This window comes from Azospirillum sp. FG154, assembly GCF_057809575.1.
On record NZ_JBMDKF010000001.1, the window covers coordinates 1 to 54119 of the forward strand.

General features: G+C 66.3%; 58 protein-coding genes, 4 tRNA genes and 1 riboswitch (1 of these 63 running past the window's edge). Of the genes, 26 read left to right on the plus strand and 36 right to left on the minus strand.

The annotated features are described in order from the left end of the window. Window positions 1-155: 155 nt before the first annotated feature. The 4 genes from ACODS4_RS00005 to ACODS4_RS00020 all read right to left on the minus strand — a co-directional run bounded on the left by ACODS4_RS00005 (window position 156) and on the right by ACODS4_RS00020 (window position 3240). The gene (locus ACODS4_RS00005) at window positions 156-584 is read right to left on the minus strand and encodes a DUF1489 family protein (protein ID WP_488859520.1); all 429 of its coding nucleotides are present in this window, start codon (window positions 582-584) and stop codon (window positions 156-158) included. A gap of 58 nt (window positions 585-642) precedes the next feature. Beyond that, window positions 643-1641, minus strand: a complete 999-nt coding sequence (locus tag ACODS4_RS00010) for an ion channel (protein WP_488859522.1) — start codon at window positions 1639-1641, stop codon at window positions 643-645. A 141-nt stretch (window positions 1642-1782) separates the two neighbouring features. Next, entirely contained in the window at window positions 1783-2397 is a 615-nt protein-coding gene (locus ACODS4_RS00015; protein ID WP_488859524.1) for a 2-hydroxychromene-2-carboxylate isomerase, read from the minus strand. 129 nt (window positions 2398-2526) lie between these two features. Continuing rightward, the gene (locus tag ACODS4_RS00020) at window positions 2527-3240 is read right to left on the minus strand and encodes a response regulator (RefSeq protein WP_488859526.1); all 714 of its coding nucleotides are present in this window, start codon (window positions 3238-3240) and stop codon (window positions 2527-2529) included. A 253-nt stretch (window positions 3241-3493) separates the two neighbouring features. Between ACODS4_RS00020 and ACODS4_RS00025 the strand changes: the two genes are divergently transcribed. Continuing rightward, complete coding sequence (locus ACODS4_RS00025; RefSeq protein ID WP_488859528.1) at window positions 3494-3679, plus strand: hypothetical protein; 186 nt, start codon at window positions 3494-3496, stop codon at window positions 3677-3679. 194 nt (window positions 3680-3873) lie between these two features. Here ACODS4_RS00025 and ACODS4_RS00030 read toward each other — a convergent pair whose 3' ends face one another. After that, window positions 3874-4299 carry a RidA family protein gene (locus ACODS4_RS00030; protein ID WP_488859530.1) on the minus strand — a complete coding sequence of 142 codons (426 nt, stop codon included), beginning with the start codon at window positions 4297-4299 and terminating at the stop codon, window positions 3874-3876. 217 nt (window positions 4300-4516) lie between these two features. On the opposite strand from ACODS4_RS00030, the gene ACODS4_RS00035 reads away from it, so the two are divergent. Beyond that, the gene (locus ACODS4_RS00035) at window positions 4517-6598 is read left to right on the plus strand and encodes a hypothetical protein (RefSeq protein ID WP_488859532.1); all 2082 of its coding nucleotides are present in this window, start codon (window positions 4517-4519) and stop codon (window positions 6596-6598) included. A gap of 165 nt (window positions 6599-6763) precedes the next feature. Here the strand turns inward: ACODS4_RS00035 and ACODS4_RS00040 are convergent, their stop codons facing one another. Further along, entirely contained in the window at window positions 6764-7261 is a 498-nt protein-coding gene (locus ACODS4_RS00040) for a hypothetical protein (protein ID WP_488859534.1), read from the minus strand. Next, window positions 7258-7701, minus strand: coding sequence for a PaaI family thioesterase (locus ACODS4_RS00045; RefSeq protein WP_488859536.1), 444 nt, complete (start codon window positions 7699-7701; stop codon window positions 7258-7260). The genes ACODS4_RS00040 and ACODS4_RS00045 overlap by 4 nt, the downstream gene beginning before the upstream one ends. A gap of 128 nt (window positions 7702-7829) precedes the next feature. Between ACODS4_RS00045 and ACODS4_RS00050 the strand changes: the two genes are divergently transcribed. Continuing rightward, window positions 7830-8993, plus strand: a complete 1164-nt coding sequence (locus ACODS4_RS00050) for a glycosyltransferase family 4 protein (RefSeq protein WP_488859538.1) — start codon at window positions 7830-7832, stop codon at window positions 8991-8993. Window positions 8994-8999: 6 nt separating this feature from the next. Here the strand turns inward: ACODS4_RS00050 and ACODS4_RS00055 are convergent, their stop codons facing one another. The 3 genes from ACODS4_RS00055 to thiO form a co-directional block, all read right to left on the minus strand. Next, the gene (locus ACODS4_RS00055; RefSeq protein WP_488859540.1) at window positions 9000-9800 is read right to left on the minus strand and encodes a thiazole synthase; all 801 of its coding nucleotides are present in this window, start codon (window positions 9798-9800) and stop codon (window positions 9000-9002) included. Window positions 9801-9814: 14 nt separating this feature from the next. After that, entirely contained in the window at window positions 9815-10030 is a 216-nt protein-coding gene (gene thiS / locus ACODS4_RS00060; protein WP_488859542.1) for a sulfur carrier protein ThiS, read from the minus strand. After that, window positions 10027-11181, minus strand: a complete 1155-nt coding sequence (gene thiO, locus ACODS4_RS00065; protein WP_488859544.1) for a glycine oxidase ThiO — start codon at window positions 11179-11181, stop codon at window positions 10027-10029. The genes thiS and thiO overlap by 4 nt, the downstream gene beginning before the upstream one ends. After that, window positions 11174-11274: riboswitch (TPP riboswitch) on the minus strand. It overlaps the preceding gene by 8 nt. Before the next feature lie 333 nt (window positions 11275-11607). Between thiO and ACODS4_RS00070 the strand changes: the two genes are divergently transcribed. From ACODS4_RS00070 to ACODS4_RS00080, 3 genes are all read left to right on the plus strand, one after another. Continuing rightward, window positions 11608-13662 (plus strand): methyl-accepting chemotaxis protein, encoded by a 2055-nt coding sequence (locus tag ACODS4_RS00070; RefSeq protein WP_488859546.1) that lies wholly within the window; start codon window positions 11608-11610, stop codon window positions 13660-13662. Window positions 13663-13782: 120 nt separating this feature from the next. Next, on the plus strand, window positions 13783-14085 hold the full coding sequence (locus ACODS4_RS00075; RefSeq protein ID WP_488859548.1) for an STAS domain-containing protein: 303 nt from the start codon (window positions 13783-13785) through the stop codon (window positions 14083-14085). Window positions 14086-14334: 249 nt separating this feature from the next. Beyond that, window positions 14335-14529, plus strand: coding sequence for a hypothetical protein (locus ACODS4_RS00080; RefSeq protein ID WP_488859550.1), 195 nt, complete (start codon window positions 14335-14337; stop codon window positions 14527-14529). Between the two features lie 127 nt (window positions 14530-14656). On the opposite strand, the gene ACODS4_RS00085 is transcribed toward ACODS4_RS00080, so the two are convergent. After that, window positions 14657-14741 (minus strand) — tRNA-Leu (locus ACODS4_RS00085). Between the two features lie 214 nt (window positions 14742-14955). On the opposite strand from ACODS4_RS00085, the gene lipB reads away from it, so the two are divergent. Next, entirely contained in the window at window positions 14956-15639 is a 684-nt protein-coding gene (lipB, locus tag ACODS4_RS00090) for a lipoyl(octanoyl) transferase LipB (protein ID WP_488860300.1), read from the plus strand. On the opposite strand, the gene ACODS4_RS00095 is transcribed toward lipB, so the two are convergent. The 5 genes from ACODS4_RS00095 to ACODS4_RS00115 form a co-directional block, all read right to left on the minus strand. Beyond that, window positions 15626-16048 carry a hypothetical protein gene (locus ACODS4_RS00095; RefSeq protein WP_488859552.1) on the minus strand — a complete coding sequence of 141 codons (423 nt, stop codon included), beginning with the start codon at window positions 16046-16048 and terminating at the stop codon, window positions 15626-15628. The genes lipB and ACODS4_RS00095 overlap by 14 nt on opposite strands. 184 nt (window positions 16049-16232) lie before the next feature. After that, window positions 16233-17207, minus strand: a complete 975-nt coding sequence (locus ACODS4_RS00100; RefSeq protein ID WP_488859554.1) for a hypothetical protein — start codon at window positions 17205-17207, stop codon at window positions 16233-16235. Window positions 17208-17281: 74 nt separating this feature from the next. Beyond that, window positions 17282-17584 carry an acylphosphatase gene (locus tag ACODS4_RS00105; RefSeq protein WP_488859556.1) on the minus strand — a complete coding sequence of 101 codons (303 nt, stop codon included), beginning with the start codon at window positions 17582-17584 and terminating at the stop codon, window positions 17282-17284. Between the two features lie 22 nt (window positions 17585-17606). After that, window positions 17607-19334 carry a long-chain-fatty-acid--CoA ligase gene (locus ACODS4_RS00110; RefSeq protein WP_488859558.1) on the minus strand — a complete coding sequence of 576 codons (1728 nt, stop codon included), beginning with the start codon at window positions 19332-19334 and terminating at the stop codon, window positions 17607-17609. A gap of 138 nt (window positions 19335-19472) precedes the next feature. Continuing rightward, a complete protein-coding gene (locus tag ACODS4_RS00115) occupies window positions 19473-20567 on the minus strand; it encodes a serine hydrolase domain-containing protein (protein WP_488859559.1) in 1095 nt (364 codons plus the stop codon). A 316-nt stretch (window positions 20568-20883) separates the two neighbouring features. Here ACODS4_RS00115 and ACODS4_RS00120 point away from each other — a divergent pair, with 316 nt between their 5' ends. Further along, window positions 20884-21642 (plus strand): substrate-binding periplasmic protein, encoded by a 759-nt coding sequence (locus ACODS4_RS00120; protein ID WP_488859561.1) that lies wholly within the window; start codon window positions 20884-20886, stop codon window positions 21640-21642. Between the two features lie 70 nt (window positions 21643-21712). Here ACODS4_RS00120 and ppdK read toward each other — a convergent pair whose 3' ends face one another. The 3 genes from ppdK to ACODS4_RS00135 form a co-directional block, all read right to left on the minus strand. Beyond that, window positions 21713-24406 carry a pyruvate, phosphate dikinase gene (gene ppdK / locus ACODS4_RS00125; RefSeq protein ID WP_488859563.1) on the minus strand — a complete coding sequence of 898 codons (2694 nt, stop codon included), beginning with the start codon at window positions 24404-24406 and terminating at the stop codon, window positions 21713-21715. Between the two features lie 202 nt (window positions 24407-24608). Then, entirely contained in the window at window positions 24609-25589 is a 981-nt protein-coding gene (locus ACODS4_RS00130; RefSeq protein ID WP_488859565.1) for a glucokinase, read from the minus strand. A gap of 395 nt (window positions 25590-25984) precedes the next feature. Then, a complete protein-coding gene (locus tag ACODS4_RS00135; protein WP_488859567.1) occupies window positions 25985-26869 on the minus strand; it encodes an N-formylglutamate amidohydrolase in 885 nt (294 codons plus the stop codon). Between the two features lie 195 nt (window positions 26870-27064). Here ACODS4_RS00135 and ACODS4_RS00140 point away from each other — a divergent pair. The 3 genes from ACODS4_RS00140 to ACODS4_RS00150 all read left to right on the plus strand — a co-directional run bounded on the left by ACODS4_RS00140 (window position 27065) and on the right by ACODS4_RS00150 (window position 27456). Next, window positions 27065-27139 (plus strand) — tRNA-Val (locus ACODS4_RS00140). A 161-nt stretch (window positions 27140-27300) separates the two neighbouring features. Beyond that, window positions 27301-27377 (plus strand) — tRNA-Asp (locus ACODS4_RS00145). A gap of 4 nt (window positions 27378-27381) precedes the next feature. After that, a tRNA-Val gene (locus tag ACODS4_RS00150) sits at window positions 27382-27456 on the plus strand. Window positions 27457-27527: 71 nt separating this feature from the next. On the opposite strand, the gene ACODS4_RS00155 is transcribed toward ACODS4_RS00150, so the two are convergent. From ACODS4_RS00155 to ACODS4_RS00170, 4 genes are all read right to left on the minus strand, one after another. Continuing rightward, a complete protein-coding gene (locus tag ACODS4_RS00155; RefSeq protein ID WP_488859569.1) occupies window positions 27528-28364 on the minus strand; it encodes a carbon-nitrogen hydrolase family protein in 837 nt (278 codons plus the stop codon). Beyond that, window positions 28361-28624, minus strand: a complete 264-nt coding sequence (gene grxC / locus ACODS4_RS00160) for a glutaredoxin 3 (protein ID WP_488859571.1) — start codon at window positions 28622-28624, stop codon at window positions 28361-28363. The genes ACODS4_RS00155 and grxC overlap by 4 nt, the downstream gene beginning before the upstream one ends. A 100-nt stretch (window positions 28625-28724) precedes the next feature. After that, window positions 28725-29471, minus strand: a complete 747-nt coding sequence (locus tag ACODS4_RS00165) for a ComF family protein (protein WP_488859573.1) — start codon at window positions 29469-29471, stop codon at window positions 28725-28727. A 15-nt stretch (window positions 29472-29486) separates the two neighbouring features. After that, window positions 29487-29813, minus strand: a complete 327-nt coding sequence (locus tag ACODS4_RS00170) for a flagellar biosynthetic protein FliQ (RefSeq protein WP_488859575.1) — start codon at window positions 29811-29813, stop codon at window positions 29487-29489. Window positions 29814-29886: 73 nt separating this feature from the next. Between ACODS4_RS00170 and ACODS4_RS00175 the strand changes: the two genes are divergently transcribed. Then, a complete protein-coding gene (locus tag ACODS4_RS00175) occupies window positions 29887-30777 on the plus strand; it encodes a methyltransferase domain-containing protein (protein ID WP_488859577.1) in 891 nt (296 codons plus the stop codon). 31 nt (window positions 30778-30808) lie between these two features. On the opposite strand, the gene ACODS4_RS00180 is transcribed toward ACODS4_RS00175, so the two are convergent. Together ACODS4_RS00180 and ACODS4_RS00185 are read right to left on the minus strand one after the other, a co-directional pair. Further along, window positions 30809-31564 carry a sulfite exporter TauE/SafE family protein gene (locus ACODS4_RS00180; RefSeq protein WP_488859579.1) on the minus strand — a complete coding sequence of 252 codons (756 nt, stop codon included), beginning with the start codon at window positions 31562-31564 and terminating at the stop codon, window positions 30809-30811. A gap of 72 nt (window positions 31565-31636) precedes the next feature. Beyond that, window positions 31637-31816 carry a hypothetical protein gene (locus ACODS4_RS00185; protein ID WP_488859581.1) on the minus strand — a complete coding sequence of 60 codons (180 nt, stop codon included), beginning with the start codon at window positions 31814-31816 and terminating at the stop codon, window positions 31637-31639. A gap of 161 nt (window positions 31817-31977) precedes the next feature. Between ACODS4_RS00185 and ACODS4_RS00190 the strand changes: the two genes are divergently transcribed. Together ACODS4_RS00190 and ACODS4_RS00195 are read left to right on the plus strand one after the other, a co-directional pair. Next, on the plus strand, window positions 31978-32529 hold the full coding sequence (locus ACODS4_RS00190) for an ankyrin repeat domain-containing protein (protein WP_488859583.1): 552 nt from the start codon (window positions 31978-31980) through the stop codon (window positions 32527-32529). An 11-nt stretch (window positions 32530-32540) separates the two neighbouring features. Next, window positions 32541-33524, plus strand: a complete 984-nt coding sequence (locus ACODS4_RS00195; protein ID WP_488859585.1) for a CobD/CbiB family cobalamin biosynthesis protein — start codon at window positions 32541-32543, stop codon at window positions 33522-33524. An 86-nt stretch (window positions 33525-33610) separates the two neighbouring features. Here ACODS4_RS00195 and ACODS4_RS00200 read toward each other — a convergent pair whose 3' ends face one another. After that, a complete protein-coding gene (locus ACODS4_RS00200) occupies window positions 33611-34246 on the minus strand; it encodes a glutathione S-transferase family protein (RefSeq protein ID WP_488859587.1) in 636 nt (211 codons plus the stop codon). 266 nt (window positions 34247-34512) lie between these two features. Here ACODS4_RS00200 and ACODS4_RS00205 point away from each other — a divergent pair, with 266 nt between their 5' ends. Then, complete coding sequence (locus tag ACODS4_RS00205) at window positions 34513-35883, plus strand: aspartate aminotransferase family protein (RefSeq protein WP_488859589.1); 1371 nt, start codon at window positions 34513-34515, stop codon at window positions 35881-35883. An 88-nt stretch (window positions 35884-35971) separates the two neighbouring features. On the opposite strand, the gene vapC is transcribed toward ACODS4_RS00205, so the two are convergent. Continuing rightward, window positions 35972-36361 carry a type II toxin-antitoxin system VapC family toxin gene (gene vapC, locus ACODS4_RS00210; protein WP_488859591.1) on the minus strand — a complete coding sequence of 130 codons (390 nt, stop codon included), beginning with the start codon at window positions 36359-36361 and terminating at the stop codon, window positions 35972-35974. After that, window positions 36358-36564, minus strand: a complete 207-nt coding sequence (locus tag ACODS4_RS00215; protein WP_488859593.1) for a type II toxin-antitoxin system VapB family antitoxin — start codon at window positions 36562-36564, stop codon at window positions 36358-36360. The genes vapC and ACODS4_RS00215 overlap by 4 nt, the downstream gene beginning before the upstream one ends. A 274-nt stretch (window positions 36565-36838) precedes the next feature. On the opposite strand from ACODS4_RS00215, the gene hemA reads away from it, so the two are divergent. From hemA to ACODS4_RS00230, 3 genes are all read left to right on the plus strand, one after another. Next, a complete protein-coding gene (gene hemA, locus ACODS4_RS00220) occupies window positions 36839-38053 on the plus strand; it encodes a 5-aminolevulinate synthase (protein WP_488859595.1) in 1215 nt (404 codons plus the stop codon). Between the two features lie 169 nt (window positions 38054-38222). Beyond that, window positions 38223-38768, plus strand: a complete 546-nt coding sequence (locus ACODS4_RS00225; RefSeq protein WP_488859597.1) for a hypothetical protein — start codon at window positions 38223-38225, stop codon at window positions 38766-38768. Window positions 38769-38914: 146 nt separating this feature from the next. Beyond that, window positions 38915-39691 (plus strand): Hpt domain-containing protein, encoded by a 777-nt coding sequence (locus tag ACODS4_RS00230; RefSeq protein ID WP_488859599.1) that lies wholly within the window; start codon window positions 38915-38917, stop codon window positions 39689-39691. Window positions 39692-39697: 6 nt separating this feature from the next. Here ACODS4_RS00230 and ACODS4_RS00235 read toward each other — a convergent pair whose 3' ends face one another. Continuing rightward, window positions 39698-40273, minus strand: a complete 576-nt coding sequence (locus ACODS4_RS00235; RefSeq protein WP_488859601.1) for a class I SAM-dependent methyltransferase — start codon at window positions 40271-40273, stop codon at window positions 39698-39700. Between the two features lie 157 nt (window positions 40274-40430). On the opposite strand from ACODS4_RS00235, the gene ACODS4_RS00240 reads away from it, so the two are divergent. From ACODS4_RS00240 to ACODS4_RS00260, 5 genes are all read left to right on the plus strand, one after another. Further along, entirely contained in the window at window positions 40431-40997 is a 567-nt protein-coding gene (locus tag ACODS4_RS00240) for a DUF1178 family protein (protein ID WP_488859603.1), read from the plus strand. 258 nt (window positions 40998-41255) lie between these two features. Then, the gene (locus ACODS4_RS00245) at window positions 41256-41558 is read left to right on the plus strand and encodes a DUF485 domain-containing protein (protein ID WP_488859605.1); all 303 of its coding nucleotides are present in this window, start codon (window positions 41256-41258) and stop codon (window positions 41556-41558) included. After that, window positions 41558-43270: a cation acetate symporter gene (locus tag ACODS4_RS00250; protein ID WP_488859607.1), complete on the plus strand. Its 1713-nt coding sequence runs from the start codon at window positions 41558-41560 to the stop codon at window positions 43268-43270. Before ACODS4_RS00245 ends, ACODS4_RS00250 begins: the two co-directional genes overlap by 1 nt. 143 nt (window positions 43271-43413) lie before the next feature. Beyond that, on the plus strand, window positions 43414-45282 hold the full coding sequence (locus ACODS4_RS00255) for a DUF294 nucleotidyltransferase-like domain-containing protein (protein ID WP_488859609.1): 1869 nt from the start codon (window positions 43414-43416) through the stop codon (window positions 45280-45282). A gap of 10 nt (window positions 45283-45292) precedes the next feature. Then, on the plus strand, window positions 45293-45811 hold the full coding sequence (locus tag ACODS4_RS00260; RefSeq protein ID WP_488859611.1) for a 3'-5' exonuclease family protein: 519 nt from the start codon (window positions 45293-45295) through the stop codon (window positions 45809-45811). A 49-nt stretch (window positions 45812-45860) separates the two neighbouring features. Here the strand turns inward: ACODS4_RS00260 and ACODS4_RS00265 are convergent, their stop codons facing one another. Next, window positions 45861-46448, minus strand: coding sequence for an RNA methyltransferase (locus ACODS4_RS00265; RefSeq protein WP_488859613.1), 588 nt, complete (start codon window positions 46446-46448; stop codon window positions 45861-45863). Window positions 46449-46524: 76 nt separating this feature from the next. Beyond that, on the minus strand, window positions 46525-47199 hold the full coding sequence (locus tag ACODS4_RS00270; RefSeq protein ID WP_488859615.1) for a substrate-binding periplasmic protein: 675 nt from the start codon (window positions 47197-47199) through the stop codon (window positions 46525-46527). A 189-nt stretch (window positions 47200-47388) separates the two neighbouring features. Here ACODS4_RS00270 and ACODS4_RS00275 point away from each other — a divergent pair, with 189 nt between their 5' ends. Further along, window positions 47389-48465 carry an asparaginase gene (locus ACODS4_RS00275; protein ID WP_488859617.1) on the plus strand — a complete coding sequence of 359 codons (1077 nt, stop codon included), beginning with the start codon at window positions 47389-47391 and terminating at the stop codon, window positions 48463-48465. 6 nt (window positions 48466-48471) lie between these two features. Here ACODS4_RS00275 and ACODS4_RS00280 read toward each other — a convergent pair whose 3' ends face one another. From ACODS4_RS00280 to ACODS4_RS00295, 4 genes are all read right to left on the minus strand, one after another. Continuing rightward, window positions 48472-49236, minus strand: coding sequence for a class I SAM-dependent methyltransferase (locus ACODS4_RS00280; RefSeq protein WP_488859619.1), 765 nt, complete (start codon window positions 49234-49236; stop codon window positions 48472-48474). Between the two features lie 78 nt (window positions 49237-49314). Beyond that, window positions 49315-49935 carry a hypothetical protein gene (locus ACODS4_RS00285; protein ID WP_488859621.1) on the minus strand — a complete coding sequence of 207 codons (621 nt, stop codon included), beginning with the start codon at window positions 49933-49935 and terminating at the stop codon, window positions 49315-49317. A gap of 42 nt (window positions 49936-49977) precedes the next feature. Further along, on the minus strand, window positions 49978-50676 hold the full coding sequence (locus ACODS4_RS00290; RefSeq protein ID WP_488859623.1) for a hypothetical protein: 699 nt from the start codon (window positions 50674-50676) through the stop codon (window positions 49978-49980). Beyond that, window positions 50661-51017, minus strand: a complete 357-nt coding sequence (locus ACODS4_RS00295; protein WP_488859625.1) for a PadR family transcriptional regulator — start codon at window positions 51015-51017, stop codon at window positions 50661-50663. Before ACODS4_RS00295 ends, ACODS4_RS00290 begins: the two co-directional genes overlap by 16 nt. A 127-nt stretch (window positions 51018-51144) precedes the next feature. Here ACODS4_RS00295 and ACODS4_RS00300 point away from each other — a divergent pair, with 127 nt between their 5' ends. Next, window positions 51145-52092 carry an AraC family transcriptional regulator gene (locus tag ACODS4_RS00300; protein ID WP_488859627.1) on the plus strand — a complete coding sequence of 316 codons (948 nt, stop codon included), beginning with the start codon at window positions 51145-51147 and terminating at the stop codon, window positions 52090-52092. 103 nt (window positions 52093-52195) lie between these two features. Then, complete coding sequence (locus ACODS4_RS00305) at window positions 52196-53431, plus strand: class I SAM-dependent methyltransferase (protein ID WP_488859629.1); 1236 nt, start codon at window positions 52196-52198, stop codon at window positions 53429-53431. Between the two features lie 81 nt (window positions 53432-53512). Here the strand turns inward: ACODS4_RS00305 and ACODS4_RS00310 are convergent, their stop codons facing one another. Beyond that, window positions 53513-54119: the end of an ammonium transporter gene (locus ACODS4_RS00310; protein ID WP_488859631.1), read on the minus strand. The gene runs 836 nt beyond the window's last position; the window shows 607 of its 1443 coding nt (coding positions 837-1443); its start codon lies beyond the right edge, outside the window; the stop codon is at window positions 53513-53515.

Sequence of the window (54119 nt, forward strand, 5' to 3'; positions counted from 1 at the left end):
GCCGCCGCGCCGCTTCGTGAAGCGCCGCCCCGTCGGTGGAGCGGGTTATAGTGGCCTTACCCCAAACCGCGCAACCTCTTTTTTGCTCTTCCGCTTACTTTTTTCGCAGTTTTTATGAATCCAAGGACTTAGCGGAAAGTCGTCCGATACGCTGATTATAGAAGCCCCAAAGCCCGCAACTCCGCCGCCAGATGGGCGGGCAGCGGCTCCCCCACCCCGCCCGCGTCAGCCAGATCGCGCGGCGCGGCCTCGGGCGCGAGGTAACGCCAGCCTTGAAAGGGGCGGTGGGGCGTCGGCACGGTCGGAACCCGCAAGCCGTCGAGTTGGAACAGGCAGAAGCTTGCGCCCTCCGCGTCCACGCCGGTCTCGATGGCCAGCACCCGCTGACGCGCGGCGACGTTGCCCTTGATGACCCAATAGAGCGAGCCGCCGTCCAAAATCTCGTCGGCGCGTTTAGGCTGGCTGCGGGTGTGGACGGGAACGCGCGGCTGTCCGTTGACCATCACCGCGCGGCGGTCTTGCAGCTCCGCCAGATGGTCGAGGTCGCGGACGCCAACGGAAAGCTTGATGAGGTGCAGGGGCATGGTCGGTCGCGCTGGTTGATCGGTCGGTCCCCGACCATAGCGCGGTATGCCCGATGCGTTACAGCGGATCGTTCCGGTCGCGGTGATCGGCGGGCTTGGCGTGGCCGACAATGGCGCTGAAGCCGAACAGCATCAGCAGCACACCCATCACGATCTCCACGCCGCAGACCAGACGCACCGCCCCGGACACCGGGTGGATGTCGCCATAGCCGACGGTGGCGAAGGTCACGATGGAGAAATACAGCCCTTCGGAAAAGGTCAGATCCCGGCGCACGCCTTCGATGACGAAGTTCGGCTCCACCATGAAACGGTCCATGATGGTGTAGATGGCGCCAAACATGATGATGCTCAGCGAATAGAAAGTCAGAAAAGCGAAGGCGGGCAGCACCAGCCGCGCCGCCTGTTGGAAGAACCCCTCGAACAGCAGCCCGGCGTCGAGCAGGAAAATCGCGATGTCGCGAGCGACGAAGGCGACGACTCCGGCGATGGCCAACATGGACAGCAGAAAGATCACGCTGAGCGTGTCTGGCGCCACGTCATGCCCCGGCACAAGGAAGGTCAACGCGCCGATGCCCCAAACCGGGGCCATCCACAAAAAGATGCGGTCGAAATGGCCGCCGTCGCGCAGCCGCCGCGACATGACGATGCGCCGGATGTCGTCCGCCCGCCACCACGCCCCGCCCAAAAAGGCCACCAGCGGCAAGACGAAGGCCACCCCCTGAATCAATGGGGTGATGGTGTGAAAGTTGCTTTCCAGGAAAAAAACGAAGATGCAGGCGTACACGCCGATGAAGTTGGTCAGCGCCAGCGTGAAAAACTGACTGCCGGGAAACAGGTAGTGGAAGGCCCCGACCACCAAGCCGACCGATCCCAGCAACACGAAGGTCAGATCGCCCGACACCGACCGGATCGACAGAGCGATCAACCCCAGCAGCAGCGCCGTCAGCAGCGCCCCGCCCAGCCAAGATGGCCGCCAACCAGGCCGCCCGCCATGCGCCGCAGGCGATGGGTGGCTGCCAGAAGGACGCGGACGGCGGTCGGGAACGATTTGATCCATAAGCGGCGGCAAGCCCAAGCGGGGTCTGAGGGCGTTCGCATGAAAAGCCAACGAACGGCATAGACCTGTTTTATAACCGCTTGGCTTGTTCAAGCATCAAGCTTTTCCGGCCCGTCCGCGATGAATTCGCACGCTCCCGCCTCACCAGCCGCCGCTGGACAGCCAGCGGTCGAGCATGTCGAGTCGGTCCCATCCCCAAAAGGGTTCTTCATCGACCAGAACGAAGGGAGAGCCGAAGACGCCGCGCGCCACCGCCTGTTCGGTTTCGCCGCGCAAACGATCCTTCACCGTCTGGTCGCCCAGCGCGGTCCGAACGGCGGCGCGGTCATAGCCCAGGCCGCCCAGCGTCTGTTCCGCGATCTCCGCCACGACATCCGCCGGACCAATGTCGCGCCCTTCGCCGAAATGCGCGTGGTAGAGGGCGCGGGCCAACAGCTTGGCCTGTTCCGGATGGGCGTCGGTCAGCCAGTAAAAGGCCCGCGAGGCGGCCACTCCGTTGACCGGCGCGGAATCGGGAAAGGTGAAGGGCGCGCCGGTCAAGCGGGCGATGCGCCCGACATCGTGGGTCAGATATTCGCCGCGCAGGGGTTGCTCCAGATTCGGCTTCATCCCCGTCACTTTGAAAATCGCCCCCAACAGAATGGGGCGCCAGGTGACGCTGCGGCCATGCGCCGCCGCCAGCGCGTCGATACGCAGGCTGGCGAAATAGCCGTAGGGAGACGCGAAATCAAAATAGAAATCGATGGGGTCCGACACGCGCGCATCCTCCCGGCTGGTTTTACCGAAAGGTTAACGCGCGCGGGGGGAGGCCGTCCAGCGCGACCGCTCCCGCGCGACCGACGAACCGATTGAACCGGGGGACGGGATCCCCCGATCCGCGCCGAATCAGATCGCCCGAACCTTGGCGTCGAACACGTAACCGGCGCCGCGCTCGGTCTTGATGATGCGCGGCTCTTTCGGGTTCGCTTCGATCTTGCGGCGCAGGCGCAGGATCAGCACGTCGATGGAGCGATCAAACACCTCGGCCCCGTCGGCGCGCGTCAGATCGAGAAGCTGATCGCGGGTCAGCACGCGTTGAGGCCGCTTGACGAAGGCCGCCAACAGACCGAATTCGGCCTTGGTCAATTCGACCTCGCGCCCTTCCTGGCCGCGCAGACGTTGCGCCGTCAGGTCCAATTCCCAACTGGCGAACTGAACCACCGCGCGCAGTTCGTCCGCGCCGCGCGGCGGGCGGCCTTCGCCGGACACCCGGCGGAGCACCGCCTTGATGCGGGCGAGCAGTTCGCGCGGGTTGAAGGGCTTGGTCAGGTAATCGTCGGCCCCCAGCTCCAGCCCGACGATGCGGTCAACATCCTGGTCCTTGGACGACAGAATGATGACGGGAATTTGCGTTTCGCTGCGGATCTGGCGCACAAGCCCCAGCCCGTCGCCGTCGGGAAGGCGCAGGTCGCACACCACCAGATCAATCGGATCGCCGTCGAGCGCCAGCTTGGCGGCCGCCGTGTCGTGCGCCGTCGTGACGCGATACCCTTCCGCCGTCAGATAGGAGGCCAACAGCTCCCTGATCGGCTCGTCATCATCGACCGCGAGAATGTGCATGCGCGTTACCTCCCACGCTCTTCTTAGCCCACGCGTGAACGTCGCGCAATGCGTTACAACTCGGTAACACCCGCCGATTCGCGCAACGCTTGATGAATCCGTTGAAACGACGGATTCGGTGGGCGAAATCAAAACATCCCACCCCTGACATCAACAAGACACACGCGATGGTTTAAATCCACCATTATAAAAATGGCTTTGGCGGGCGATGCGGCGTCAAATCTCTCGCAAGACAACAAAGGAAATGGGCGTCATGTCGATCACCGATCATTGCCTGAAGCGTCTTGCCTTGCTCGATCAGGCGGACCGGCTGTTGAACGAGGTGCGGGTTTACGGCCAGCATGGATCAACGCGCGAAACGCTGGCGCAGCACCGGGTTTTGCTGGGAGAAGCCCGCCGTCATCTCGACTCGGCGCGCTTGATGGACGGCGACCGCTGACATGGGAAACGCCCACGCCGAATCCGCAAGGCGCGGCCCACAGGATACCGGCGGACGCCACGCTCATTGCCGCCCCAGCTCCGCTGGCGCGACATTCCACGCCACACCGCCGCACACGCCCCAACCCACGGCGCTGTGGAGCGCGATGATGAACCGATGGCTGCCCGATCCGGCCTGACTCGCGGGCGCGCGCCTTACGGCAAACGGGCCGTCACCTCGATGTCGATCTTCATGCGCGGGTCGATCAGGCCGGAAATCACCGTCGTGTTCGCCGGACGGTTGTCGGCGAAATAAGCGTTCAGCAACGGCCCCACCACGGGAAAATCCGACGCGTCGGTCAGATGAACCCGTACGCGCACCACATCGGCCAACCCGGCCCCCGCCTCGGCCAGCGCCGCCGCGATGTTGTGAAAGGCTTGATGCGTCTGCTGCTCGACATCTTCGGCGATGGAGCCGGCCGCGTAATCGAACCCGGTGGTTCCCGACACGAACACCCAGCCATCCTGAACCACCGCGCGGGAAAAGCCCGCAACCCGCTCGAACTCCGAGCCGGAGGCGATGAGACGGCGTCCTGACGGCGGAGCCGTGACCGGACGGGCGATTGCGGCGAACGAGGTCATGACCGGCATCCTTGACTGAAGGCGGAAACAAAAGCAAAGCGCGTTCCGGCGCGCTGAACCAAACACGCGCCAAGCCACCCAGCATGGCACAGAGCCGCCCGCCGTCCCATCGGGACCACCCGCAACATCCGCCTCCTTTGCCGCCGATCTTCCCCATTCCCGCCCCAATGTCCGTTTAACCTTGGCGCAAATCGCGTCATGGACAGGAAAGCCCCCGATGAACCGCCCCGCCCTGCTCGCCTCCGCCGCCGCGCTGTTGACCGTCGCTCCGGTCATGGCCCAGAACGCCATGCCACAGAGCGCTTTGGTCTTGAAGCGGGTGCAACTGTCCACCGGGGGCGTCGGCGCCTTCGAGTATGAGGCGCGCGTCACCGGCGACGCCACGCTGTCGCTGGAGGTGCGGCGCGACCAGGTGGACGACGTGTTGAAAAGCATCGTCGTCTACGACGATCAAGGCGGCGTCGGAACCATCGGGCTGCCGGGGGCCGAACCGCTTGACGCCGCCTTCCGCGAATTGCCCTTTTCCTCCGACGATCTTGGCTCCCCCGCCGCGCTGCTGACCGCGCTGAAGGGGGCGGAGGTGGAAACCGACGGGGCGCGGGCCTTGACCGGGCGGGTGCTGTCGGTCACGGAAGAGACGACGCAAGCCGCCAACGGCGCCGGAACCACCACCCGCCACCGCGTCAGCCTGATGACCGCCGAGGGCGTCCGCCAACTGATTTTGGAAGACGCCGACGGCCTGCGCTTCACCGATCCGCGCGTGCGGGCGCAGGTGGACGCCGCCCTATCGGCCATCGCCGACAACGCCCGGCGCGAACGGCGGCGGTTGAGCGTGCGCAGCCTCGCCAACGGCGCCAAGGCCGAACGGACCGTCCGCGTCGCCTTCGTCGCCGCCACCCCGTTGTGGAAGGCCACCTACCGCTTGAGCCTGCCCGCCGGTGGTTCCAACGCCAACGGACAACCCGGCGGCGCGCTGCAAGGCTGGGCGGTTTTGGAAAATCTCAGCGGCGAGGATTGGCGGGACGTCGATCTGAGCGTCGTGTCGGGCAACCCGGTGACGCTGCGTCAAGCGCTCTACACCCCTTACTTTGTCGAGCGCCCCGAAGTCCCGGTGGAGGTTCTGGGCCGGGTGCTGCCTGCCAGCGACGAGGGCGGCGTCGCGCTGGCCCAGACGCGCGGCATGGCGGAAGCCGCTCCCCCCCGCGCCGCCGCCATGGCCCCCGCCCCGATGGCCGCCCCGATGGCGAAATCCGCCCCCTTCGCCGACGCCGCTCCACCCCCGCCCCCTCCACAGGCCGCCGCCATGCACAGCGCCGAGGCCAGCGCCGCCGACACCAGCACGCAAGTGCTGTTCCGTTACCCGCAGCCGGTCAGTCTGGCCAATGGCGGCACCCTGATGATGCCGATCATCGCCCGCGCCCTGCCGACCGAACGAATCGCGCTCTACCAACCGAACGCCCAGCCGCGCCACCCGCTGGCCGCGCTGCGGCTGCGCAACGATTCGGGCACGGCGCTGCCTCCCGGCCTGCTGACCTTTTATGAAACGGTGAACAACGCCTCGACCCATGTCGGCGACGCCCGGATGGCGACGCTGCCGGTTGGCGAAAGCCGCCTGCTGTCCTTCGCCGTCGATTCCGCCGTCACCATCGACCGGGCCGAACAGCCCAGCCGCCGCCTGACCCGCGCCAGCATCGCCGACGGCGCGTTGTTGCTGACCGTCAGCGACCGGCAAACGACGACCTACACGGTGGCGGGCGCCCGCGACGGCGACCGCAATCTGGTGATCGAGCACCCGCGCCGTCCCGGTTGGACGCTGGTCGAACCCAAGGAGCCAACCGTCGAGGCGACGGCCAACGCCTACCGCTTGACTCTGCCGGTTCCCGCCGGAAAGACGGTGACGCTGGCCGCCAGCCTGGAGCGCCCGCGCCAGGAGCGAATCCTGCTGACCGACCTGTCCGCCGACCAATTGTCGATTCAGGCCGCGTCGCAGGAGTTGCCCGCCGCTCTGCGCGACGCCCTGCTCAAGCTGGCGAGCCTGCGCGCCGCCGTCGCCGAGAAGGAACGCCGCATCGCCGACATTGAACGGGATCAGCGGGAGCGCGTCGCCGAACAGGAGCGCCTGCGCGCCAACCTCGCCGCCCTGCCCACCGGCAGCGACCTGCACAAGCGCACGCTGGCGAAGATGGGCGACGCGGAAACCCGCCTGGACACGCTGTCCCGCGACCTGACCGCCGCCCGCGCCGAGGCCGAAACCGCCCGCGCCAGCCTGCGCGAACGCATTCGCGGGTTGGCGTTGTGACTCCATGACGAGGGTGTGACGGTTCGCGCCACGCTTCCCCCTCCCCATCCCTCCCCCGCGTTGCGGGAGAGGGGGCTGGAGCTTTGTCGGCGTTCGGCGGAGTTCCCTCTCCCGCTGGCAAGCGGGGGAGGGTTAGGGAGGGGGAAAAGGCTTCGACGCCGCCGGTTACAGCATCGTGGCGCTGCAATAGCTCCAGGCGTCGTTTTGCAAACCGAAGAAGGCGGCCACCGGCTTGCCGCTCGACCGATCGATCACCACGCGGAAACGGTCGCCGACGCAGGTTCCGGCCGGTTGCTTGGCGAACGGCGTCTTGACGTTCTTGGCGGTCAGGCAGGACGCCGCCAGCTTGGGCGGGGTCGCCGGGCCGTCCACCCGGACGCCGTTCACCACCATGTAATAGTTGGTTCCCAAGCCGCCCTTGACGTCGGCCTTGATCTCGATCTTGGCGAAGCGGGATTTGTAGAGACCGGCGTCCTGCACCCCGTCCGGCCCGCCCGGAACGATGGTGCGGAAGGAGATCGCCGCGCAGGCGGGCGGCTCCTTGGCCTGGGCCGGGGCGGCGACGCCAACCCCCAACAGCGCCGACAAAGCGGCGAGCGCGACGGCGGAAAAACGCGGCGGCAGCATGGCGAAGCCTTTCAGCAGGGTTGGGCGAGCGGTCATTTCGGCATCTGGCAGAAGGTGGTCTGCTGCATCAGCGCGCAGTCCTTTTCCACCCCGCCGTCGAGCATCGAGATCTCAACCTGGGTGATGACCAGCGTGCGGCCCGACTTCACCACGCGGCCACGGGCGATCATGACGTCTCCCTTGGCCGGGGACATCAGGTTGATCTTGAACTCGACCGCCAGAACCTCGGCCCCGGCGGGCATCAGGCTGTAGGCGGCGTAGCCCCCGGCGTTGTCGGCCAGCGTCGCCACCATGCCCGCGTGGAAAAACCCGTGCTGCTGGGTCAGATCGTCGCGAAAGGGCAGCCGCATTTCGCAAAAGCCCGGCTCCACCGCCGTCAATTCAATGCCCAGCGTCTTGCAGATCGGCTGCTTGTCGAACGAAGCGAGGCAGCGCGCCTTCCAATCGGGATCGCGCGGTTCAAAACGGGTGGTCACGAGTCGGTCTCCGCCAGGGGAATGATCGGGCGACAGCCTGCGACAACCAACCGCCGGGATCAAGCCGCGCCTGACATCCGCGTCTGTGGTGGGGGCGATCCAAGGAAATCTTTGATTGCGCGCCCGCCATGCCGGATGATGCCCGCCACACCGTTGACGAGGGGCCGGTTTTGCGCATCGCGATTCTCGATTTCATGGGAATGGGCTATTCCGTCAACACCGCCTACAGCCGCCCAATCGGCGGCACCCAATCCGCCACCTGCTATCTGGCCGAAGAGATGGCGCGGCGTGGCTGCGCCGTCACCCTCTACAATGGCGTCGCCGAGCCGACCAGCGACCGGGGCGTCGCCGCCCGGCCCATCGCCGAGCTGTTTCAAACGGGGGTGAGCGACCAGGACGTGGTGGTGGTGTCGGGCGGCTGTTCCGCTGGCTTCGTCACGCTGTGGCGCGACACGCCCGCCCCCCGCCCGTTTCTGGTCTATTGGACCGGCCATATGAGCGACCAGCCGACCGCCGCCATGCTGGCCGACGCGGATTTCCGCGCCCTGTGGGACGGCTTCGTCTTTGTCAGCCGCTTCCAGGCCGACGCCTACGCCGCCGCCTTCGGCGTTCCGGCGGAGCGCACCACCATCCTGCCCTACGCCATCGCCCCCGCCTTCGAGGCGTCGGCCCAGGCCGGATCGCCGCCGCTCAGCGCCCGCTTCGCCGCGCCGGTTCTGGCCTACACCAGCACGCCCTTCCGGGGGCTGGACGTGCTTCTGGGCGCCTTTCCCCGCATCCGCGAGAGCGTTCCCAACGTCCGCCTGCGGATTTACTCCAGCATGGCGCTGTATCAGGTGCCGGACGACCAAGACCCCTTTGGCGTCTTCTACGCGCAGGCCCGCCGAACGGAGGGGGTGGAGTATGTCGGCCCCCTGCCGCAACCCCGTCTGGCCGAGGCGATGCGCGAGGTCTGCGCGCTGGCCTACCCCAACACGTTCGAGGAAACCTTCTGCATCGCCGCGTATGAGGCGTTGAGCGCCGGATGCTTCGTCGCCAGCAGCGATCTGGGAGCCTTGCCGGAAACCTTGAGCGGCTTCGGCGTCCTGATGAAGCCGGACGCCGACAAGCGGATCCACGCCGAACATTTCGCCCAGATGATGGTCTGGCTGCTGACCAACGGGCGCGACAACCCGGAGTCCTTCGACGCCCACCAGCGCCGACAGATCGACCATGTGCTGAGCAACGGCGTCTGGTCGATCCGCGCCCAACAATGGCTCGACTGGCTGGCGCAGGCGATGCCGCAGCCCTGAATCCCGTCAGCCGCCGATCAGGCCAAGCTGCGGGCTGGAGGGTTCGGCGAAGGCGCGGACGGGCATCCGCCCGGCCTGATGGGCGGCGCGCCCCGCCGCCACCGCGTCGCGCATCGCCGCCGCCATCCGCGCCGGGTCGCGCGCCTTCGACACAGCCGTGTTCAGCAGCACCGCCGAACAGCCAAGCTCCATCGCCAGCGCCGCGTCGGACGCCGTGCCGATTCCGGCGTCGAGCACCACCGGCACCGGGCTGCGGGCGCAAATCGTCTCGATGGCGTGGGGGTTGCGAATCCCCTGGCCCGAACCGATGTAGGCGCCCAGCGGCATCACCGCCGCCGCCCCCAGATCGGCCAGCTTGCGGCAGGTCACGGGATCGTCGTTGCAATAGGGCAGCACGACGAAGCCGTCATTCACCAACTCCTCGGTCGCGCGCAACAGCTCCTCGACGTCGGGATAGAGCAGATCGCGGTCGCCGATGACCTCCAGCTTGATCCAGGGGGTGTCCAGCGCCTCGCGCGACAACTGCGCGGTCAACACCGCCTCGCGCGCGGTCAGGCAGCCCGCCGTGTTGGGCAGCAGATGGATCCGCCCGCCCGACGCCTGGGCCAGCACATCGACCAGACTTTCCGAATAGCCGTCCAGGCTGATGCGGCGGATGGCGACGGTGGCAAGCTCGGTTCCGCTCGCCGCCAGCGCGTCGAGCATCACCCGCTGGTTGGGATAGCCCGCCGTGCCGAGAAACAGGCGCGAGCCGAAGGACCGCCCGGCAATGGTCAGGGCGTCGTCTTGGGAAAAAGCCGTGGTCATGAGCGTTTGAATCCTCAACCGCCCTGGATCGGGCGGACAATGTCCAGGAAATCGCCGGTGGCCAGCGCGGTGTCGGGCCAGCGGCGGCGCGGCACGACCGCGCCGTTCAGGGCGACGGCGACGCCGCGCGTGGCCTCGGTGACGCCGCGCCCGGCCAGCAGATCGGCCAGGGTGACGGCGGCCAGCGGCTCGTCTTGTCCGTTGACGCGGATGGTCGCGGGGCTGGTCATGCGGCGGCTCCCTTGGTCGCGAAACGGTCGGCGGCGAAGGGACGGATCAGCGGATCGGTCTCGCCGGTCAAAACCAGCCGGGCGATTCCGTCGGCGGTGACGGGGGTCAGCAGGATGCCGTTGCGGTGGTGGCCGGTGGCGTGGATCAACCCCTCCACCGCCGTTTCCCCCAGCAAGGGCGCGTCGTCGCGGCTGCCCGGACGGAAGCCGACCCAGCTTTCCTCGATGGGCAATTCGGCGATTCCGGGCAGCGCCCGCCACGCCCCGTCCAGCAGGGCGAGTTGCCCGCCCGCCGTCAGCCGGTCGTCGAAGCCGCGCTCCTCCGTCGTCGCGCCGATCAGCAGACGGCCGTCCAGGCGCGGAATCAGATAGGTGCCGGGCGTCCACACCACATGGCGCAGCAGCGGGGCCGCCGGGTCCATGCGCAGGCACATCATCTGCCCCTTGATCGGGCGCACCGGCGGCTTCGCCGACGGCGGCAGACCGGCCACTCCACCCGACCACGCCCCCGCCGCCAGCACCACGCGATCCGCCGACACGCGGACGTCGCCGACCTGGACGCCCATCGCCCGACCGCCATCGACCAGCAGAGACGGCGTGGCGCAGCGCTCATGCACCCGCGCGCCAGCCCCCCGCGCCGCGCGCAGCAGCGCCGCCGCCAGCTTGCGGTTGTCCACCTGATGGTCTTCCGCGCAAAAGAGCGCGCCGACCACGCCGGGTTGCAGATAGGGTTCGCGGCGACGAACCTCCGCCCCGCTCAGCCAGTCTACCGGCAGGCCAAGATCGCGTTGAAAGGCGTGGAGAAAACGGACCTTGGCCGCGTCGTCGGCGGTCAGCGCGATGACCATGGTGCCTTCCGTCCGCCGATCCACCGACAGGCCGCTCGCCGCCTCCAGCTCTTGCGCGAAGGCGGGCCACAGGGCTTGCGAGGCGCGGGTCAGCGGCAACAGGCTTTCTTCGCCGGGTTCGCTTTCGACGCAGGCCGCCAGCATCCCGCCCGCCGCGTGGGTGGCGCCGCGCCCAGCCTCCCCCGGATCAAAGACATCGACCGAGCAGCCTGCGGCGGCCAGCCGCCAGGCGATCGACAAACCAACGCAGCCCGCCCCCAAAATGGCGACGGACGGCAAACGGATCCCACGCGCATGAACCATGCAACGGCTCCCTTCGCTGGCATTACCCAGACAGGTTCGATGGGTCTGATCTCAGCCGTGCGTCAAATCGCCCCGGCACCCCAAGCCACAGGCTCAAGACATCCCAAAACCCCGCCTGCTTCGCAAGCAAAAAGAACGCCGCGTCGCGGCATAAACCCTCAAATCTTGCGCAACCGCACAGCTTCATCCGCACAGAGCCGCCTTGCATGCGTAAACAACACGCATAGGGTGTTTTTCTGGCGCGATCACCGCTCCCTTATACGAAAGAGAGCGATGGATTGGGGGTTTCCCCTATAACAAAATTTCTCTTAACTCGTAGCATCAGCAATCAAAACACCGGTCAGCGTCCCATCATCGTCACGCCTGAAGACGGCTTCACATCCTGAAACAGGGTTCAGCGTTGACGTCGGGCAAGAGAGCCACACCATGCTGAACATCTTCCGCGCCGCCCCCCAAAACGGCGCCGCCGTCTCCAACCCGACGACATCGGCCATGACGGCGCCCTCCGCCGCCGCAAGCGCCGAACCGCCGATCCGCACCCTGTCCCTGTCGGCCCAGGCGATCAGTCGCGAGGCGCTGGCCGCGCTCAATTTTGCGGCGGGATCCCCGGCGCTGGTCGTCGGTTTCATCTCACCCCACGTTGATTTCGCGGCGGTCGCACGGGCGATCAAAACCGGACTTCCGGCGGACGCCAAGCTCCTGCTCGTCTCCACCGCAGGCGAACTGTGCGCGGCGACCGGCCAGCCGCTTTACTGCCCAACCGGGGATCGCTGGGACCGCGTGGTTCTCCAAGCCTTCAGCCCCCGCCTGTTCAGCGGACTCAGTCTTCACGTCGTCCCTTTGAACAGCGAGGATATTCGCGGTGGAACGCTGCGCCGAACGCCCGCTGAGCGGGTGGACGCCATCCAGCGCGCGTTGGACGGCATCCGCGCGCCCTTCCTGATCGACAGCCACGACACGGTGGCCCTGACCTTCATTGATGGGCTGTCGGCCAGCGAAAGCTCGCTGATGGAGGCGGTCTATCGCTCTGACCGCTTCCCTTGCCTGTTCATCGGCGGGTCGGCGGGCGGCACGTTCGATTTCCGTCACACCCATTTGTTCGATGGGGAACGGGTGCTGGAAAACGCCGCCATCGTCCTGTTTATGAAGGTCGCGCCGGGCATGCGGTATGGCGTGTTCAAAAGCCAGAATTTCCGCCCGACCCAAACCTCCTTCGCCGTCGTCGACGCCGACCCGATCCGCCGCGTCGTGCGCAGCGTCATCGACACCGAGAGCTTCGAGGTGATCCGCTTCACCGACGCCTTGGCCAACACGCTCCGTTGCCGTCCACAAGACTTGCCAACCCGTTTGGCCAACCACACTTTCGCCATCCAGTTGGACAATGAACTTTATGTCCGTTCGGTCGCCGGGTTCGATGTCGACAAGGGCGAGGCGACCTTCTATTGCGACGTGAACGCTGGCGACAATCTGCACCTGGTGGAAGCCACCGATTTCGCGCAGCAAACGGAAAACGATCTCGCCGCCTATCTGCGGGGCAAACCGAAGCCGGTCGGCGTCCTGCTCAACGACTGCATTCTGCGGCGCCTGAACAACGGGGACTCCCTGTCGCGGATCCGAGCGTTCGACGGCATGACGGTGGCCGGGTTCTCCACCTTCGGCGAGTTGTTCGGCATCAACGTCAATCAGACCTTGTCGGCCCTGATGTTCTTCGAGACGCCCGAAGGGACGGCTTTTTCCGACGACCTCGTTGACCGCTTTCCGGTCCATTACGCCAAATTCCACAGCTCCTTCATCACCGCCCGTTACAACCGCCTGGAGTTGCTCAGCCGCATCCGCAACAGCATCATCGAACGGATGCGCGGCTATCTGGAAGCGTTGGTCAGCTTGAACAGCGGGGTTCAGGAAACCGCCGGCTACGCCAACCGCATCGGCGCCTCAATGAACGCGATCCAAAAGACGCTGGACCATCACGCGGCGTCCTTCAACGGACACGCCGAACGCAAAGAGGAGCTGTTGCGAGAATTCACCCAATTGACCAGCGTGGTGAGGGGGATCGAAGGCGTGTTGGGCGTGATCGACGGCATCGCCGGACAAACCAACCTGCTGGCGCTGAACGCCACCATCGAGGCCGCCCGCGCGGGCGACGCCGGGCGCGGATTCGCCGTGGTGGCGTCGGAGGTGCGCAAGCTGGCGAACGACACCAAGCAGACCTTGGGCGACACCCGCCGCGCCATCAATCAGGTCGTCGCGTCGGTTGGGCAGGTCGGCGGCAAGCTGAACGAGACCGGCGACCGAATGGACGCCGCCGCGCACAACGCCGCCACGCTTCTCGACAGCATCCACGCCGTGATCGCGGAAGTGACCGCCGCGCAGGCCGCGATTGAAAGCCGGTTGGGCAATTTGGACCAGCACGCCCGCCGAATGACTGAAATCAACGAGTATGTCAGCCGACTGAAAAGCCTGGATCAGGCCGCCGGGTGACGCCCCCCACCCGCGCATCGCAAGGGGGGCTGGACGCGTCCGCAGCCCCCCCTTGCGCGTCAGCGGCGCTTCATGCTCCCTTGGCGTGGAGGAAAGTCCACAAACGATCAGGATGTGCGCATGGAGTACGCCTTCACCACCGTGAACGGGCAGGACGGCATTTTGCTGTCGGGGCGCTGCACCTATGAAGACGCGTCGCGTTTCAACGCCATGCTGACCGAATGGGACTTCGCCGCCGCCCCCATCGTGCCGCTGGATTTGCGCTTCGCCACCTTCATCGATTCGGCGGCCATCGGCATGCTGTTCATTCTGGCCAACCGTTGCCGCGACGCCAACGGCCACATCCTCGCCATCGGCGCGCCGCCCCACATCGTCAAGGCGCTGCGCCGCGCCGCTCTGGATCCCTACATTGAGTTTCGGTGAACGGTCAGGATTTGACGCGCGAAAAAGAAACCGACAACAAAACCAAATTCATCAAAAGACCCACCACCGCACCCTTAAAGCAGAAAGACTTCAGGATGTGGAGAAAATTAAGTTGATTTGGCGTTTGTGGGCAGCACAAACCTGTCACATCTTGATGAATCAATTTTTTCTTATGAAATAATGCCGCAACGCGGAAACTTTACAAAATGGAGGGAGAGCGCAAGAAACCAGACAGAACGAGGCCCGGCCATGAAAGTGACCATCTCGCCCTGCGGACCAGAGCATGTCCGCCGCCCATCGACGCTGAAAAGCCCGCTGTTCGATCTCGCCCAAACAATTTTTGACGACTGCAAGCAGGACGTCGTCGTCGAGGTTCTGGACGTCCAAGGCAACCGAGAGGCCGTCTTCGGCGCAACCGACGAAGACGCGATCGTCTTGTTTTAACGCTTTGCAACCTTGCTGAAAAAGGGGAGGTTTTTGAGGGAGAAGGGGCCGACCGGCTGAGCCGGTCGTTGTCGCCCTATCGCATCCTGCTTGCTGTGCCTGTCACCATCTCCGTCGCCGGAGAGAGTGGTGCGGTCGAGAAGACTCGAACTTCCACGGGTTGCCCCACAGCGACCTCAACGCTGCGCGTCTACCAATTCCGCCACGACCGCACGAGGCTGGTAGACCCGAGGTGCGCTTGCGCGCCTCATCGGGTGGAGCGGGTAGATATCAGCTTCCCGAAGCGCGATCAAGCGTTACAATCACTCTTCCCGAAGAAAATCGACAAAGGGCTGTTTTTTCCCGATGACCACCCCGCCCGCCCCCGGCCCCGCCGCCGCCAGCCAGCCAGCCCCCACCCGTTCCGAGACGGCTGCCCGCCCGCCAATCGAATGGCGCGTCTCCGACGAGCCGGTCCCCTACCCCGAGGCGATGGCGGCGATGGAGGAGCGGGTCGAGGCGATCCGCGCCGGAACCGCCCCGGAACTGGTCTGGCTGCTGGAACACCCGCCGCTCTACACCGCCGGGACCAGCGCGCGGGACGCGGATCTGCTCGACGCCGACCGCTTCCCGGTCTACCGCAGCGGGCGCGGCGGCCAATTCACCTATCACGGGCCGGGCCAGCGCGTGGCCTATGTGATGCTCGACCTCAAGGCGCGCGGCGGCGACATCCGCGCCTATGTCCGCGATCTGGAGGAATGGATCATCCAGACGCTGGCCTCCTTCACCATCAAGGGCGAGCGGCGGGAGGGGCGCGTCGGCATCTGGGTGGACAAGGCCCCCTATGGCGGCGTCCGGGGGCAGGAGGACAAGATCGCCGCCATCGGCGTGCGGGTCCGCCGCTGGGTCAGCTTCCACGGAATCGCCATCAATGTGGAGCCGGATCTCAGCCATTTCGGCGGCATCGTTCCTTGCGGCATCAACGAACATGGCGTGACGTCGATGGTCGCGCTGGGCCATCCGGTGACGCTGGAGGACGTCGATTCGGCGTTGATCGCGGCGTGGCCCACCGTCTTCGGCGGGCCGATGCGCGGCGAGGAGAACGCGGAGGAGGAGGTTACGGCTTCTTGACGCCGCCACCCGTCTTGGCGGGCTGGGCGTTGTTCAGGAGGCGGGCGTCCTGGTTGGTGATCGTCTGAATGGTGCAGGCGGTCGAATCGCCTTCGTGGAACAGGTAGATCAGCTTGCGGTCGGCTTTCTTCTGCGGATCGTAGAGGTTCAACCCGTGCCCGAAGGCGACGCTCAGCACCTCGCCCTTGAAATAGGCCCGGAAGCGCATCGGCGTGATCTCGCGGAAGCGGCGGGCGGCGCAATCCTTGCTCAGCTCTTTCTCGAATTTTCCCGCCTTGCGCCAATCCTCGTTGGAGCGGATCGTCACCCATTGCGGCGGCATCGGGAACTGCACCATCGGCGGGGCTATCGGCAAATCCTGTCCCGGCGGCACCGGCGACAGGTGCCCCGGCTCGGTGCGCTCCATCATCCCGGCCAGCGCGGGACCGGGCAGAGCGAGAAGAACCGCGACCGCCGCCGCCGCCCAATCCCCTCTCCCCCCCGGGGAGAGGGTTAGGGTGAGGGGGTTCCGCTTGCCGAACCATCCTCGCCGCGCATCCCCCTCACCCCGCCCCTCTCCCCGGAGGGGAGAGGGAGAAATCCGAGAAACGCGATCAAATCCGCACATCGAACCCCTGCTTCTGAATCTCTTTGCCCATGACCGCCGCCGCCTTGCTTCCCTTTTCGCCGAAGGCGGCGGTCAGAACCCCTTTCAGGTCCAGCGACAGCCGCAGCGGCTCGCCATCCTTGGGCGCGTTCTGGGGAGTCAGGGTGGCGCCCCCTTGCAACCCGCTGGGCGCGCTGGTCATGCCCTTTTGCAAGGCGCCCATGATCTTGTCCAACTCGTCCTGGCTGAAACCGTCGGCCTTGATCGTCAGCCCTTCCGACTGGGCGTTCAGCGCCGTGGTCGAGCGTTCCGCCCCAGAGATCGCCGTCTTGCCGTCGGTCACGGCGTAGGCGCTGTCGGACGTCCGCGCCATCGACAGCTTGGCGCGGTCGAAGCTGATCGACAGCGTCTTGCCGCCCTGCTCCAGCGTCAAATCAATGTTGGCGGCCTCGACCGACACGCCGGTCATCGTGCGCTGTTCAGCGTTCGACACCGCGACCGGCTGCGCCGCGCCCGACGGCTGGTCCATGCCGTTGAAGGCGGCCTTGCGCTCCTTGTCGTCGAATTTTCCGGTGAAGCCCTTCACCGCCTCGTCGATCTTGTCGTCGTCCATGCCGAAGGCTTTGAGCATGCGGCCCAAATCCTCGCCCATGGCCTGCATGACCTGATCGAGCTGGTCGGCGAAGGCGTCGTTGTACTCCTTCAGGCCGTCCAACTGGCTGAGCGCGTCGTCGGCCTGGGCGACCCCGGCCTGGGCGTTGGCCCCGGCCCCGTCGGCCAACCCGCGCAAGGGCTTGGTCAAATCCTCCAGACTGGCGCTGAGCAGGAAAGCGGGGTCGGAAGGATCCTTCGGCTGGGCGGCGTCAGCCTTTTTCGCGCTGGCGTCGCCGGTCTTGCCGTTGGCCTTGTCGCGCGCCTCCGCCGCCTTGGTGAAGGCGTTGGACAGCATGGTTTTCAAACTGCCGATGTCCGACCCGACCACGAGCGCCTCCCACCTTGACGCGTTGCTTCGCTTGATCGTGCGACCGGCACGGTTAGCGGAGTCCTAATGCGGGCTTACGCCGTCGCCCGCTGCTCGAATCCGCCCGGCCCCGGATCATCCGCCGCCGAGACCGTCACGCCGCTGACCCGCGCCGACGGCGGGCCGCCTTGGCAGGCCGACAGCATGCGGTCCACCGCGTCCTCCGGCCCGGCGAACAGCGCCTCGACCGAGCCGTCGGCCCGGTTGCGCACCCAGCCCGACAGGCCGAGCGCGCGGGCCGTCTCCACCGTCCAACCACGATACCACACGCCTTGCACCCGCCCGCTGATCCGGGCCAACACCGCCTTGCGCGCTTCGTCCATCATTGCGTCCGTCATCGTCGCCCCTGCCGCTCCGCCGTTACGCGGAAGCCTCTACCCGCTTGCGCTCCTCCTCGTCCAGCAAGGCTTTGCGCGACAGTTTGCCGATCATGGTTTTCGGCAGCTCGTCGCGGAACTCCACCTGTTTGGGCATTTCAATCGGCGACAGCTTGTCCTTCAGGAAGTCGATCAGCGCGTCCGCCGTCAGGCTCTGGCCGTCATCGACACGGACATAGGCCTTCACCGTCTGGCCGCGATACTCGTCGGGGACGCCCGCCACCACGCATTCGGCGACGGCCGGGTGCAGATAGATCGCCTCCTCCACATTGCGCGGGTAGACGTTGAAGCCGCTGCACAGGATCATGTCCTTGATGCGGTCCACAATGGTGGTGAAGCCGTCTTCGTCCATGACGCCGACGTCGCCGGTGTGCAGCCGCCCGTCGATCAGGGTTTGCGCCGTTTCCTTCGGCTTGCGCCAATAGCCCTTCATCACCTGCGGACCACGGATGCAGACCTCGCCCTTTTCGCCGATGGGCAGGACGCGGCGCGGTTCGTCCAGGCTGACGATCTCGATCACCGTGCCGGGCAGCGGCAGGCCGATGGATCCCTTCTTGGTCGGGTGCAGCACCGCCGGATTGACGGTGGCGACCGGCGAGGATTCCGACAGGCCGTAGCCCTCGACCAGCGTGCAGCCGGTGGTCCGCTCGAACGCCTCCTTCACCTCCAGCGGCAGCGGGGCGCCGCCGGACATGCAGAAGCGGATCGACGACAGATCATACTCGGCCAGCCGCTTGTGATGGTTGATCGCGGTGTAGATGGTCGGCACGGCGGGGAACAGGGTGATCCGCTCCTTGGCCAGCGTCTCCATCACCTGGTCCAACTCGAAACGCGGCAGCAGGACGATTTCCGCGCCGATGTGCAGGCCGAAATTCATCACCGTGGTCATGGCGAAGACATGGAACAGCGGCAGCACGCCCAGCAGCTTGTCCGCCTCGTCGGGATCGTTCGGGCGGCAGGCCCGCGCCTTGTACCAGACGGCGCACTGCACCGTGTTGGCGTAGAGGTTGGCGTGGGTCAGCATCGCTCCCTTCGGCACGCCGGTGGTGCCGCCGGTGTATTGCAGCACCGCCACATCCTCGCGCGCGTCGATGGCGACCGGGGTCGGTCGTCCGTCATTGTCGATCAGCTTGGCGAAGGGCAGATGGCGGTCGTCGTTGGGAATCGCCGCGATCTCCGCCCGTTTGGCGATGGGAAACAGCCAGTTCTTCGGGAAGGGCAGGATGTCGGCCATCTTGCAAATGACCAGCCGCTTCAGCCGCGTTTCCGTCAGCATCCGCGCCATCTTGTCGTGCAGCAGCTTCAAATCCAGCGTCACCATCAGGCTGATGTCGCTGTCGTTGATCTGGTGGATCAACTCGCGCTCGGCGTAGAGCGGGTTGAAATTCACCACCACGCCCCCGGCCTTCAAGATGCCGAAGAAGCAAATCACGTAATAGGGCGTGTTGGGCAGAAACAGCCCGACCCGCGTTCCCTTGACGACGCCCGCCGCCTGGAAACCGCGCGCCGCCTTGTCCACCAATTGGCCGATGGCGCGGTAGCTGTATTTTTTGCCCAGAAAATTCACACAGGTCTGGTCGGCGTGGCGGGCCACCGCGTCGTCGATCAACGAGGGCAGCGGCAGGGCCGGAATCGGCATCGCCCAATCCACCCCCGGCGGGTAGGAGGCCAACCACGGAAAATCGGTTGCAAGCTTGGCCGCGTCGCCCATGCGCGTTCACTCCCATCTGCGTTTTTCGGGGGCCATTCTCAGACGGCCGTTGCGGCAATCCTATACCCTATAGGGCAGGCCTGTCCCGTTTGACTTGCAGATGGTGATGGGAACGCCACGGACAAGGGAAGGAAAAGGTCAGCGCAGGCGCTGCGCCGTCTCCACCGCCATCCATTCGGCCAGCGCCGCGTCCTCGCCATCGGTGAAGACGGCGACCGACAAGGGTTGCGGACCAGGAAAATGATAGGCTGCCGGGGTGATGCCCGGACCGCCGCCGGTGTGCCCCCAGGAACTCCCCGCCTGTGGATCCAACTCCACCATCAAGCCCAGCCCATAGGACGGTTCGACCCAGGGCCGACCGCCCATCGGCGCGTTGACCGGCAGGCCCGCGCGCATCCGTCGCGACAGCGAATCGGGCAGATAATCGGGGTTGGACAGGCCATGGACAAAGCGGGCGGCGTCCTGCGCCGTCATGGCGACCACGCCATGGGCCACCCAACCGGGATGGTAAGGTTCGGCGACCGGGGATTCGCCAAAGACCGAACTCGGACCAAACAGCAAGCCGTCGAGATCCTTCGCCCGCTCCGCCACATTGGCCGAGGTCAGACCCAGCGGTCCGAACACCTCTTGCCGCAGCACCGCGTCAAAGGGCGCGCCGCCCGCCCGCGTCAGAAGACGACGGATCAGCAGATAGCCGATGTTGGAATAGGCGAAGGCGCCGATGGGCGGCCCGACGACCCCGCAACGGGCGAGAAACTCCGCCTCGCTCCACGGCGCCTGGCCAGCCGCCACCGCCGCGTGATAGTCCCGCCGCCCGCCGTAATCGGGCAGCCCGGCACGATGCCCAAGGATCCGCGCCACCGTCACCGACTCCGGTCGGTCGGCCAGCTCCGGCAACCAAACCTCCGCCGGGCCGTCGAGATCGACCACGCCGCGCGCCGCCAAACGCAACACGGCGGCGGCCATCATGCTTTTGGTCAGGCTGTAAACCAGCCCCCGAACGTCGGGCGACGGTCGGATCGCCGCCTCTCCGCGACGAGCCAGCCCGACGGTCCAACTGCGCGCGCCGGTGTGAATCGAAATCACCGCCACGCGGGCTGTCCCGCCACCGCTCGCCATTCCCGCCGTGGAGGCCGCATCCTCGTTCAACAGGCCTTGCAGCGTGTCGATCAACACCGCCATCCGGGCTGGATCGTCCAACGCGTTGGCCATCGCCTGTTCCTTTCCCATCATCCATCGCATCCACAGCCGTGACGCTAAGAATGAGGAAATTTCAGCCCAGAAACAGTGGGTGCGCTCCCATTGGGGGCGCGCGCAAGGGGGACGTTAACCAAACTCAAAAATCTCCGGCCTCGCCGACCGGCCACGTCTTTGGAGCCGACCATCATAATAAGGGAGAAACCGATGTTGATCGGATGAAAATTAAGCTCATAGTGACGGACCATTGTTTTGTTGGCGCAACAAATGAGTGGAGCTTCCACAAATTACGCCGCGCCGCACAAACACACAGAACTCCAAGCTATTCCAAGGGAATACAAGGAGGCTTATCGTGCTCCAAATCAAAGCCTTTTTGGCGCTGTTCGGTGTCTGCTGCGCTGCGTTGTTCGGCCCGTCTGGGCTGTCGATCCCGACGGCTCAGGCGCAAACCGCCGTCCTGCGCATCGCCACAGACCAGGAAAAGGAAGGCGGCTACCTCGTCGACATCACGCAGGCCGCGTTCCAGCGCGCCGGGTATCAGGTCGAGTTTTCCTTCGTTCCCTGGGCCAGGGCCTTGGATGGGACGATCAAGGGCCATTACGACGTGCTGATGGCCGCTTATTTCACCTCGGAACGCGCCAAGCTGATCGCCTACACCGAGCAGATCGGCTCAGTGGAGGTTTATTTTTGGAAACGGGCCGACGCCGTCATCCCCTACAACAGCCTGGACGACGTCAAGAATTTGACCATCGGTTTCGTCCGCAACTCGGTGGTCAACGACGAGTTCAACGCCCGTCTGCCGACCCTCAACATCGAATACGCGAACAACGGCGAGATCAATCTGCTGAAACTCATCGCCGGAAAAATTGATCTGTTCGTCGAAAAACGGGAGTTGGTCGAAGTTCTGTTGAGCAAGAAACACCCCGCCGATCAAGGCAAGGTTCAGCCGCTGGGCGCGCCGTTGATGTCAGGGAAATTTTACAATTGCGTGTCGCGCGTCCGTCCCGATTGGGAAAAGATCCTGGCGGATTTCAACGACGGCTTGCGCGCCATCCGCGCCGACGGCACGGAAAAAGCCATTTTGATGAAACACGGTCTGGCGACAAGCTGACGCCAGCCCCCTTGACGGCGACGCAAGGCCAAGGAGCGGAAACCCCACCCCTTGGCCTTTGGGCGCGCCGTCAGTCCCGCTTGACCGTGTCGCTGTTCAGCGCCGCTTGCGCTGCGGCGAGACGAGCGATCGGCACGCGATAGGGTGAGCAGGACACGTAATCCAGCCCAATCGACTCGCAGAAGGTGATCGACGCCGGATCGCCGCCATGCTCGCCGCAGATGCCCAGCTTGATGGTTGGGCGGGTCGCCCGACCACGCTCAGCGGCAAGACCGATCAACTCGCCCACGCCGACGGTGTCGAGCGTTTGGAACGGGTCATGCTCCAGGATGCCCTGGCGCTGATAATCCGGCAGGAAATTGCCCGCGTCGTCGCGCGACAGGCCGAAGGTGGTCTGCGTCAGATCGTTGGTGCCGAAGGAGAAGAACTCCGCCGCCTCCGCGATGTCGCCAGCCCGCAGGGCGGCGCGCGGCAACTCGATCATCGTGCCGACCAGATATTCGATCTCCTGGCCGGTCGAGGCCTTGACCTCGACGGCGGCCTTGTCGATCACCGCCTTCAGGATGTCGAACTCCTTCTTGGTCATGACCAGCGGGATCATCACCTCCGGAATCACCGTCGAACCGCTGGTCTTGGAAACCTCGGCGGCGGCGGCGAAGATGGCGCGGGCCTGCATCTCGTAAATCTCCGGGTAGGAGATGCCGAGACGGCAGCCGCGATGACCCAGCATCGGGTTGGCTTCGTGCAGTTGCGTCACGCGATGGCGCACCCGCAGCGGATCCGTGCCGGTGGCCTTGGCGACTTCCGCCATGTCCTCGTCCGTGTTGGGCAGGAACTCGTGCAGCGGCGGGTCGAGCAGGCGGATCGTCACCGGCAGCCCGGCCATGATCGTGAAGAGATCGACGAAATCCCGCTTCTGGAACGGCTCCAGCTTGGCCAGCGCCGTGCGGCGGCCCTCTTCGCTTTCCGCCAGGATCATTTCGCGCACGGCCAGGATGCGGGCCGGATCGAAGAACATGTGCTCGGTCCGGCACAGACCGATGCCCTCGGCCCCGAACTTGCGCGCGGTGCGGGCGTCCAGCGGGGTTTCGGCGTTGGTGCGGATCTTCATGCGGCGGATGCTGTCGGCCCAGCCCATCAGCGTGGCGAAATCGCCCGACAATTCCGGCTGGATCGTCGGCACTTCGCCCAGCATCACCTCGCCGGTCGAACCGTCGATGGTGACGACGTCGCCGTCCTTGATGGTGACGCCGCGCACCGACATCTGCTTGGTCTTGTAGTCGATCCGCAACTCGCCGGCGCCCGACACGCAGGCCCGGCCCATGCCGCGCGCCACGACCGCCGCGTGGCTGGTCATGCCGCCCCGGCTGGTCAGGATGCCGCGCGCCGCGTGCATGCCGTGGATGTCTTCCGGCGAGGTTTCGATGCGGCAGAGGATGACCGAATCGCCCACGGCGGCCATCTGTTCGGCCTCGTCGGCGTTGAACACCACCTTGCCCGACGCCGCGCCCGGCGAGGCGGGCAGGCCCTTGGCGATCACCTTGCGGTCGGCCTTGGGGTCGAGCGTCGGGTGGAGCAACTGGTCGAGCGAGGCCGGATCGATGCGCTTGACCGCCTCGTTCTTGTCGATGACGCCCTCGTTGGCGAGATCGACGGCGATCTTCAGCGCCGCTGGCGCGGTGCGCTTGCCGTTGCGGGTTTGCAGCATGAACAGCTTGTTCTGCTGGACCGTGAATTCGATGTCCTGCATGTCGCGGTAATGCAGTTCCAGCTTGAGGCGAACCTCGTTGAGCTGGTTGAACACCTCCGGCATCACCTCTTCCATGGCGGGGAGGTCGGACTTGTTGGCGATCTTGCCCGCGACGGTTAGATGCTGCGGCGTGCGGATGCCGGCCACCACGTCCTCGCCCTGGGCGTTGACCAGATATTCGCCGTAAAAGGCGTTCTCGCCGGTGGACGGGTTGCGGGTGAAGGCCACGCCGGTGGCGCAATCTTCGCCCATGTTGCCGAACACCATGCATTGCACGTTGACGGCGGTGCCCCAGCTCGCCGGGATGTCGTGCAGGCGGCGGTAGGTGATGGCCCGCGCGTTCATCCACGAACCGAACACCGCGCCCACCGCGCCCCACAATTGTTCCTGGACGTCCTGCGGGAAGGGCGTGCCGAGTTCGCGTTCGACCGCCTTCTTGTAATCCTCGATCACGGCCTGCCAGTCGGCGGCGCTCAGATCGGTGTCGAGGCTGTAGTTCTTGTCGCGCTTGTGACCGTCGAGGATGTCCTCGAAATGGTGATGCTCCACGTCCAGAACGACGTTGGAGTACATCTGGATGAAGCGGCGGTAGCTGTCATAGGCGAAACGCCCGTCGCCCGAGCGCAGCGCCAGACCGCGCGCCGTGGCGTCGTTGAGGCCGAGGTTGAGGACCGTGTCCATCATGCCCGGCATCGAGGCCCGCGCGCCCGACCGCACCGAGACCAGCAGCGGATTGGCCGGATCGCCGAATTTGGCGTCCATCGCGTTTTCCAACCGGGCGATGGCGTCGGCCACCTGGGTTTTCAGCTCCGGCGGATAGGCGCGACCGTTGGCGTAAAAATAGGTGCACAGGTCGGTCGTGATGGTGAAGCCGGGGGGAACCGGCAGGCCCAGATTGGCCATTTCCGCCAGGTTGGCGCCCTTGCCGCCCAGCAGATTCTTCATCTCGGCCCGTCCTTCGGTGGCGCCGCCGCCGAAGCTGTAGACCCACTTGCTCTCACCCTGGCTCGCCATCGCAGAAATCCTCGCTCGCCCAATGGTCATCCGGGACCGGCCTCGCGTGGTCAACGCAATTGACCGGCTGTCCGCTGGCGCCACCTTCTATCGCCCCAGCCCCGGGGATACAAGCCGGTCGCGCGCCAAAGCGCCGCTTCAGGCCATCCCCCATGCGTAGGGGAGGCTTGCGAATCCAGCAATTCCGGGCGGGACGCCCCAGTCACGCCGCGTCGGCGGCCTCCGCCAGCCCAAGAAAGGCCGGAAGCTCATGAACGACGACGAAGGTCGGGATTGGTTCCAGGAAGGCCCGCATCCGCCCCTTGTCGAGAAAACGCTCACGGAAGGCCGACCGCTCGAACAGCGGCCCCAGCTTCGGCACGATGCCGCCCGCGATGTAGACGCCGCCGCGCGCGCCCAGCGTCAGCGCCAGATTGCCCGCCACCGTGCCCAGCATGGCGCAGAACATCGCCACCGCCTCGACGCACAGCGAATCGCTGTCGGACAGGGCCGACTCGGTGATCTGGGCCGGGGTCCATTCCACCGCGCCGCCGCCCTCCAGCGCCGTCAGCGCGCTGTGCAGATTGACCAGCCCCGGCCCCGACAGCACCCGTTCCGCCGAAACATGGCCGAAGCGGTCGCGCAGATGCGCCAACACCGCGCCCTCCCGCTCATTGGCCGCCGCCATGGTGACGTGTCCGCCCTCCCCGGCCAGCGCCGACCAGCGTCCATCCGCCCCCGGCACCAGCCCCGACACGCCCAGCCCGCTGCCCGGCCCCAGAACCGCGACGACGCCGCCCGGTTTGGCCTCGCCGTCGCCGATCAAACGGCGGTCGCTGCGGGCCAGACGCGGCACCGACAGGGCCACGGCGGTGAAATCGTTGATGACCGCCAGCCCGTCCAGCCCCAAGGCGTCGCGCGTCCGCCCGATGGAAAATTGCCAGACCAGATTGGTCATGGCGACGTGATCGGACGTGACCGGCCCGGCGACGGCGAAGGCGCCACGGCGCGGGCGACCGGGCGTCCCTGCCTCGGCCAGCCCGACCGCCGCCAGATAGGCGCGCGCGGCGTCCTCCAACGACGGATGGTCGGCGCAGCGCAAAATCCGCACGTCGCGGATGTCGCGCCCCTCGATCAGGCCAAAGCGCGCGTTGGTGCCGCCGATGTCGGCGACCAAAATCGGGGGAGATGCGGTGTGGGTCATGGGTCCGGCCTGCGGTCAACAGGGTCTTTGGGAGGAGCGGAGACGAAAGAGCCGTCCCTTGGCGTGAGCGCCCCTGTGAATCCTTGCGAATCTGGCACGCCGCGCCGCCCTTGGCGACCAGTTTTACATGTTGCGTCGCAGCAATTTTTGGATGGAGTCTGCTTTGTCAGTCACACGATCACGATACTTTAGAACCATGACAAATAAGAATAATTTTTTATCTCTTGAAGCCGAAAGCCCCCAGGATCATATTGTGCAGTGCGGCATCGGTTCCGTCCTCGACGGGGCCGCTGGCGTAACGCACTTCTTGGGCGTTTCCTCCCTAGACTTGAGGCCGCAGGTTCGCCCTGCGGCCTTTTTTCTGGCCGCCGCGACGCGATAGGGGAGAAAACGCCTCAGCGCGGTTCCAGCCCGTCGCCCGGCAACGCGCCCAGCGTGTTGACCAGTTCGCCCATGTGGCGGGCCAACACGTCCAGGAAGGGCAAGCGGGTCAAGGCGGCCTCGTCCATGTACAGCGCCCGGGCGATCTCGATCTGAAGGGTGTGGACGCCCTGGCGCGGGCGTCCGTAATGGCGGGTGGTGTAGCCCCCGGCGTAGGGGTTGTTGCGGTTCACCCGATAGCCCAGCCCCGACAAAAAGCCGTCGGCGGCGTCGATGATGGCGGGGGCGCAGGCGTTGCCGTAGCAATCGCCCAGCACGATGTCGGGCCGGTTGCGCCCGCGATCCGGCGCCGGGCCGGGCGACGGCATCGAATGGCAATCGATCAGCAGCGCGTGGCCAAAGGCGGCGCGGGTGTCGTCCACCAGACGGCGCAAAGCGTTGTGGTAGGGGGTGTAGCAGGCGTTGATGCGGGCCTGCGCCTCGGCGAAGCGCAGGCGGCGCTTGTAGATGTCCTCGCCGTTGGCGACCACGCGGGCGATGGTGCCAAGCCCGGCGGCGACGCGCGGCGAGCGGGTGTTGACGTAGGCGGGCAGCGGATCGACGAACATGTCGGCGTCGAGTTCATAGGCCTCGCGGTTGGCGTCCAGATAGGCGCGCGGAAACAGCGCCCGGATCAACGGCACGCCCAGCGCCGGGGCGAAGGCGAAGATCTCGTCGACGAAGCAGTCTTCCGATTTGCGCAGCGCCCGCGCGTCGAGCCGCGCGGCGGCCAGGAAATCCGCCGGATACTGGTTGCCGCTGTGCGGCGAGGCCAGCACGAGCGGGTGGGTCTGGCGCGTCGGGGCCAGAATGTCAAAGGCCGGAATCCGTCCGGCGTCGGCGTCGCTGTGCGCATCCATGATGGGTTCTGATGTACTGGAGGCGGCGCGCCCTGTCACGAACCGGCGCCCGTCCCAGCGCGCCTTCGCCGAAAAAACGCGCCGCTCGCCACAAAGCGAAACAAAAGGCTTGCCAGCCCGCGCGGATGCGGCTAAAAACCCGCCCACGCCGAACGGAGCGTCGCTGACAGCGCCGCGCCGAACGACGACAAGGATGGGCGCGTAGCTCAGCGGGAGAGCACTACGTTGACATCGTAGGGGTCACTGGTTCAATCCCAGTCGTGCCCACCATCCACGAGGCCCCAAGGCGAACCCTTGGGGCCTCGACCATTTTCGGAGCCTTCTTTTCGCTCTTGCGCCGGTCGTCGGTCGTCTCGTGTTTTTCTCGCGGTTTTCGCGTCAACAGCGCTTGCGTCATTCGGTTGGTTTGCGTATAAGGCGCGCTCCCTTGCGCGGGTGTAGCTCAGTTGGTTAGAGCGCCGGCCTGTCACGCCGGAGGCCGCGGGTTCAAGTCCCGTCACTCGCGCCATCATGGTCTCGTAGCTCAGCGGGAGAGCACTACGTTGACATCGTAGGGGTCACAGGTTCAATCCCTGTCGGGACCACCATTCACGAGGCTCCAAGGCGACCCCTTGGAGCCTCGACCCATTTCAGGCCTCACTTTTTCAGAGCGCGACGTTCAGAACCCGTCGCGCACGACCGTGAAGTCGCGGTCATGGCCCAGCGCCGGGACCATGCGGCGGGCCTCCTCGACGCGGGCCATGTCGAGATCGGCGGTGATGACACCCACCTCCTCGCCCGCGTCGGCCAACACCTCGCCCCAGGGCGCGATGATGAGGGAATGGCCGTAAGTCTGCCGCCCCTCGTCGTGCGTGCCGGTTTGCGCCGGGGCGACCACGAAGCAGCCGGTTTCAATGGCGCGCGCCCGCAACAGCGTGTGCCAATGCGCCCGCCCGGTCGGCACGGTGAAGGCGGCGGGGGCGGTGATGATCGACGCCCCGGCCTTGGCCAAGGCGCGGTGCAGGTAAGGAAAGCGCACGTCGTAGCAAATCGTCATGCCGACGCCGCCCCACGGCGTGGCGGCGACCACGGCGCGCTCGCCCGGTCGGAAGGTCGCCGATTCGCGGTAGCTCTCGCCATCCTTCAGATCCACGTCGAACATGTGGATCTTGTCGTAATGGCTGACGGCTTGACCTTGCGGGTTGAACAGATAGCTGCGGTTGGCGACCCGCTGGTCGTCCTGCAACACCCCCAGCGTGCCCGCCAGAATCCACGCCCCGGTTTCCCGCGCCAGATCGGCGAAGAAGGGGACGCCGGGATGTTCGGCCTCAACCTTCACCCGCGCCATGGTTTTGGCGCGGCCCTGGACGATCCAGCCGACATTCTCCGGCAGGGTGATGAACTCCGCCCCGGCGTCGCGCGCCCGGCGGACCAGATCGCCCGCCGCGTCGAGGTTGGGTTGCAGTTCGGTTCCGGCGTTGACCTGGACGCAGGCCGCCTTGACGACGGCGCTCACGCCGCGACTCCCAGCAGGGCGTCAAGCTTGCCCTGGCGGTCCAGTTCGTGGATGTCGTCGCTGCCGCCATAGGGCGCGCCGTCGATGAAGATCTGCGGCACGGTGGTCCGCCCCTCGGCCCGTTGCACCATCTCGCCTCGGCGGCCCGGCTGCTCGTAAAGGTCGATTTCCTGATAGGTCACGCCCTTGCTCTGCAACAGGCGCTTGGCGCGGGAGCAATAGGGGCAGAAGGGGGTGGTGTAGATGACGATCTCGGCCATGCGAGAGGCTCCTGGAAAGTCGGCCCGAACAGTTTGGAACCATTGTAAAAGAACCGCCGAAGCGACGCCAGAAGCGCCGCCGGACGGTCTGCCATGCCCGTCAGCTTTTCACGACGCGGGCCAGAGTCAAGACGTCCACCCGCGCCGCCCCGGCCTTGGTCAGCACCCGCGCGCATTCGGCCAGCGTCGCCCCGGTGGTCAGCACGTCGTCAACCAACACCACCCGCCGCCCCGTCACCGACAGACCGCCGCGCAGGCGGAACGCCCCCTTGACGTTGCGGTGACGCTCCGACCGGCCCAAGCCGCCCTGGGTCGGGGTGGCGCGCTGGCGGACCAGCGCGTCGGGAATCGTCGCGACGCCGGTTTGTTTCGCCAAGGCCTGGGTCAGCAGAGCCGCCTGGTTGTAGCGGCGGCGGAACAGCCGCAGCCGGTGCAGCGGCACCGGAACCAGAAGATCGGCGTCCTCCAACAGTTCCCGCCCGGCGCGCGCCAGCCACCCGGCGTAGGCCCCGGCGGCGTGGATGCGGTCGCCATGTTTGAAGCTCAACACCAGCGGGCGGCTGCCGTCGTCATAGACCAGCACGGCGCGGGCGCGGGCGAAGGGCGGCGGTTCGGCCAGACAGGCCCCGCAATGGACGCCCGCCTGCGCCTCATACTCGAAGGGCAGGCCGCAGCAGGCGCAAAAGGGCGGCGCGACGAAGGTCAAGCCGGTCCAGCAGGCGGCGCAAAGACCGCCCTGCCGGTCCACCGACGCGCCGCAGGACAGGCAACGCGGCGGCAACAGGGCGTCGAGCAGCGCGGTGGACGCGGCGGCGGCCAACCGAGCGAGCGCGCGGGGGGCGGTCATGGCGGGCGGGCGCCGTCACTGCAACATGGCGATGCGTTCAAAAATAATAAGCGTGTAGTCGCGCAAGGCGATGAAGATGGCCGGGCCGGTGACAAACAAAATCGCCAGCGTCGCAAAGATCTTCAGATCCTGCTGGATTGAGGATTCATTGATGTTTGTGACCGATTGGAAAATCGTCAGCGCGGCGGCCAACCCTGCGGTGATGGCCAACGTCGGAAAGGTGATCTTGATGATGACGATCAACGCCTCATAAGTCACGGCGACGGCTTCATCAATGCCCATGCGGAACGCATCCCCCTGCACGACCGGCGCGTCCAACAGCCCGGCCCGAAGAAAACTCACGCCGACACTCTAGCACGCGCGCGTCGTCGCGCCGACGCTTGAGGGCGGCGGCGGCTGCGTTATAGTGCCGGGCATGACGACCCCCGACCGCATGACCGTTTTTGACCGCGCGCTCGTCCGCCGCCGCCGCGACCGCGCCGTCCCGAATTTCTCCGACCATTCCTTTCTGTTCGACGAGGTCGCCGAGCGACTCGCCGACCGGCTGGAGGATGTGCTGCGCCCCTTCCCGTTGGCGCTGGACGTCGGTTGCCACGACGGGGCGGTGGGCCGGGTTCTGGCCGGTCGCAAAGGGATCGAGCGTCTGATCGCCTGCGATCTGGCTCCGGGCTTCGCCCGCGCCGCGCGGGGACTGGCCGCCGACGAGGAGTTTTTGCCCTTCGCGCCGGACAGCTTTGATCTGGTGGTCAGCAACCTCAGCCTGCATTGGGTCAACGACCTGCCGGGCGCGTTGCTGCAAATCCGCCAGATCCTGAAACCCGACGGCTTTTTTTGCGGCGCCATGCTGGGCGGCGACACGTTGATCGAGCTGCGCCGCTGTCTTTACGAAGCCGAAATGGCGGTGTCGGGCGGCGTGTCGCCGCGCGTGTCGCCCTTCGCCGAGATCAAGGACGCGGGCGGGCTGTTGCAGCGCGCCGGATTCGCCCTGCCGGTGGTGGACAGCGACACGCTGACCGTCACCTATTCCGACGCCTTCGCCCTGATGCGCGAGCTGCGCGGCATGGCCGAAAGCAACGCCGTTCTGGCCCGGCGCAAGGTTCCGGCGACGCGCGGCCTGCTGTTCGACGCCGCCCGCCGCTACGCCGACCTCTACGCCGAACCGGACGGGCGGATCCCCGTCACCTTCCAGATCCTCTATCTGGCCGGATGGTCGCCGCACGAAAGCCAACAGCAGCCACTGAAACCGGGCAGCGGTGAAATCCCCTTGGGGCAAGCTCTGAAAAACGGGAACGGATCGTTGTCGTAACGGTCGTGGACGACGTGGAGAGCGGCTTGGCTCAGGCCACCAGCCTCCACGCCATCCAGCCGAGAACGCCCGCGTTGACCAGCATGATCGCCGGGGCGACGCGGGCCACCGCCGTCCGCCAGGTCCGCCCGGCGAGATGCCCGGCCAGCCCAACCGCCAGCAGGCTGGGAATTGTTCCGACAACGAAACAAATCATGCCCAGAGCGCCGCTCAACGCGCTGCCGCTGGCCGCCGCCACCGCGACCGCGCCGTAAAGCAGCCCACAGGGGATGAATCCCAACGCCACGCCCAGACCATAGCCGCGCCAACCGACCGGGTTGCCGAACAGCGGACGGGCCAGACCGGACACCCGGTCGCTCCACCAGCGCGCGCCGCCGCCCAATCGCGGCAGAAAAGTCACAGCGCTTTTCGTTGCGTATCCGAAAAAAAACAACGCTGCAAAAGCCAGAAGCGCCACCGACAACCAGCGCAACCCCGGCAGCGCCCCGACATGCCCGGCCACCGTCGCCGCGACCGCGCCAATCACCGCGTAGGTCGTTCCACGACCGAAATGATATGGCAGAACCGCCGCGCCGGTCAGACGATGAAACTCCGACATCCGCGACAACGGCACTTGCTCCAGCCGGGCGGACACCTGGGCCAGAACGAAGGGGCCGCACATGCCCGCGCAATGGCTGACGCCGCCGACCAACCCCGCCGTCAGCAAAGCGAGAAACAGCCCGCCGTCGCGGTCAATGACCAGGACGCACTGATTCAAACCATCATGCAGCAGTGACAAGGCGTCCAAAACGCGATCTCCAACAGGCGGCGGCCACGGTCAATCATGGTGGGCGGCGGGTACACCCGGCCATGACGTGGGTCAACCCATTTGCGGGCGGAGTCGGGTTCGGACGGAACGGCGCAATGGAAGGGTGGACGGCGGCGGCAAACCGCGCGGCGGCGGCGCGCTGGCGAGAAACCACCAAAGCCCCAGCGCGATCAAGACCAGCTTGACCAACAGAAACAACGCGATGTGGCGGGCAAGCGGGTTGCGGAGCATGATCGTCCGGGCAAAGGTCGGTTGCGGTCGCAAAGGCCGAACTGGCAAAGGGGCGGCGCTTTTGGCTAGTATCCCCCTTACCCATCGGTCAAGGCCACACGCAATCGGTTCCACACCGGCCCGCCGATGCGCCGGAAGCCAGAGAAAGAGGACGTTCCACCATGAAGCGGCTGTTGCTTGCCTGCGTCATCGCCTTGGGGATGAACGCCCCGGCGCACGCCCAGATCAGCCTGTTCCAGGACACCACCCTGATGCAGGCCGTCTCCAAGGGGGACATCACCGGGCTGAAATCCCAATTGCTGAAGGGGGAAAACGCCAACCAGACCGACGCCTACGGCAAAACGGCGCTGATGACCGCCATCGGTCTGTCGAACCCGACCATGGTCTCTCTGCTGCTCAACGGCGGAGCCAGCGCCAACCGCACCGACAAGGCGGGCAACACCCCCCTGCTGCTGGCGGTGGAGGCGGGACACGCGGACATCGTCGACATTCTGTTGAAAAAAGGCGCCAAGGTCGACCAGGACAACCGCGAGGGGCTGACCCCGCTGATGGTCGCCGCGCGCAGCGGTCGGCCAGAGATCGTGGATCGGCTGCTCAAGAGCGGCGCCAAGGTTGACCGCTCTGACTTCACCGGGCGCACCGCGTTGAACTGGGCGGAGGATGGGCGCAACGCCCGCGTCACAACGCTGCTGCGCTCAGCGGGCGCCCGCTGAGCGGCGCGGCGATGATCGGCGTCGCCTTTGGCGGTCCCGGCCCGTTGTTGATCCTGCTGCTGGCGTTGCTGATCGACGCGGTGTTCGGCGATTGGCTCGACCGGATCCTGCCCGATCCGGTCCGGCTCGCCAACCGCTTCTGCAACGCCGCCGACGCCCGGTTGAACCGGGTGGAGCGCGGACCGACGGATCGGCTGGCGCGCGGCGCGCTGGTGATTCTGACGCTGGTTCTGATCGCCGGACTGATCGGGTTGCTGACCCAATGGATCGGCGGCCAGGGTCGCGGCTGGCTGATCGAGCTGTTGGTCGTGCTGTGCGGCGTGCGCGGACGCGCCGCCTGGACGCGGATCCGCGCGGTGCGCCGCGCCCTGGACAGCGGCGGGGCGGTCGCCGGGCAGGTCGCGATTCAGACGTTGACCCGTCGTCACGCCTATGGGCTGGACGAGCACGGCGTCGCCCGCGCCGCCGTCGAGGCCGCCGCCCGCGCCTTCGCCCGCAAATTGGTGGCCCCGGTCTTCGCCTACGCCCTGCTTGGCGCGCCGGGTCTGTTGATCTGGACCGCGATGGACGGGGCCGACGCCGCGCTGGGCAGCCCCGGCGTCCGACACTCGCGGTTCGGCCTGACCGCCGCCACGCTGGACGACGCGCTGAACGCCCTGCCCGCCCGGCTGGCGGCGCTGTTGCTGGCGCTGGGCGCGCCCTTCGTCGGTTCAGCCAAAATCGGCGAGGCTTTTCGCACGATGGCGCGCGACGCCCGCAAGCATCCCTCGCTGAACATGGGCTGGCCCATCGCGGCGATGGCCGGGGCGCTGGGCCTGTCGCTGGGCGGCCCCCACCGCGACGGCGGCGTGGTCATCACCGAGGCTTGGATCGGCGACGGTCGCGCCCGCGCCGCGCCCGCCGACATTGGCCGGGCGCTGGCGCTCTACGCCGTGGCCGCGCTGCTGCTGGTCGGGCTGGTCGCCTTGCTGATGACGGGGTTGGCGTCGGTCTGATCGGGGGGAGCTGATCGGGGGACAGGCCCGATAAAGATTCCGCATCCGGTCATAAGCGACGCGCATGGCTCAAACCATACGCCCGATCAACAATAGGGATCGCTCAAACCTTCCGCCGCGAAGGCGGCGCGCACGGCGGGACGGGCCAGAACGCGGGCCAGATACGGCGCCAGATGGGGCCGTTCGCGCGCCGGACGGGCCATGAAGCGGGTCCAACGGCACAGCATGAACAGATAAGAGTCGAGCGCCGAATAGCCGCCCGCCAGCATCCAATCCCGCCCGGCCAGCGCGTGGTCCAGCCCGTCGAATTGGTCGCTGATCCGGGATTCCGCCATCGCCTTGACGCTGGCTTGCGCCGCCGCGCCCTCGGCGAAACGCTCCGGGTAGAAGTAGAGCATCATGTCGGCCTGGACGGTGTTCGTCAGATAGATCAACCACTTGTAGAACTCAGCCCGCTCCGGCGCGCCGACCGGCGGGACCAATCCAGCGCCGGGGTTGGCGTCGGCCAGATGCAGGCAAATGGCGGCGGCCTCATACAGGACAAGCGCGCCATCGACCAGCGTCGGCACACGGCCATGCGGATTCAACGCCAGATACCCCGGCTGTTTGTGTTCGGCCTTGTCGCGGTCCAGCAGAACCAGATCGAAGGGCGCGCCAATCTCCCGCAACAGGATGTGCGGGGCCATGGCGGCGCTGCTGGCGATGGCGTAGAGCGTGGGCATCAAGCCTCTCCCTTGGTGACGGGAACCGCCCCGGAAACCGTGGGGCGGTTTGCCCATCGGCATAACCCGCGCCCTCGAAACGGTCCAGCCTCCCCCAGGCGGCGCATGGCACGCTTGATCGTGACGCGGGTTTGTCGGCATGACGAACTGTGCGTATGATCGCCGTCAGCGTTTAACAAATCGAACACCCCCGCGCAAACACGAGGCGCGCCGACACGAGGCGCGCCAACAAGGGGGGTTCGCCGGACCGGAGCAGGAAGAACAGCATGAGCGCGATCGGCAACTCGGCGGCGAGCCGCGACAAGGCCTTTGTCCTCCACCCCTACACCAATCTGCACGCCCACGAGACGCAAGGCCCGCTCATCATCGAGCGCGGCGAGGGCGTGCGCGTGTATGACGACGCCGACAACGCCTACATCGAGGGCATGGCCAGCCTGTGGTGCGTCTCGCTGGGCTGGGGGGAGGAGCGGCTGGTCCAGGCGGCGGCCAACCAGATGCGCAAGCTGTCCAGCTATCACATCTTCGGCCACAAATCGCACGAGCCGGGCATCGATCTGGCGGAAAAGCTGATCGGGCTGGCCCCGGTCCCGATGTCCAAGGTCTTCTTCGCCAATTCCGGGTCCGAAGCCAACGACACCGCCGTCAAGCTGATCTGGTACTACAACAACGCCCTGGGCCGCCCGGACAAGAAGAAGATCCTGGCGCGCGTGCGCGGCTATCACGGCGTGACGGTGGCGACCGCCAGCCTGACCGGCCTGCCGAACAACCACCGCGATTTCGACCTGCCGATCGCCCGCATCGCGCACGCCGATTGCCCGCACCATTACCGCAACGCCAAGCCGGGCGAGAGCGAGGAAGAGTTCGCCACCCGTCTTGCCGAACAGCTTGAGGCGCAGATCCTGGCCGAAGGGCCGGACACCGTCGCCGCGATGTTCTGCGAGCCGATCATGGGCGCCGGCGGCGTCGTGGTGCCGCCCGCGACCTATTACGAGAAGATCCAGGCGGTTCTGAAGAAGTACGACGTCTTGCTGGTCGCCGACGAGGTGATTTGCGGCTTTGGCCGCACCGGCAATTTCTGGGGCAGCCAGACCATGGGCATGCGGCCCGACATCCTGACCTGCGCCAAGCAATTGTCGTCGGGCTATCTGCCGATTTCCGCCGTGATGGTGTCGGACGCGATCTACCGCGCCTGCGTGGACGAGAGCAAGAAGATCGGCACCTTCGGCCACGGCTACACCTATTCCGCCCATCCGGTGGCGGCGGCGGTGGCGCTGGAAACCCTGGCGATCTACCAGGAACGCGACATGATCGGCCATGTCCGCGACGTCGCCCCGCTGTTCCAACGCCGCCTGCGCGCTCTGGCCGATCACCCGCTGGTCGGCGAGGCGCGCGGCGTCGGCCTGATCGGCGCAATCGAGCTGGTGGCCGACAAGACGACCAAGGCGCCCTTCGAGCCGGTGGGCCGCGCGGGCGCCGTGGTGAATGGTCTGGCGCAAGAGCATGGGCTGATCGTCCGCGCCATGGGCGATTCCATCGCCCTCTGCCCGCCGCTGGTCATCAGCGAGGAGGACGTCAACCAGGTGTTCGACCGCTTGGCCAAGGCGCTCGACGCCGCGATCCCGGTCCTGCGCGGGTAAGGATGGACGTGGGGGGAGCGAGGAAGCTCACTCCCCTCTCCGCTTTAAAGCCGCCCGCTCAAACGGCGGCGCGGTCCTTTGGCGGCGGTTAAAAAACGTGCAAGCCCAGATGCTCCCGCATCGGCTCAAAATCCCGATCAGCGTGCAACAGGACATGCCCGCCGGTGATACAGAATGTGCCGATCATCATGTCGATGGTCTTGCGAACCGTAATCCCCTTGGCTCGCAAAGCGCGATAGTTGGCCGCCACCAGAGGCGCCAGCGCGGGCGTCAGCATCGCCTCGACGGCATGAACGCGCAGGATCCGCTCGACGCGCGCAGCCTCCGCCTCGTCGCGCACGCCTTGCAGCACCTCCAACAGCACGACATCGCCCACCAAAATCAGGCCACGCCCGATCAGAGTCCGTAATTTTGCGGTCTGCAACGTTTCACGACGACGGAAAAAATCCACCCAGACGCTGGTGTCGACGACGATCACGCCGCGTCCCCACGCCCCACGCGGCTTTCCGCCAGATCCCCTTGCCAATCGACGGTGCCGAAGAGGCTCAAGGTGCGTTCCTCCTGCTTGAATCGAATCAGGCGACGCAAGGCTTCTTCAACAACGGCCTTTTTCGTGACCAGTCCGGTGGCCGCCATCGCCTCAGCGATCAAGCTATCGTCAATATCGATGTTGGTGCGCATGGCGACCTCCATGTGTATGAATGGTCTCTTTTATACACCCAACCTGCGCGCGCCGAAAGCGCCCGCGCGCGGCAGACCCGCCGCAACCGCAAGGGACAGGGCCGCGCGCCTCATGCGAAGGTGCAATCCGGGTTGGCTTGATTCGCATCAATGCCGGATGGCGCTTTGGCGCCAAAGATGCGATCTTCCCGTTGCGTGGGTTGGATGGAATCTTTCGCTCCGCCCATCCCCGCGCGACAGCCCCGGTGTGGATGACCGCGAACGGAAGCGCGCGATGGATTACGAGAGCTTTTTCCGCAGCCAGATCGCCACCCTGAAACAGGATGGCCGTTATCGCTTTTTCGCCGATCTGGCGCGGCACGCCGGGAATTTCCCGACGGCGACCTTCCGCGATTCCCAGGACCGCGAACGGCAAGTCACCGTCTGGTGCTCCAACGATTATCTGGGCATGGGCCAGCACCCCGCCGTGCTCAAGGCGATGCACGACGCGTTGGACGAGGTTGGGGCGGGCGCCGGCGGCACGCGCAACATCTCCGGCACCAACCGCTATCACGTTCTGCTGGAACGCGAACTGGCCGATCTGCACGGCAAGGACGCCGCCCTGCTCTTCACGTCGGGCTATGTGTCGAACGACGCGACGCTGACCACGTTGGGCAAGATCCTGCCCAATTGCGTGATTTTGTCGGACGCGCTGAACCACAACTCGATGATAACCGGCATCCGCAACTCCGGCGCGGAAAAGCACGTCTTCCGCCACAATGACCCCAAGCATTTGGACGAGTTGCTGTCCAACGTCGCGCCCGACCGGCCCAAGCTGGTGGCGTTTGAAAGCGTCTATTCGATGGACGGCGACATCGCCCCCATTCATGACCTGTGCGACGTCGCCGACAAACACGGCGCCATGACCTATCTGGACGAGGTCCACGCGGTCGGCATGTACGGCCCGCGCGGCGGCGGCGTGGCCGAACGCGACGGCGCGATGGACCGCATCACCATCATCGAGGCGACCTTGGGCAAGGCCTTTGGCGTCCAGGGCGGCTACATCACCGGTTCGGCGGCGCTGATCGACTGCGTGCGCAGCTTCGCCGCCGGGTTCATCTTCTCCACCTCGATGGCCCCGGTCATCGCGGCGGGGGCGCTGGCCAGCATCCGCCATCTGAAAAACAGCCAGACCGAACGCGCCCAGCACCAGGAGCGCGCGGCCAAGCTGAAGCGCCTGTTCGCCGACGCCGGTCTGCCGGTGATGCCCTCGGTCAGCCACATCGTCCCGGTGATGGTCGGCGACGCCCACCGCTGCAAGCAGGCCTCGGACGAGTTGATGGAACGGCACGGCATCTATGTGCAGCCGATCAATTACCCGACCGTGCCGCGCGGGGCCGAACGCCTGCGCTTCACCCCGACGCCGCTGCACAGCGACGCCGAGATGGACCGGCTGGTCGCGGCGCTGCTGGACGTCTGGAGCCGCCTGGATCTGCGTCTGGCCGCCTGAAACGCTGGCCTGAAATCACAAACCTGTTTGCGCGTCGGACCTTTTGTCCTCTGGACAGCGGGCCGACGCGCCCCTATGTTGAGGAGCAGATTGCGAGCCGCTCGCAATCTGCTCTTTTCATTCTCGCCAACCGCGTCGTCTGTCCGACGATCAAGCGCAGGGGTTCGCCATGTACCGTGACAACTCGCTGATGCCGAAAGAGGCGGTGCGCCTCGTCGTCTTGGGCACCTTGATGCAGGATGGGCCGCTGCGCTACGCCGCGCTTGCCGGGTCGGTGCGCCATTTCCTCGACCGCATCGTCGGCCCGTCGCTCGACCTGATGGGCACCTCGCTGGAGATGCTGCGCTACGAGGGGCTGATCGAGGCGCTGGACGGCAGCGGGATGGAGGACAACGCCCTGCTCGGCCCGACCGAGGCCGGACGGGCGGAGTTTGAAACCCTGGTCCGCGCCAACGTCCGCGCGCCGTCGGCGGACGGCATCAACAAGCTCATCATCGCGTTGAAGCTGCGCTTCCTGCATCTGCTCGATTCCGACTCGCAGAAGGAGCAGATCGACAACCTCGTGTCGCTGTGCGAGACGGAGTTGGCGCGGCTGGGCGATCTGCGGCGGGTCAACAGCGCCGATTCCGGCCATTTCGCCGCGTGGCTGGACCGCGACATCGCCCAGGCGGAAGACCGGCTGTCCTGGTTCCAGGATCTGCTGAACCGCCTGTAAGCGTTTCGCAACGATTGCTTGCCAAAATCCGATTGGCGCGACCTTTTTGCCAAAGGTCGCGCCTTCGTTTGTTTCGCCCCCGGATTTTGGTGTAGCGTAGCGCGCATGTGTTTCTGACCGTCCTCAAACAGCCGGAATGTCTCTCCATGGCCTCGATCCTGTCGACCGATGATCTTGAAGACCGCTTGCGCATGGAGTTTGTGGACGACGCGCGCGATCGTCTGGAGGTGATGAACGCCGCCCTGTCCGGTCGCGCCAAGGGAACGCGCAGCGACGCGGAGACCATCGGCGTTCTGCGGTTGGAGGCCCACAATTTCAAGGGCATGGGCACCAGCTTCGGCTATCCCACCGTCAGCCTCGTCGCCCACCGTCTGGAGGATTATCTCAGCGGTTTGAAGCAGTTGGAAGGCAAACAGCTTGCCGACGCCCAGATCTTCATCGACCGCATCGCCGAATTGGTGGACCGCGCCGAACAGCCGCTGTTGGCCGAAACCAACCGCATCATCCGCGCCCTGCCCGTCCGTTACGAATTCCAGGTGACGGACGTCGAGGTCCGCAACGTTGAAATCATGCTGGTGACGCCGTCCAAGGTCGTCGCCAAGAAGCTGGGCGGCGAGTTGGCGGCCTGCGGCTTCCGCACCATGACCGTGACCGACCCCATCGAATCGATCAGCCTGGCGGTGCGCGTGCCGCCCGACATGGTCATCGCCTCGATGGTGATGGACGGGCTGTCGGGCCTGGACCTCATTCGCGGCCTGCGCGCCATGAGCGTGACGCACAACGTGCCGATGGCGCTGTTGACCTCGCTCAATCTCGACAACCCGGCGCTGAAGGAAATCCCGCACGGCGTGTCGGTGATCCGGGTGGGCGAGCATTTCGGCGATGATTTCGCTGCCGTCGTCGCCAAATACAATCTGGGTTGAGCGGCTTCAGTCGAGCCGCCGCGCTTCCCCGGCGCCGTTGATCGCGCAGATCCGCTGCACGACGGCGGGTTTCGGCGCGGCGACCTCCCCCTGTTCAAACGCGACGACGCGCAGGCGGTCGCGGGTCAGATCCAGCAACTCCCCCTCCCGCAACAGAAAATCGGGGAAGGAGGGGCGGCCAAAGCGGGCGTTGCCGATGGCGAAGGTCTCGTAAATCAGAACCCCGCCCGGGGCCAGCGCGTCGAGCAGCGCCGGAAACAGGGGCCGGTGCAGATAGTTGGTCACGACGATCCCGGCGAAAGGCTGGCCGGGCGGCAAGGGCCACGGGCCGCCATCCTCCAGATCAGCCTGAACCAGCGTCACCCCGTCGGTTCCGCCGAGATCGGCCACCCCGCCCAGATCCCGATCCACCCCCACCACCGGGTGACGGCGCTGGTGGAACAGCCGCAGATGCCGCCCCGACCCGCAGGCCAGATCCAGGACGCTGCCGCCCGCCGCGACCAGCGGGGCGAAGCGGATGACCCAAGGCGACGCCGACGGCAAGGACGGATGGGGCGCGGAGGAGTGTGAATCGGTGGTCACGTTGGGCCTGCGGAATGGGTGTGGGGTTTGACGCGGGCGGTCCCGCCGTGCTGAATTAAGACCGATGCCGAGTCGCGCCGCAACCGCGCGCGCGCCCGACGTCTGGCGCAACGTTTGCTTATCACGGGTCGCTGACCCTCAGAGGTTTGGTGGGGACATGATCCTCTTCGCGTTGAAATGCTCGTCCGACCATCGGTTCGAGGGATGGTTCCGCAGCGGCGCCGCCTATGACGAGCAAGCGGCGTCCCATTTGATCGCCTGCCCGGTCTGCGGCGACCACGCCGTCACCAAAGCGCCGATGGCCCCACGCATCGCCAAGGGCGTCGCCAAGGCGGTCGACCGCGCCCACGAAACGGCGGAGGCGAAGAACGCCGCGAAAGAGACGAAGGACGCCAGCGCAAGCCCCGCCGCGCCGCCGCCATCCGCCCCGGCCACCATCCCCGCCCCGGCGGACGTCGTCGCCAGCCTGCCCCCGACGCTGAACGACGCCCAGCGCGAGGCAGTGGCGGAGGTGATCCGCCAATTGTCCGAGGTCCGCCGCACGGTGGAGAAAAATTGCGACTATGTCGGCGACCGATTCGCCGAGGAAGCCCGCCGCATTCATTATGGCGAGGCCGACCCACGCGGCATCTACGGCGAGGCGTCGTCCGAGGACGTCGAGGCGTTGAACGAGGAGGGTGTGACATTTCACCGCATCCCCTGGCTTCCACGCACGGATTCCTGATTCCGCTCTGGTTGATTCCGTCCGAAATCATTGGGAAAACTGACAGTTTGCAAGGCGCCGCGCCTGACGCGGCGCCTTTTCCGCGTCCGCGTCCCGCCCCCCGCCGGTCCGGCCGACCCGACCATGGTCGGGGGTGCGCCCAACTATGATCTGTATCAAACAATTGGCTGGATCAAGGGCCTACACCAAAGACGGTACAAGCCCGAGTGTCTCAAAGGACCGTCGAACAACCGCTCGGCACTCGTGAGGGGACGCACTATGAGTCAGAACACACAACGGATTGTGAACAATCCAAAATTCCAGGAGCTGATCGCCAAGCGCTCAGCCTTCGCCTGGACGCTTTCGATCGCCATGCTGGTGATCTATTTCGGCTTCATCCTTCTGGTCGCCTTCGGCAAGGGCTTTCTTGGCACGCCGATTGGCGCGGGCGTCACCACCTGGGGCATTCCCATCGGCGTCTTCACCATCGTCTCGGCCTTCGTTCTGACTGGCATCTACGTCAATCGGGCGAACGGCGAGTTCGACGAACTGAACCGCCAGATCCTGGAGGATTTGAAGTGATGCGCGCTGCCAATTCCCGCATCGTCGCGGCGCTCGCCGCGACCGGCGCTCTGGTTCCCGCCACCTCCTTCGCCGACGCCATTGGCGGCGCCGTGCAGAAGCAGGCGACGAACTACGAAGCCATCGTGATGTTCCTGGCCTTCGTGCTGTTGACGCTGGGCATCACCTTCTGGGCCGCCCGCCGCACCAAGTCGGCCAAGGATTTCTACGCCGCCGGCGGCGGCATCACCGGCTTCCAGAACGGTCTGGCGATCGCTGGCGACTACATGTCGGCGGCCTCCTTCCTCGGCATCGCGGGTCTGGTCTACGCGTCGGGCTTCGACGGGTTGATCTACTCGGTGGGTTGGCTGGTCGGCTGGCCGATCGTGCTGTTCCTGATCGCGGAACGGCTGCGCAACCTCGGCAAATACACCTTCGCCGACGTCGCGTCCTACCGCTTCCAGCAAACGCCGATCCGCACGCTGTCGGCCTGCGGCTCGCTGGCGACCGTCACCTTCTACCTGATCGCCCAGATGGTCGGCGCGGGCAAGCTGATCCAGCTTCTGTTCGGCCTTGATTATCTGGTCGCCGTCGTCATCGTCGGCGTGCTGATGATCGGTTACGTGACCTTCGGCGGCATGCTGGCGACGACCTGGGTGCAGATCATCAAGGCGGTGATGCTGCTGTCGGGCGCCTCCTTCATGGCCTTCATGATCCTGGCCAAGTTCAGCTTCAACCCCGAAGCCATGTTCCAGGCCGCCGTCAACATCCACCCGAAGGGTCTGGCGATCATGTCGCCGGGCGCGCTCGTCACCGATCCGATTTCGGCCATCTCGCTGGGCATGGCGTTGATGTTCGGCACCGCCGGTCTGCCGCACATCCTGATGCGCTTCTTCACGGTGTCGAACGCCAAGGAAGCCCGCAAGTCGGTCTTCTACGCCACGGGCTTCATCGGCTACTTCTACATCCTGACCTTCATCATCGGCTTCGGCGCCATCGTGCTGATCCTGTCGCCCGACGCCAGCGGCGCCTATCCCTTCCTGACGGCGGCCCCGGCGGCTGGCGTGAAGGCGGCGATCGCCACGGTCATCGGCGGCACCAACATGGCGGCCATCCACACCGCGCACGCGGTGGGCGGCAACCTGTTCTACGGCTTCATCTCCGCCGTCGCCTTCGCCACCATCCTGGCGGTGGTCGCCGGTCTGACGCTGGCCGGCGCCTCGGCGGTCTCCCATGACCTGTACGCCTCGGTCTTCGCCAAGGGCCGCGCCAACGAGCAGGACGAGATCCGCGTGTCGAAGATCACCACGGTGGTCATCGGCATCGTCTCGATCATTCTGGGCGTCGCCTTTGAAAACCAGAATGTGGCCTTCATGGTCGGCTTGGCCTTCGTCATCGCGGCGTCGGCGAATTTCCCGATCCTGCTGATGTCGATGTTCTGGGGCAAGATGACCACCCGTGGCGCCGTCATCGGCGGCACCATCGGCCTGGTCTCCGCCGTGACCATGCTGGTGCTTGGCCCGACCGTGTGGAAAGCCGTGCTGGGTCATCCCACCGCGATCTTCCCGTACGACAACCCCGGCCTGTTCTCGATCATTCTGGCCTTCGCTGGCATCTGGTTCTTCTCGATCACCGACAACAGCGAGCAGGCGCAGAAGGAACGCCGCGACTTCGAGGCCCAGTACATCCGGTCGCAGACCGGCCTGGGCGCGGAGGGGGCCTCGGCTCACTAACGCGAGCCATCGCGCGAGGTTCGCTTCGCACGCCAATTGTCGCACCCGACTTCCCGTGCCCTGCGGGACGGGTGTAACCTGAGAGCGCCCCTGGATCTTCCAGGGGCGTCTTTTTTTGTCCTCTGTCCAACGGAGCGGCGCCCGTGTCCGACCTTTCCCGGCTCGATTCTGCCCAGCCCGATCCGGGCGCCTTCGATTGCGACCGCCCGCCCTTCGATCTGCTGACGGCGGACCAGCGCGACGGCCTCACGTCAGCGCTCGACATCGGCCTCTACGCCAAGGACAGCGTCGTGTTGGGCCGCGACGATCCCACCGACGCGCTGTTCGTCGTGCTGCGCGGGGCGGTGCAGGAACGCCACGGCGGCGAGATCGCCGCGCTGCATGGGCCGGGCGACAGCTTCGACCTCGCCTCTCTCTACGGCGGCGGGCCGGTTCGCAGCTTCGTGGCGACGGAAGACACGGTTTGTCACGTCATTCCCCGCCCGCTGCTGGAGGGGTTGGCCCGCGAGAATCCGGCGTTCGGCGCGGCGGTTCTCGGCGCGTTCGCCCAGCGCATGCGGGCGTTGGCGGCGGAGCGCTCCAACCGGGAAATGGCGGCGCTGACCATGGCCCGCATCCGGCAGGCCTATCTGCACCCGCCGCTGTTCGTCGCAGGCGACGCCAGCCTGCGCGACGCCGCCGACACCATGAAGCGCAACCACGCCAGCAGCGTTCTGGTCCGCGACGTTGGGCCGGAGGGGGAACGCGTCGGCATCCTGACCGGCACCGACCTGCGCGACCGGGTGGTTCTGGAAGGCCGCCCGGTGGACGCGCCGGTCGGGCCGCTCGCCCGCTATGGGCTGCTGACCATCGACCGCGACGATCTGCTGTTCAACGCCCTGGTGCTGATGACGAAGCACGCGGTGCGCCGCGTCGTCGTCACCGAAGACGGCGCAATCGTCGGGCTGTTGGGGCAAAGCGACCTGCTGGCCGTGCTGTCCAACCATTCCCAGGTGATCGGGCTTCAGGTCGAACACGCCGATTCGCCCGACGATCTGCGGCGGGCCAGCCTGTCCATCGTCGCGCTGATCCGCACCTTGCACGCCACCGGCGTCAAGGTCGCCTTCATCGCCGACCTCGTCACCGAACTGAACCGCCGCGTCTTCCGCAAGCTGTTCGAGTTGCTGGCCCCGCCCGACCTGCTGGAAAACTCCTGCCTGATCGTCATGGGCAGCGAGGGGCGCGGCGAACAGGTGTTGAAGACCGACCAGGACAACGGCCTGATCCTGCGCGACGGCTATGATTGCCCGGCCCTGCCCGACATCGCCGCCGCGTTCACGCGCCATCTGGTGTCCTTCGGCTACCCGCCCTGCCCCGGCGACATCATGGTGTCCAACCCCGCCTGGACCCGCCCGCTGGCCGGTTACAAGGACGCGATTTTTCACTGGATCCATCACACCGACGAGGCGGCGGCGATGAATCTCGCCATCTTCTACGACGCCGCCCCCGTCGCCGGGGATTCCAGCCTGCTGGACGAGGCCAAGGGCTATCTGCTGAGCCGGTTGCAGGACAACCAGATGTTCTTCAGCCAGTTCGCCCGCCCAACGCTCGCCTTCGACACGCCGTCCGGCCTGTTCGCCGCCCTGTTCGAGCGGCGCCGGGCGGAGCCGGTGGACATCAAGAAGGCGGGCATTTTCCCCATCGTCCACGGCGTCCGCGCGCTGGCCCTGGAAAAACACATGGTGGAAACCAACACCGTCGCCCGCATCTGGGCGTTGGCCGAGTTGGGCGCGCTGGACCGCAAGCTGGCCGGGGAGTTGGTGGAGGCGCTCACCATCCTGTCGACCATCCGGCTGAAGGCCCGCGTCGATTCGCCCAGCGAGTCCGGGAACGACCAAACCGAACTGGCCATCGACAACATGGTTCACCCCGACCGGCTGGGAAAACTCGACCACGACCAGTTCAAGGATTGCCTGGCCTTGGTGAAGAGTTTCAAGGAAACCATCGCCTATCATTTCCGCCTGAATCATTGAGGGGCCGGCGATGCCGACCGACAGTCCCCCGACCAGCGCTCAGTTCAGCGCCCAGGCCAGCGCCCAGGCCAACACGGCGGCGCGTCTTGAGCGTGTCGCGCTTCATTGCGACGCGACGTCCTACGACGCGGCCAACGCCGAACCGCTGTTGCTGGTCGCCCTGCGGGTCCGGGGCAACCGAATCCTGACCGGCGGCGCGCTGATCCTGCGGCGAGAGGAAGACGGCTTTCCGACCGACGCCGGGGAACGGCTGCGCCGTTTCATCGGCCCCCGCCCGCTGATCGGCTATTTCCTGGATTTCTCCGCCGCGATGGTCGAACGGCTGACCGGCGGGCCGCTGACCAACGAGCGGACCGAGGTGTCCGGCCTCTATTACGACCGCAAGGTCCGAAGCCTGTCGAAAAGCGCGGTCGATCTGCGGCTGGACAGCATGATCCAGGATCTCGACCTGCCGACGCGCGCCGACGACGCGCGGGGGACCGCGCTGGCCGCCGCCATGGCGTGGCTGCGGCTGACCAACGCTGGCTAGGCGCGCGCCAAGACAATCATTCGTGTACGGTTGACGGACGCAATTCGCCTCACTCTCCGTCGTCCGCCCCGTTCACCGGCAGTTGTTCGCCCCGGATGCGGCGGCGGCGGTCGGCCTTGCGCATGATCTGCTTGCCGTGCTTGTGCAGCGACGGCCCTTCCAGCGGGCCGCCGGGCCGCACCGGACGTTCGGCGAAACGGCCCATGGAGATCATGCGGTCATACATCACCAGCGCTCCGGCGACCCCGACATTGACGCAAAAGGCCATCGGGATCTTGACCACGAAGTCGCAGCGGTCGATCAACGGCTGCGACAGGCTGGCGCGTTCCGGTCCCAGCACATAGGCGGCGCGGGTCGGGTGGCGGAAGCTGGGAAGCGCGATGGCGTCGTCGGTCAACTCCACCCCGACCAGCGCGCAATCCTTCGGCAGGGTGAAATCGGCCACCCGGTCATGGACATACAGCGGCAGATGCATGGTGGCGCCGGAGGTGTCGACCAGCTTGGTTTCCCGCAAATCCGGTTCTGGATCGATGGCGAAGAAAAAAGACGCGCCGAACGCGTGGGCGGAACGCATCAGATTGCCGAGATTGCCGGGCTTGCTGATCCGCTCGACGCCGATGGCGAAATAACCGCGCATGATGGGGGACGTGCCGCTGTGTGGGGGAAAACGGGCGGAGATTGCCCCGCCCGTTCCAACCACGCAAGGGCTTGCGCTATTTCCGCAGCCCCTCCAGCGCCGCCCGCAGCTTGGCCAGCGCCGCCGGGTCGGTGTCCTTGTTGCAGGCCAACGACATCACCGTCTTGTTGAAGGTCAGCACCGGCTTGATGAGATCCGCCGCCCCTTGCGTCTTCGCCAGATAGGGGCCAAGTTCAGATCCCGAAGCCCAGTAATCGATCCGCCCCGCCGCCAGCTTGGGCAGATTCAGTTCGTCGCGCGGAGCGATGTCCACCTTGTAGCCGCCCTTTTCCAGATAGGCGGCGACCGCGTCGCCCGCGTAACCGCCGATCACCTTGCCGCGCGTGTCGTCCAAGCTTTTCAACGGCGTGGCGTTGTCGGCCTTGGCGAACAGCACCCAGTCGTTGCTGACCAACGGCCCGACCCATTGGAACAGATCCTTGCGTTCCGGCGTCTCGGTGGCGCTGTAGACGCAGGCGTCTTTTTGGGTCTGCGCCGTCTGATAGGCGCGGTTCCAGGGCAGAACCTCGATTTTGTAGGCGACGCCCGCCTTCTCAAACATGCTTTTGACCAGCTCGGTGGCGATGCCCGTCACCTTGCCGTTCTGGGTCATGTTGAAGGGCGGGTACTCCTCGGTCGTCACCAGAATGTCGGCCATGGCCGCGACCGGCGCCAGGACGACCACACCAGCACACACACACGCGCGAATCATCGGCCGTTCTCCCACATTCGATGGCTGCGCCTGCGCGCCAACCGAAGCGGCCCAAGCGCAAAAGGCGCAAATTTCCTAAAAAGCAGCCGAATTGTGCGGCCTGCGTGGATGGGTTGTCCATGCGGGCCGCCCCTGATTTTCCCGCACGCGCTCTTGCCTCCCACAAGTCGGGGCGGCACTCTGGACGGCATGACGCACGATCACAGCCATCATCCTCATGACCACGACCACGCCGACCTGTCCGGCCCCGCCGAAAGCCCGATTCTGATTGAGGTGACGCGCGGCGGCATGATCGAATCGGTCCATCGCGGACGGGCCTGTCTGGTGGACGCCGCCGGTCATGTGCTGGCGCGATGGGGGGACATCGCCGCCCCGATTTACCCGCGTTCAGCCATCGCGGCGATCCAGGCGATTCCGTTGGTGGAAAGCGGCGCGCTCGACGCGTTCGAGTTGGGCGATTCCGAACTGGCCTTGGCCTGCGCCAGCCACAGCGGCGAGACCCGCCACATCCGCCTTCTGGAAGGCTGGATCAAGCGTCTGGGCCTGACCGCCGAGGATCTTGACTGCGGCGCCCAGATCCCGACCGATCCCGACAGCGCCGCCGATTTGATCCGCGACGGCGAACAGCCGACCGTCTTCCACAACACCGCGTCCGGCAAACACGCCGGCTTCCTCACCACCGCCCACCACCGGGGGGAGCCGACCAAAGGCTACACCCGTTTCGACCACCCGGCGCAACAGCGGGTGCTGGGCGTGCTGGAGCAGATGACCGGCCAGGATCTCTCCCGCGCGCCGTGGGGCGTGGACAATTGCGCCGCGCCCACCATCGGCGTTCCGCTGGGCGGCGTCGCCTACGCCATGGCCCGGTTGGCCGATCCGGTCGATTTGCCCGACGCCCGCGCCAACGCCGTGGCGCGGATCACCAAGGCGTGGAAGGCCCACCCCCACCTGATCGGCGGCAAGGACAGCTTCGACACCCGGATGATGCAGGCGTCCGGCGGTCGCGCTCTGGTCAAAAGCGGGGCGGAGGGGGTGGCCTGCGCCGTGCTGCCCAAGGAAGGAATCGGCATCGCCCTGAAGATCGAGGATGGGGCCGCCCGCGCCCGCGACGTGGCGCTCGCCGCGCTGATCCACGCCGCCAACGCCCTGACCGAGGAGCAATGGACCCGCGCCGCCGATCTGCTGACCGTCCCTCTGGTCAACCGCGCCGGGCGCGAGGTCGGCGTGATCCGCACGGCGGAAGGCTGGCCGCCAAGCAACGTCTGACGACGATCACCCGGCGCGGTTTGCTTTGCGAAACATCACCTCGTCATACGAGGCGCCGCTCAACAGCCTGTTGTCGCGTCCATAGCAAGGACCCGTTTGATCGTCGCTTTGACGAAGCACGACGTCGAACTCCGCCGACACAGCGAGGTCGGCGAAGCGGAATTGCGCGTGTTTGATGACCAGCACGCCGCCCGGTTTCAGACAGCGGGCGAGATCGGACGCCGTTTTCTCGAAATCGTCAAACCGGATCCAAGGGTCGCAGCGCGCCGACGGCGGGATGACGTTCAAATCGCCATGACGGAACACCGCCATGGCGAATATGGCGTCATAGCCCTCGCTTGGCTGATTTTCCGGTGATCCGGCGGTTATGAACTCAAGGCGATCAAGACCAAGCTTTCGGGCTTTGGCTCGACCGATGGACATGTTGCGCGGGTTGATGTCGATCCCGGTGATCGCCGCTTGGGGAAAAAGCTGGTGGAGCGAAAACATCTCCTCCCCCGTGGAGCAACCGAAGGACAGCAGGCGCCGGTCGGCGCCATCGCCGATCATCGCGCGGACCTGCCGAAAGATCACCGGATACCGATCGCTCTGGGTCGTCGGATAGGGTTGGAACATGTTGTTCGGCGTCCTCAGCAACAGCGACGCCGCGCGCCCGCGCTCCCCGCCCCGCGCCACATGATAGACAAGGCGCGCCGTCTGAAATCCCGGAATTTTTCTCAGCCGGTCCTTCAGATTTTTGCGCCATGCGGGCGTATGGTCGTTGGTCGGCATTCGATGTCAGTCCACAGCCTCTTGAAAACGCCTTCGCTCTGGCTCCAGCCCCGGCGGAACGCTCGGCGCCGAACTCACTCAAAGCTCCCTGAGCGGCCTTTTGCGCCCCGCCCACCATGCCGCGCCGCGCAACGACAGGGCAAGACCAAGCAGAACCATCGCCGGGGCGTAGGCGCTGTCCAGCGCCACGCGCTTGCCGAACGTGACCAGAAAGCTGATCCACAGATAATGGACGCCGACGCGGTGCAGAACGCCCCACCAACGCCCGCCCAAGACGACGAACGCCCAGGGAAAGGAGGTCGCCGCCATCAGCAGAATGAAGCCATACGCGACGCCGCCCGACACCAGAGCGCCGACGTTGGTCAGGCTCCAGAACAGAGCGGGGTCTCGTTGCGCCAAGGCGATCAACAGCAGGCCATGAACCATGTGCGACAGAGCGAAGGACAGCCCGAAAAAGCGACGGTTCCGCCGCTGCCAACGCGTCGCGCCGCAGGGCGCCAACGCCGCCAGAGACGACGACGTGTAAGCCAGCAGAAACAGAGCGAAGGAGCTGCGCGCCGTCAGCCGGATCGCGTGACGCAACCCGTCCGTCGCCTCGGGCGCCGTCCCGACCAACGACGCCACGGCGAGCGACAGGAACACAGCGGTCCCGCCAACCAGCCGCCAGCCAGCCAAGCGTGAGGGAGCGGTCGCAATCATGATCGCGGCGATGCCTTTGCGAAAATGGTGGGATGGAACGGTTCAGAACAGCAGGCGGCGCAGAGCGGCGGCCTGCTCGCGGCTGCGGCTGACCGCGATGGCGAGGGCAAGCACCAGGGCGATTTCCACCGTCAGCGCCGCAGCGGGCCAAAAAACCCCTGTGGTCTCAATCAGCCGAGGCAGCGTCAAAGCCGTGTCGGCGGCGACCGACAGCATCAACGCGGCCAGCGCCAGCGCCGACAGCCGCAACCCGGCGAACAGCCGACGCCAGCCGCGCGGATCGGGCCGCCAGGAACGGCGGGCGTCGCGCGCCAGCCACCATCCCCACAGCCCCAGAGCCAACGCGGCGATGAAGGCGCCCCGGTCCAACATCAGGGCGGCGACGGCCAAGCCGTCGCCCGCCGCCGCCACCGGATCCAGATGCAGCGCCCGCAGCCGCATCACGGCGAAGGAGACCGCCGCCGTCAGCGCCGCCAGCCGCCACAGCCGATCCGCGTTGGTTTCCAGCGCCAGCGCGACGAATTGCCCGGCGATCCGTCGCGGCGCGCCAAAACGGGCGATCACCCGCGCCAGCGCCGCGTCCGCGTCGCCATCGGATTCCGAATCGGCGCCGGACAACTCCGCCGCCAGCGCGCAATCAAGATGATCCCCAACCTCCTCCACGACGCGGTCGGCCAGCGGCGGGTCAAAGCGCAACGCCTCGCCCAGCGCGTCGAGATACGTCTCTAGCGCGTCGGCCATGACGGATCTTCCCCCAACAACGCGCCGGATTCGCCACTCGCCATCATCGCTTCGATGGCCCGGGCGAAGTCGCGCCAGACGTCCCGATGGTGGTTCAACGACGCGCGCCCTTGCGGGGTCAGGGTGTAGACCCGCCGCCGCCGCCCGTTGGGCGCGGTGGTCCAGTCGCTGTTCACCGCCCCGGCCTTTTCCAGCCGGTGCAGCGCGGGATAGACGGTTCCTTCGGGCAGGTTGAAAACTCCGCCGCTGCGCCGCCTGATTTCCTCGATAATCGCATAGCCGTGCGCCGGTTCGCCCGCGAGGGCGGCGAGCACGATGGCGTCGAGGTGTCCTTTGAGCATGTCGCCTTCCATACCTAGAATTACTAGGCATAGGATCGCGAGGCGTCAAGCCTGAAGGATTCCCCGAACTCCGCAAGCGCGATCAATCCGACCCCGGTTAGGGTCGGCGCATTGGAGACACGCGACGATGACGACGAGCCGCCCAAGCCCCCCGTTCCCTGACATCATGTTCCCCGACCTTCGCCCGGATCGACCGGCCAAGGCCGACACGCTGCTGGATTACGGACGGCGGCTGGACCGGGTGGTCCGGCACATCGCCGCCCATCTGGACGATCCGCTCGATCTGGACGCGTTGGCGGCGGTGGCCTGTTTTTCGCCCTACCATTTCCACCGCATCTACCGGGCGATGACCGGGGAAACCGTCACCGACACCCTGCGCCGTCAACGCCTGCACCGGGCGGCGGGGGCGTTGGTCCAGGACACGCGGACGATCGCCGCCATCGCCCGACAGGCCGGCTATGGCGGCGTCGCCGCCTTCACCCGCGCCTTCGCCCAAAGCTACGGCGTCACCCCCGCCGCTTACCGGCGGTCGGGGCGTCTGTCGCCCTTCGCGTGGCCCCATGACGACAAGCCCAACCGAACCCCGGAGGACATCATGCCCACCGCCACCATGCCCACCGTCACCATTGAAACCCTGCCCGCGACCAGCCTGATCGGCTTCGACCATCGCGGCCCTTACATGGAGATCAACGCCGCCTTTTCCCGCGCCTACGCCTGGGCCGCCGGGCGCGACCTGATGACGCCCGCCACGCGCTGCATCGGCGTCTATTTCGACGACCCTTCGGCGGTGGCGCCGGAGGATTTGCGCTCCTTCGCCGGGCTGGCCCTGGAATCGGCCCCAACGCTGGAAGATGGCGCGAAAGGCCTGGATCTGCCGGGCGGGCGTCACGCCGTTCTGGTTCACAAAGGCCCTTACGCGGCGTTGGGCGCCGTCTATCAATGGCTGTATGGCGAATGGTTGCCCGCCAGCGGCCAGACGCCCGCCGACCAACCCTGTTTTGAAGAGTATCTCAACGACCCGCGCAGCGTGCCGCCGGAAGAGTGGCTGACCCGCATTTGCGTGCCGCTGACGTAAGGACACCGGTCAAGCGGGGGCTGCCCAGCGGCGGGGGCGCGGTGTATGGTCCGGCCAACCGCACCCTTCCCGCCCTTGTCCCAAAGCCACGGCAGCCCCCTTCATGAGCATCGACGATCTGCGCGCCCAGTATGAGGTTTACCCTTACCCGGCGCGCGACCCGGCGGATGAGAAAAAGCGTCTTATCACCGGATCGCCCAGCCATCTGGACGAGATCACCCATTGCGTCTTTGGCGGACGCCTGCCCGCTGGCCGCCCTTTGCGGGTTCTGGTGGCGGGCGGCGGCACCGGCGACGGGGCGATCATGCTGGCCCAGCAACTGGCCGATTCCGGTCATCCCGGCCATGTCGCCTACCTTGATCTGTCCGACGCCAGCCGCGCCATCGCCGAGGCCCGCGCCGCCGCGCGCGGCCTGACCAACATCACGTTCCAACGCGGCTCGTTGCTGGAGTTGGAGGCGGTGACGGCGCAGGACGGGCCGTTCGACTACATCGATTGCTGCGGCGTGCTGCACCATCTGCCCGATCCGTCAGCGGGTCTGCGCTCGCTGGCCGGAGCCTTGGCCCCCGGCGGCGGCATCGGTCTGATGGTCTACGCCCCGCTGGGCCGCACCGGCGTCTACCCGATGCAGGCCGCCCTGCGCGCGATGACCGACGGGCTGCCCCCGGCGGAAAAGGTCGCGCTGGCCCGCCGCCTGATCCAGCATCTCCCGGCGTCGAACTGGCTGCTGAACAACCCCTTCGTCAGCGACCACCGGCAGGCCGACGCCAATTTGTACGATTTGCTGCTGCACTCCTGCGACCGTCCTTACACGGTGCCGGAGTTGGCGGCGTTGGCCGACAGCGCCGGGCTGGCCATCGGCTCGCTGATCGACCCGATCCGTTACGAACCGTCCACCTGGGTGCGCGACCCGCGCGTGCTGAAACGGCTCGACGGTCTGTCCTGGCTGGAGCGCGCCGCCTGGGCTGAGCAGATTTGCGGCAGCATGACCAAGCACATCGCCTATCTGTTGCGCCCCGCCGATCTCGCCAACGCCGTCGCGAAACTGGACGGACCGGACGTCATTCCGGTGCTGCGCGATCTCGACGGCGCGGCGCTGGCCAAGGGCCTGCCGCCCGGCGGCAGCCTGGAGGTGGAGGTGTTGGGAACCGTTCTGCCGCTTCCCCTGCCCCGTCTGGCCGGGCCGATCCTGGCGCGGGTCGATGGCAAGGCGACGCTGGCCGACATCCACGCCGCCATCGCGCCCGCTGCCGGCGCGACGTGGGAGGTGTTCTTCGCCCAGGTTCAGGCCCTGTTCACGGCGCTGAACGGCGTCGGCAAGATGTATCTGCGGCGCTGACGCCTGATCCCAAAACAAAGACCGCCGGGGTTTCCCCCGGCGGCCAGAGTTCTGGATGGAAGGCGTCAACAAAACCTGTTCTTAGTGGATGCTCTCGCCGTGCAGGGCGAGGTCCAGACCGTCGCGCTCGACGTCTTCGTCAACGCGCAGGCCCATGACCACATCAATGACCTTCAGCAGGACGAAGGTGGCGATGGCGCACCAGCCAACCGTCCAGGCGATGCCCTGAACCTGGATCCACACCGCCGCAGCGTTGCCTTCCAGCAGGCCCAGCGTGGCCTTCGGGTCGGCGGCGAGGACAGCGGCGAAGCCGCCTTCGCTGTTCGACACCGACATCTTGGCGAACACGCCGGTCAGCAGCGCGCCGATCAGACCGCCCACGCCATGCACGCCGAAGGCGTCCAGGCTGTCGTCATAGCCAAGCATCTTCTTGAGGCTGGTGGCGGACCAGAAGCAGACCACGCCAGCGATCAGGCCGATGATGATGGCGCCCGTCGGATCGACGAAACCAGCGGCCGGGGTGACGGCGACCAGACCAGCGACGGCGCCGGAGATGATGCCGAGAACCGAGGGCTTGCCCTTGACCGCCCACTCGGCGAACAGCCAGCCAATGGCGGCGCCGGCGGTGGCGATGTGCGTGGCGGCCATGGCCATGCCAGCGCGCGGACCGGCGGTCAGAGCCGAACCG

What these genes read in the sequence shown, in the direction of transcription:
- ACODS4_RS00005 (WP_488859520.1), bottom strand. Translation starts at nt 584, where the DNA reads ATGCCCCTGCACCTCATCAAGCTTTCCGTTGGCGTCCGCGACCTCGAC.
- ACODS4_RS00010 (WP_488859522.1), bottom strand. Translation starts at nt 1,641, where the DNA reads ATGGATCAAATCGTTCCCGACCGCCGTCCGCGTCCTTCTGGCAGCCAC.
- ACODS4_RS00020 (WP_488859526.1), bottom strand. Translation starts at nt 3,240, where the DNA reads ATGCACATTCTCGCGGTCGATGATGACGAGCCGATCAGGGAGCTGTTG.
- ACODS4_RS00025 (WP_488859528.1), top strand. Translation starts at nt 3,494, where the DNA reads ATGTCGATCACCGATCATTGCCTGAAGCGTCTTGCCTTGCTCGATCAG.
- ACODS4_RS00030 (WP_488859530.1), bottom strand. Translation starts at nt 4,299, where the DNA reads ATGACCTCGTTCGCCGCAATCGCCCGTCCGGTCACGGCTCCGCCGTCA.
- ACODS4_RS00035 (WP_488859532.1), top strand. Translation starts at nt 4,517, where the DNA reads ATGAACCGCCCCGCCCTGCTCGCCTCCGCCGCCGCGCTGTTGACCGTC.
- ACODS4_RS00040 (WP_488859534.1), bottom strand. Translation starts at nt 7,261, where the DNA reads ATGACCGCTCGCCCAACCCTGCTGAAAGGCTTCGCCATGCTGCCGCCG.
- ACODS4_RS00050 (WP_488859538.1), top strand. Translation starts at nt 7,830, where the DNA reads ATGCCGGATGATGCCCGCCACACCGTTGACGAGGGGCCGGTTTTGCGC.
- ACODS4_RS00055 (WP_488859540.1), bottom strand. Translation starts at nt 9,800, where the DNA reads ATGACCACGGCTTTTTCCCAAGACGACGCCCTGACCATTGCCGGGCGG.
- thiS (WP_488859542.1), bottom strand. Translation starts at nt 10,030, where the DNA reads ATGACCAGCCCCGCGACCATCCGCGTCAACGGACAAGACGAGCCGCTG.
- thiO (WP_488859544.1), bottom strand. Translation starts at nt 11,181, where the DNA reads ATGGTTCATGCGCGTGGGATCCGTTTGCCGTCCGTCGCCATTTTGGGG.
- ACODS4_RS00070 (WP_488859546.1), top strand. Translation starts at nt 11,608, where the DNA reads ATGCTGAACATCTTCCGCGCCGCCCCCCAAAACGGCGCCGCCGTCTCC.
- ACODS4_RS00075 (WP_488859548.1), top strand. Translation starts at nt 13,783, where the DNA reads ATGGAGTACGCCTTCACCACCGTGAACGGGCAGGACGGCATTTTGCTG.
- ACODS4_RS00080 (WP_488859550.1), top strand. Translation starts at nt 14,335, where the DNA reads ATGAAAGTGACCATCTCGCCCTGCGGACCAGAGCATGTCCGCCGCCCA.
- ACODS4_RS00095 (WP_488859552.1), bottom strand. Translation starts at nt 16,048, where the DNA reads ATGATGGAGCGCACCGAGCCGGGGCACCTGTCGCCGGTGCCGCCGGGA.
- ACODS4_RS00105 (WP_488859556.1), bottom strand. Translation starts at nt 17,584, where the DNA reads ATGACGGACGCAATGATGGACGAAGCGCGCAAGGCGGTGTTGGCCCGG.
- ACODS4_RS00110 (WP_488859558.1), bottom strand. Translation starts at nt 19,334, where the DNA reads ATGGGCGACGCGGCCAAGCTTGCAACCGATTTTCCGTGGTTGGCCTCC.
- ACODS4_RS00115 (WP_488859559.1), bottom strand. Translation starts at nt 20,567, where the DNA reads ATGATGGGAAAGGAACAGGCGATGGCCAACGCGTTGGACGATCCAGCC.
- ppdK (WP_488859563.1), bottom strand. Translation starts at nt 24,406, where the DNA reads ATGGCGAGCCAGGGTGAGAGCAAGTGGGTCTACAGCTTCGGCGGCGGC.
- ACODS4_RS00130 (WP_488859565.1), bottom strand. Translation starts at nt 25,589, where the DNA reads ATGACCCACACCGCATCTCCCCCGATTTTGGTCGCCGACATCGGCGGC.
- ACODS4_RS00135 (WP_488859567.1), bottom strand. Translation starts at nt 26,869, where the DNA reads ATGGATGCGCACAGCGACGCCGACGCCGGACGGATTCCGGCCTTTGAC.
- grxC (WP_488859571.1), bottom strand. Translation starts at nt 28,624, where the DNA reads ATGGCCGAGATCGTCATCTACACCACCCCCTTCTGCCCCTATTGCTCC.
- ACODS4_RS00165 (WP_488859573.1), bottom strand. Translation starts at nt 29,471, where the DNA reads ATGACCGCCCCCCGCGCGCTCGCTCGGTTGGCCGCCGCCGCGTCCACC.
- ACODS4_RS00175 (WP_488859577.1), top strand. Translation starts at nt 29,887, where the DNA reads ATGACGACCCCCGACCGCATGACCGTTTTTGACCGCGCGCTCGTCCGC.
- ACODS4_RS00185 (WP_488859581.1), bottom strand. Translation starts at nt 31,816, where the DNA reads ATGCTCCGCAACCCGCTTGCCCGCCACATCGCGTTGTTTCTGTTGGTC.
- ACODS4_RS00190 (WP_488859583.1), top strand. Translation starts at nt 31,978, where the DNA reads ATGAAGCGGCTGTTGCTTGCCTGCGTCATCGCCTTGGGGATGAACGCC.
- ACODS4_RS00195 (WP_488859585.1), top strand. Translation starts at nt 32,541, where the DNA reads ATGATCGGCGTCGCCTTTGGCGGTCCCGGCCCGTTGTTGATCCTGCTG.
- ACODS4_RS00200 (WP_488859587.1), bottom strand. Translation starts at nt 34,246, where the DNA reads ATGCCCACGCTCTACGCCATCGCCAGCAGCGCCGCCATGGCCCCGCAC.
- ACODS4_RS00205 (WP_488859589.1), top strand. Translation starts at nt 34,513, where the DNA reads ATGAGCGCGATCGGCAACTCGGCGGCGAGCCGCGACAAGGCCTTTGTC.
- ACODS4_RS00215 (WP_488859593.1), bottom strand. Translation starts at nt 36,564, where the DNA reads ATGCGCACCAACATCGATATTGACGATAGCTTGATCGCTGAGGCGATG.
- hemA (WP_488859595.1), top strand. Translation starts at nt 36,839, where the DNA reads ATGGATTACGAGAGCTTTTTCCGCAGCCAGATCGCCACCCTGAAACAG.
- ACODS4_RS00225 (WP_488859597.1), top strand. Translation starts at nt 38,223, where the DNA reads ATGTACCGTGACAACTCGCTGATGCCGAAAGAGGCGGTGCGCCTCGTC.
- ACODS4_RS00230 (WP_488859599.1), top strand. Translation starts at nt 38,915, where the DNA reads ATGGCCTCGATCCTGTCGACCGATGATCTTGAAGACCGCTTGCGCATG.
- ACODS4_RS00240 (WP_488859603.1), top strand. Translation starts at nt 40,431, where the DNA reads ATGATCCTCTTCGCGTTGAAATGCTCGTCCGACCATCGGTTCGAGGGA.
- ACODS4_RS00245 (WP_488859605.1), top strand. Translation starts at nt 41,256, where the DNA reads ATGAGTCAGAACACACAACGGATTGTGAACAATCCAAAATTCCAGGAG.
- ACODS4_RS00250 (WP_488859607.1), top strand. Translation starts at nt 41,558, where the DNA reads ATGCGCGCTGCCAATTCCCGCATCGTCGCGGCGCTCGCCGCGACCGGC.
- ACODS4_RS00260 (WP_488859611.1), top strand. Translation starts at nt 45,293, where the DNA reads ATGCCGACCGACAGTCCCCCGACCAGCGCTCAGTTCAGCGCCCAGGCC.
- ACODS4_RS00265 (WP_488859613.1), bottom strand. Translation starts at nt 46,448, where the DNA reads ATGCGCGGTTATTTCGCCATCGGCGTCGAGCGGATCAGCAAGCCCGGC.
- ACODS4_RS00270 (WP_488859615.1), bottom strand. Translation starts at nt 47,199, where the DNA reads ATGATTCGCGCGTGTGTGTGTGCTGGTGTGGTCGTCCTGGCGCCGGTC.
- ACODS4_RS00275 (WP_488859617.1), top strand. Translation starts at nt 47,389, where the DNA reads ATGACGCACGATCACAGCCATCATCCTCATGACCACGACCACGCCGAC.
- ACODS4_RS00280 (WP_488859619.1), bottom strand. Translation starts at nt 49,236, where the DNA reads ATGCCGACCAACGACCATACGCCCGCATGGCGCAAAAATCTGAAGGAC.
- ACODS4_RS00285 (WP_488859621.1), bottom strand. Translation starts at nt 49,935, where the DNA reads ATGATTGCGACCGCTCCCTCACGCTTGGCTGGCTGGCGGCTGGTTGGC.
- ACODS4_RS00290 (WP_488859623.1), bottom strand. Translation starts at nt 50,676, where the DNA reads ATGGCCGACGCGCTAGAGACGTATCTCGACGCGCTGGGCGAGGCGTTG.
- ACODS4_RS00295 (WP_488859625.1), bottom strand. Translation starts at nt 51,017, where the DNA reads ATGCTCAAAGGACACCTCGACGCCATCGTGCTCGCCGCCCTCGCGGGC.
- ACODS4_RS00300 (WP_488859627.1), top strand. Translation starts at nt 51,145, where the DNA reads ATGACGACGAGCCGCCCAAGCCCCCCGTTCCCTGACATCATGTTCCCC.
- ACODS4_RS00305 (WP_488859629.1), top strand. Translation starts at nt 52,196, where the DNA reads ATGAGCATCGACGATCTGCGCGCCCAGTATGAGGTTTACCCTTACCCG.